56 protein-coding genes, 2 tRNA genes, 1 other RNA gene and 1 other annotated feature are annotated in these 57671 nt (G+C 30.5%); of the genes, 39 read left to right on the top strand and 20 right to left on the bottom strand.

Features of this window, described 5'->3' with window-relative positions:
- Positions 1–22: 22 nt before the first annotated feature.
- Positions 23–1519 (bottom strand): glutamate/gamma-aminobutyrate family transporter YjeM, encoded by a 1497-nt coding sequence (gene yjeM, locus JHL18_RS00285; protein WP_200265638.1) that lies wholly within the window; start codon positions 1517–1519, stop codon positions 23–25.
- Between the two features lie 321 nt (positions 1520–1840).
- Positions 1841–2071: a binding site (T-box leader), on the top strand.
- A 317-nt stretch (positions 2072–2388) separates the two neighbouring features.
- Between yjeM and trpE the strand changes: the two genes are divergently transcribed.
- The 16 genes from trpE (at position 2389) to nagZ (ending at position 18016) form a co-directional block, all read left to right on the top strand.
- On the top strand, positions 2389–3831 hold the full coding sequence (gene trpE / locus JHL18_RS00280) for an anthranilate synthase component I (protein WP_476728535.1): 1443 nt from the start codon (positions 2389–2391) through the stop codon (positions 3829–3831).
- Positions 3828–4421: an anthranilate synthase component II gene (locus JHL18_RS00275; protein ID WP_200265637.1), complete on the top strand. Its 594-nt coding sequence runs from the start codon at positions 3828–3830 to the stop codon at positions 4419–4421. The genes trpE and JHL18_RS00275 overlap by 4 nt, the downstream gene beginning before the upstream one ends.
- Entirely contained in the window at positions 4418–5437 is a 1020-nt protein-coding gene (trpD, locus tag JHL18_RS00270) for an anthranilate phosphoribosyltransferase (RefSeq protein WP_200265636.1), read from the top strand. The genes JHL18_RS00275 and trpD overlap by 4 nt, the downstream gene beginning before the upstream one ends.
- Positions 5434–6216 carry an indole-3-glycerol phosphate synthase TrpC gene (gene trpC, locus JHL18_RS00265; RefSeq protein ID WP_200265635.1) on the top strand — a complete coding sequence of 261 codons (783 nt, stop codon included), beginning with the start codon at positions 5434–5436 and terminating at the stop codon, positions 6214–6216. The genes trpD and trpC overlap by 4 nt, the downstream gene beginning before the upstream one ends.
- 1 nt (position 6217) lies before the next feature.
- The gene (locus JHL18_RS00260; protein ID WP_200265634.1) at positions 6218–6838 is read left to right on the top strand and encodes a phosphoribosylanthranilate isomerase; all 621 of its coding nucleotides are present in this window, start codon (positions 6218–6220) and stop codon (positions 6836–6838) included.
- Between the two features lie 10 nt (positions 6839–6848).
- Positions 6849–8039, top strand: a complete 1191-nt coding sequence (trpB, locus tag JHL18_RS00255; RefSeq protein ID WP_200265766.1) for a tryptophan synthase subunit beta — start codon at positions 6849–6851, stop codon at positions 8037–8039.
- The gene (trpA, locus tag JHL18_RS00250) at positions 8032–8793 is read left to right on the top strand and encodes a tryptophan synthase subunit alpha (RefSeq protein ID WP_200265633.1); all 762 of its coding nucleotides are present in this window, start codon (positions 8032–8034) and stop codon (positions 8791–8793) included. The genes trpB and trpA overlap by 8 nt, the downstream gene beginning before the upstream one ends.
- A gap of 238 nt (positions 8794–9031) precedes the next feature.
- Complete coding sequence (locus JHL18_RS26140; RefSeq protein ID WP_274600913.1) at positions 9032–9157, top strand: hypothetical protein; 126 nt, start codon at positions 9032–9034, stop codon at positions 9155–9157.
- A 240-nt stretch (positions 9158–9397) separates the two neighbouring features.
- A complete protein-coding gene (gene aroF / locus JHL18_RS00245; RefSeq protein WP_200265632.1) occupies positions 9398–10414 on the top strand; it encodes a 3-deoxy-7-phosphoheptulonate synthase in 1017 nt (338 codons plus the stop codon).
- 21 nt (positions 10415–10435) lie between these two features.
- Positions 10436–11506: a 3-dehydroquinate synthase gene (gene aroB, locus JHL18_RS00240; RefSeq protein ID WP_200265631.1), complete on the top strand. Its 1071-nt coding sequence runs from the start codon at positions 10436–10438 to the stop codon at positions 11504–11506.
- On the top strand, positions 11506–12783 hold the full coding sequence (gene aroA, locus JHL18_RS00235) for a 3-phosphoshikimate 1-carboxyvinyltransferase (RefSeq protein ID WP_200265630.1): 1278 nt from the start codon (positions 11506–11508) through the stop codon (positions 12781–12783). The genes aroB and aroA overlap by 1 nt, the downstream gene beginning before the upstream one ends.
- A complete protein-coding gene (gene aroC / locus JHL18_RS00230) occupies positions 12764–13846 on the top strand; it encodes a chorismate synthase (protein WP_200265629.1) in 1083 nt (360 codons plus the stop codon). Before aroA ends, aroC begins: the two co-directional genes overlap by 20 nt.
- Positions 13846–15000, top strand: a complete 1155-nt coding sequence (locus JHL18_RS00225; protein WP_200265628.1) for a chorismate mutase — start codon at positions 13846–13848, stop codon at positions 14998–15000. Before aroC ends, JHL18_RS00225 begins: the two co-directional genes overlap by 1 nt.
- 19 nt (positions 15001–15019) lie before the next feature.
- Positions 15020–15838 carry a shikimate dehydrogenase gene (gene aroE, locus JHL18_RS00220; RefSeq protein ID WP_200265627.1) on the top strand — a complete coding sequence of 273 codons (819 nt, stop codon included), beginning with the start codon at positions 15020–15022 and terminating at the stop codon, positions 15836–15838.
- A 55-nt stretch (positions 15839–15893) separates the two neighbouring features.
- Positions 15894–16727 carry a prephenate dehydrogenase gene (locus JHL18_RS00215; RefSeq protein ID WP_200265626.1) on the top strand — a complete coding sequence of 278 codons (834 nt, stop codon included), beginning with the start codon at positions 15894–15896 and terminating at the stop codon, positions 16725–16727.
- 14 nt (positions 16728–16741) lie between these two features.
- Positions 16742–18016 carry a beta-N-acetylhexosaminidase gene (nagZ, locus tag JHL18_RS00210; protein ID WP_200265625.1) on the top strand — a complete coding sequence of 425 codons (1275 nt, stop codon included), beginning with the start codon at positions 16742–16744 and terminating at the stop codon, positions 18014–18016.
- A gap of 19 nt (positions 18017–18035) precedes the next feature.
- On the opposite strand, the gene gloA2 is transcribed toward nagZ, so the two are convergent.
- Positions 18036–18422 (bottom strand): SMU1112c/YaeR family gloxylase I-like metalloprotein, encoded by a 387-nt coding sequence (gene gloA2, locus JHL18_RS00205; RefSeq protein ID WP_200265624.1) that lies wholly within the window; start codon positions 18420–18422, stop codon positions 18036–18038.
- 288 nt (positions 18423–18710) lie between these two features.
- On the opposite strand from gloA2, the gene JHL18_RS00200 reads away from it, so the two are divergent.
- Both JHL18_RS00200 and JHL18_RS00195 read left to right on the top strand, forming a co-directional pair.
- Entirely contained in the window at positions 18711–19475 is a 765-nt protein-coding gene (locus JHL18_RS00200) for a DUF2087 domain-containing protein (RefSeq protein WP_200265623.1), read from the top strand.
- Between the two features lie 160 nt (positions 19476–19635).
- Positions 19636–21084, top strand: coding sequence for a glycosyltransferase 87 family protein (locus JHL18_RS00195; RefSeq protein ID WP_200265622.1), 1449 nt, complete (start codon positions 19636–19638; stop codon positions 21082–21084).
- 156 nt (positions 21085–21240) lie between these two features.
- Here the strand turns inward: JHL18_RS00195 and JHL18_RS00190 are convergent, their stop codons facing one another.
- Complete coding sequence (locus JHL18_RS00190; RefSeq protein WP_200265621.1) at positions 21241–22470, bottom strand: aminopeptidase; 1230 nt, start codon at positions 22468–22470, stop codon at positions 21241–21243.
- Between the two features lie 550 nt (positions 22471–23020).
- Between JHL18_RS00190 and polA the strand changes: the two genes are divergently transcribed.
- The 7 genes from polA (at position 23021) to JHL18_RS00160 (ending at position 31040) form a co-directional block, all read left to right on the top strand.
- The gene (gene polA / locus JHL18_RS00185; protein WP_200265620.1) at positions 23021–25627 is read left to right on the top strand and encodes a DNA polymerase I; all 2607 of its coding nucleotides are present in this window, start codon (positions 23021–23023) and stop codon (positions 25625–25627) included.
- A gap of 11 nt (positions 25628–25638) precedes the next feature.
- Entirely contained in the window at positions 25639–26238 is a 600-nt protein-coding gene (coaE, locus tag JHL18_RS00180; RefSeq protein WP_200265619.1) for a dephospho-CoA kinase, read from the top strand.
- A gap of 64 nt (positions 26239–26302) precedes the next feature.
- On the top strand, positions 26303–26845 hold the full coding sequence (locus JHL18_RS00175; protein ID WP_200265618.1) for a lytic transglycosylase domain-containing protein: 543 nt from the start codon (positions 26303–26305) through the stop codon (positions 26843–26845).
- A 370-nt stretch (positions 26846–27215) separates the two neighbouring features.
- Positions 27216–28328, top strand: a complete 1113-nt coding sequence (locus JHL18_RS00170; RefSeq protein WP_200265617.1) for a glycosyl hydrolase family 8 — start codon at positions 27216–27218, stop codon at positions 28326–28328.
- Between the two features lie 286 nt (positions 28329–28614).
- Positions 28615–28696 (top strand) — tRNA-Leu (locus JHL18_RS00165).
- A 115-nt stretch (positions 28697–28811) separates the two neighbouring features.
- On the top strand, positions 28812–28940 hold the full coding sequence (locus JHL18_RS26135; protein ID WP_274600912.1) for a hypothetical protein: 129 nt from the start codon (positions 28812–28814) through the stop codon (positions 28938–28940).
- 333 nt (positions 28941–29273) lie between these two features.
- Positions 29274–31040, top strand: coding sequence for a hypothetical protein (locus tag JHL18_RS00160; protein ID WP_200265616.1), 1767 nt, complete (start codon positions 29274–29276; stop codon positions 31038–31040).
- A gap of 218 nt (positions 31041–31258) precedes the next feature.
- Here the strand turns inward: JHL18_RS00160 and JHL18_RS00155 are convergent, their stop codons facing one another.
- Positions 31259–31663 carry a hypothetical protein gene (locus JHL18_RS00155; protein WP_200265614.1) on the bottom strand — a complete coding sequence of 135 codons (405 nt, stop codon included), beginning with the start codon at positions 31661–31663 and terminating at the stop codon, positions 31259–31261.
- Positions 31664–31834: 171 nt separating this feature from the next.
- A complete protein-coding gene (locus JHL18_RS26555; protein ID WP_420839203.1) occupies positions 31835–32218 on the bottom strand; it encodes a CBO0543 family protein in 384 nt (127 codons plus the stop codon).
- A gap of 334 nt (positions 32219–32552) precedes the next feature.
- On the opposite strand from JHL18_RS26555, the gene JHL18_RS00150 reads away from it, so the two are divergent.
- From JHL18_RS00150 to JHL18_RS00085, 14 genes are all read left to right on the top strand, one after another.
- A complete protein-coding gene (locus JHL18_RS00150) occupies positions 32553–32747 on the top strand; it encodes an alpha/beta-type small acid-soluble spore protein (RefSeq protein WP_183276636.1) in 195 nt (64 codons plus the stop codon).
- Positions 32748–32980: 233 nt separating this feature from the next.
- On the top strand, positions 32981–34942 hold the full coding sequence (locus JHL18_RS00145) for a sensor histidine kinase (RefSeq protein ID WP_338025420.1): 1962 nt from the start codon (positions 32981–32983) through the stop codon (positions 34940–34942).
- Between the two features lie 198 nt (positions 34943–35140).
- Complete coding sequence (locus JHL18_RS00140; RefSeq protein WP_200265610.1) at positions 35141–35344, top strand: YvdQ family spore coat protein; 204 nt, start codon at positions 35141–35143, stop codon at positions 35342–35344.
- 13 nt (positions 35345–35357) lie between these two features.
- Complete coding sequence (locus JHL18_RS00135; protein WP_420839202.1) at positions 35358–35666, top strand: spore coat protein; 309 nt, start codon at positions 35358–35360, stop codon at positions 35664–35666.
- A gap of 278 nt (positions 35667–35944) precedes the next feature.
- A non-coding RNA gene (gene ssrS, locus JHL18_RS00130) (6S RNA) lies at positions 35945–36137 on the top strand.
- A 198-nt stretch (positions 36138–36335) separates the two neighbouring features.
- Positions 36336–36420 (top strand) — tRNA-Leu (locus JHL18_RS00125).
- A 137-nt stretch (positions 36421–36557) separates the two neighbouring features.
- The gene (locus JHL18_RS00120) at positions 36558–37145 is read left to right on the top strand and encodes a protein kinase (RefSeq protein ID WP_200265608.1); all 588 of its coding nucleotides are present in this window, start codon (positions 36558–36560) and stop codon (positions 37143–37145) included.
- Positions 37146–37190: 45 nt separating this feature from the next.
- Positions 37191–38087: a tetratricopeptide repeat protein gene (locus JHL18_RS00115; RefSeq protein WP_200265606.1), complete on the top strand. Its 897-nt coding sequence runs from the start codon at positions 37191–37193 to the stop codon at positions 38085–38087.
- A gap of 186 nt (positions 38088–38273) precedes the next feature.
- On the top strand, positions 38274–40205 hold the full coding sequence (locus tag JHL18_RS00110; protein WP_200265604.1) for a sensor histidine kinase: 1932 nt from the start codon (positions 38274–38276) through the stop codon (positions 40203–40205).
- Between the two features lies 1 nt (position 40206).
- The gene (locus JHL18_RS00105) at positions 40207–42231 is read left to right on the top strand and encodes an ATP-binding protein (RefSeq protein ID WP_200265602.1); all 2025 of its coding nucleotides are present in this window, start codon (positions 40207–40209) and stop codon (positions 42229–42231) included.
- Between the two features lie 324 nt (positions 42232–42555).
- Entirely contained in the window at positions 42556–43053 is a 498-nt protein-coding gene (locus JHL18_RS00100) for a TspO/MBR family protein (protein WP_200265600.1), read from the top strand.
- 331 nt (positions 43054–43384) lie between these two features.
- Positions 43385–45112, top strand: a complete 1728-nt coding sequence (locus JHL18_RS00095; protein ID WP_200265598.1) for an ABC transporter substrate-binding protein — start codon at positions 43385–43387, stop codon at positions 45110–45112.
- Between the two features lie 268 nt (positions 45113–45380).
- The gene (locus JHL18_RS00090; RefSeq protein ID WP_200265596.1) at positions 45381–46535 is read left to right on the top strand and encodes an amidohydrolase; all 1155 of its coding nucleotides are present in this window, start codon (positions 45381–45383) and stop codon (positions 46533–46535) included.
- 185 nt (positions 46536–46720) lie between these two features.
- Complete coding sequence (locus JHL18_RS00085; RefSeq protein WP_200265594.1) at positions 46721–48694, top strand: DNA topoisomerase; 1974 nt, start codon at positions 46721–46723, stop codon at positions 48692–48694.
- A gap of 339 nt (positions 48695–49033) precedes the next feature.
- Here the strand turns inward: JHL18_RS00085 and JHL18_RS00080 are convergent, their stop codons facing one another.
- The 15 genes from JHL18_RS00080 to JHL18_RS26550 all read right to left on the bottom strand — a co-directional run bounded on the left by JHL18_RS00080 (position 49034) and on the right by JHL18_RS26550 (position 57360).
- Complete coding sequence (locus tag JHL18_RS00080; RefSeq protein ID WP_200265592.1) at positions 49034–49747, bottom strand: LrgB family protein; 714 nt, start codon at positions 49745–49747, stop codon at positions 49034–49036.
- Between the two features lie 11 nt (positions 49748–49758).
- Positions 49759–50112 carry a CidA/LrgA family protein gene (locus JHL18_RS00075; protein WP_183276647.1) on the bottom strand — a complete coding sequence of 118 codons (354 nt, stop codon included), beginning with the start codon at positions 50110–50112 and terminating at the stop codon, positions 49759–49761.
- Between the two features lie 206 nt (positions 50113–50318).
- The gene (locus JHL18_RS00070) at positions 50319–51134 is read right to left on the bottom strand and encodes a tetratricopeptide repeat protein (protein WP_200265590.1); all 816 of its coding nucleotides are present in this window, start codon (positions 51132–51134) and stop codon (positions 50319–50321) included.
- 64 nt (positions 51135–51198) lie between these two features.
- Positions 51199–51996 carry an ABC transporter permease gene (locus JHL18_RS00065; RefSeq protein ID WP_200265588.1) on the bottom strand — a complete coding sequence of 266 codons (798 nt, stop codon included), beginning with the start codon at positions 51994–51996 and terminating at the stop codon, positions 51199–51201.
- On the bottom strand, positions 51986–52750 hold the full coding sequence (locus JHL18_RS00060) for an ABC transporter ATP-binding protein (protein WP_200265587.1): 765 nt from the start codon (positions 52748–52750) through the stop codon (positions 51986–51988). The genes JHL18_RS00065 and JHL18_RS00060 overlap by 11 nt, the downstream gene beginning before the upstream one ends.
- A 165-nt stretch (positions 52751–52915) precedes the next feature.
- The gene (locus JHL18_RS00055; protein ID WP_200265586.1) at positions 52916–53710 is read right to left on the bottom strand and encodes an ABC transporter substrate-binding protein; all 795 of its coding nucleotides are present in this window, start codon (positions 53708–53710) and stop codon (positions 52916–52918) included.
- A 76-nt stretch (positions 53711–53786) separates the two neighbouring features.
- Entirely contained in the window at positions 53787–54041 is a 255-nt protein-coding gene (locus tag JHL18_RS25705) for a hypothetical protein (RefSeq protein WP_207752933.1), read from the bottom strand.
- A 132-nt stretch (positions 54042–54173) separates the two neighbouring features.
- The gene (locus tag JHL18_RS00050; RefSeq protein WP_200265585.1) at positions 54174–54458 is read right to left on the bottom strand and encodes a hypothetical protein; all 285 of its coding nucleotides are present in this window, start codon (positions 54456–54458) and stop codon (positions 54174–54176) included.
- Positions 54459–54510: 52 nt separating this feature from the next.
- On the bottom strand, positions 54511–54708 hold the full coding sequence (locus tag JHL18_RS00045; RefSeq protein ID WP_200265584.1) for a hypothetical protein: 198 nt from the start codon (positions 54706–54708) through the stop codon (positions 54511–54513).
- A gap of 110 nt (positions 54709–54818) precedes the next feature.
- Positions 54819–55313 (bottom strand): hypothetical protein, encoded by a 495-nt coding sequence (locus JHL18_RS00040; protein WP_200265583.1) that lies wholly within the window; start codon positions 55311–55313, stop codon positions 54819–54821.
- Between the two features lie 98 nt (positions 55314–55411).
- Complete coding sequence (locus JHL18_RS00035; protein WP_200265581.1) at positions 55412–55909, bottom strand: hypothetical protein; 498 nt, start codon at positions 55907–55909, stop codon at positions 55412–55414.
- A gap of 207 nt (positions 55910–56116) precedes the next feature.
- Positions 56117–56299 carry a hypothetical protein gene (locus JHL18_RS00030; RefSeq protein ID WP_200265579.1) on the bottom strand — a complete coding sequence of 61 codons (183 nt, stop codon included), beginning with the start codon at positions 56297–56299 and terminating at the stop codon, positions 56117–56119.
- A 34-nt stretch (positions 56300–56333) separates the two neighbouring features.
- On the bottom strand, positions 56334–56672 hold the full coding sequence (locus JHL18_RS00025; RefSeq protein ID WP_200265577.1) for a hypothetical protein: 339 nt from the start codon (positions 56670–56672) through the stop codon (positions 56334–56336).
- Positions 56673–56724: 52 nt separating this feature from the next.
- The gene (locus JHL18_RS00020; protein WP_200265575.1) at positions 56725–57015 is read right to left on the bottom strand and encodes a TIGR04104 family putative zinc finger protein; all 291 of its coding nucleotides are present in this window, start codon (positions 57013–57015) and stop codon (positions 56725–56727) included.
- Between the two features lie 42 nt (positions 57016–57057).
- Positions 57058–57360, bottom strand: coding sequence for a TIGR04104 family putative zinc finger protein (locus JHL18_RS26550; RefSeq protein WP_200265573.1), 303 nt, complete (start codon positions 57358–57360; stop codon positions 57058–57060).
- Between the last annotated feature and the right edge of the window lie 311 nt (positions 57361–57671).

Here is a 57671-nt window from a genome sequence, read left to right as displayed (position 1 = left end):
TTGTAAAACTATAAATTAGTTATTATCTATCGTTTTTAACCTTTTGTTCATATCTCCAATACATAGCAATAGCTACTATTGTAAAGAAAATAGGTCCGCCAATCATCCAAAGAGTAGATGACCAATCTCCATTTGTAGCAGGTTCTATTATTGTAAAGAAATTAGCAAAACCAACTGTGAAAGTTACAATTATAGTAGCAATTAATGCAGTTGTGTTACTTTTGAAAACTTCGAATGGCTTATTAATCTCAGTTTTCTTCTTAAAGGAAGCAAAAGCTCCTGATATAAACAAGTATGGTAGAGTCATAGCAACATTCGTCATTAGTACAAGTTTGGTGAAGAATTTAGCTGCGCCTTCTCCTCCGAAGGATACTAATAAGACAAAGACAATAACTATAACACATTGAACATACATTGCATTTTTAGGTATACCATTTTCAACCTTACTCATTTTTCCTGGCCATAATTTTGCTGGAGTTCCTTCAATTATCTGTTTTAATGGAGCGTATGATAAGGTGAAGAATGCACCAGTTAAAGCAAGAAACATAGAGAATCCAACGAATCTAGCAACCCAAGCACCTAGTTGTAGAGAAGCTGCTTCACTTAAGTGGAAGCCAACACCTAATTGATAACCTAAGTTTTTCATAACAATATAAGCTACATTTCCCATATGTACACCTTTTACTGAAAGCACATCTTGCCAATTTGTAAAGATTCCACATAAGAATATTCCTAAAGAATAGCCGATAGCGATAATTATAGCTGCAATTGTTATACCTTTAGGGAAGGTAACTTCAGCATTTTCAGTTTCATCAACTAATCCACCAACTACTTCTATACCGCCATATGCAAATATTGCAAATACCAAAAATGATAATATAGATACAGATGATTGATATGAAGGATTTGGTGATGCAAAGAATGCAGAACCAGATTTAACAGATTCAGCTACGTGTCCTCCATTGACAATTAGAACTAAAACTGCTCCTATAAGTAAAACTATATTTAATAGAGCTACCGCAGTTCCTCCGATTGATGTTATCCTAGTTATTTTTTCTAGCCCTTTTGATGCTGTAAATGTAACCACTAAAATCCATGCTACTCCCATTAACCCTAATGTTTGAGTGGAGTTAAGGCCAAGTATTGACCAAGTGGCTGTAGTATCTTTACCGAAAATCATGTTTGAAAGTGGAATCCATATTACTGAACATATGTTAACCATCCAAATGATGTAAGATGCATACCACATGAAGGTTCCTATGAATGCGTATCTAGGACCAACTGATTTCTCCATCCAAGAATATATTCCGCCTTTTTCATTTTTGAATGCAGCGCCATATTCTGCCATCATAAAAGCGAATGGTATAAAGAAAGCTATTGCAGATACTATGTACCAAGGAATTGCACTATATCCCATAAGATAAAAAGATCTTGGCATATTTGCAAAGCCAAATACTGATGTGAAAATCATTAATACTAATGATACCAGTGTTAATTTTTTCTTTTTAGTAGTTTCCATTTTTTCTCCCTCCGTGAAACATTAAAAATAAGTATTAGCTGTAAATAAACTGATTTTGAAGATGTTGATGCATATCTATATATAGCACATAACATTATATATCTTGGTGTAACAAAATCGATAACTAGGACAACTGATTAAATGGTCATTAAGTTACAATAAAATTATCAAAGATTTAACAAGAAAATAATAAAAATAATATTGTATTAAATAATTACATTATTTTTAGCAAAAAACATAAATTTTATTATTAAAATAGAAAAAAGTTGAAAAAAACTATTTACAAAATAAGGATGCATCACTATAATAAATTCATAAAGTATTAAATCGATGAGTAAGAGTAGTAAGCGTATGGAAAGAATTACAGAGAGCTGCGGTGGTGAAATGCAGTATTTGGATATAAGCTGAATGGACTTACGAGAGGGAACCGAAAATTATAGTAGGTGACACGTGTTCTCACGTTACAGGGATAAGATATTATTATGTATCTGATTAAGAGATTACTTTTGATTAAGTAAATTGAGGTGGCACCGCGATTATATCGTCCTCTATATGCATTTATTTGCATGTAGAGGACTTTTTGTTTTTTAATAGCTATTTTACACTTCTTTAAAGAGTTGCATTACGAAAACTTAATTTATAATCATTCTAAAACTGCGGTTTATAGGGATTTTCGAGCATCTATCAAGTCAATATAGTAATTACCATAATAAAGATATCTTTCATAATAAAAAAGGAATTTGAAATTAAATATGATTAAAAGGGTACAAGAGAAAAATGCGATTAATCTTATACCTTTAATAAATATTACCCAAAAATGACTTTTTGAATATTCGGAAAATTATATTGTGCTTAATTTTAGGAGAGAGGTGGTTATTATTTTTAATTATACAAAAAATCAGTTTGATTTTCTTAGAGAACGTGGATATTCCATAGATCTAAATCTAAAATTTCATGGTGATGAGACTACACCAATTTCTATATTTTATTCCTTAAGAAGAGAGAAGATGTTTCTTTTAGAGAGTTCGGTTTTTGATGAAGAAAAAGGCAGATATAGCTTTATAGGTATTGAACCTTATGCCGAGATTAGAAGTAGGGGATTAGAAATTGAGATATTAGAAAAAGGGATTACTTCTAGGATTAAAGGTAGAATACTTGATCAAGTGCAGAAATTCATTGAGAAAGTGAATTATAAGAATGAGAGTACAATACCATTTCAGGGTGGTGCAGTAGGCTATGTAGGCTACGACGTTATAAAACAATATGAGGATATATCAAATTCAAATAGAGATTCTTTAGATTTGCCTGAAGCTTATCTAATGTTTTATAGAAAGTTCGTAGTTTACGACCACTACGATAAAACAGTTTCAATTCATCAAATAGTTTTGAATGACGAGAAGATAAATTACGAAGTGGTAGAAAATAACCTGCGACAGATAAAAGAAATAATATGTTCTTATAACAAAACCAACGTAATTGAAGCTGAAGCTTCGAGGAAAGAAATAAGTTCAAACACTTCAAAAGAAGAATTTGTAAAGATGGTAAGTGATGCAAAAAAGTATATAGAAAATGGAGATGCTTTTCAGATAGTTGTTTCTCAGAGATTCAGCTGTAATTTTAATGAAGATCCATTTAAGATATATAGAAAACTACGAAGTAAGAATCCTTCACCTTATATGTTTTTTGTAGATTACGAGAGTTTTCAAATAGTAGGTTCATCTCCAGAAAGTCTAGTTACAGTAAAGAGAGAGCTAGTTACAACTATGCCTATAGCTGGGACTAGAAAGAGAGGAGCTAATATACAGGAGGATGAGAAAATAAAAGAAGAACTTCTTAAAGATGAAAAAGAAGTGGCAGAGCATTTGATGCTAGTGGATTTAGCGAGAAATGACATAGGCAGAATAAGCAAGATTGGAACTGTTAAGGTGGAAAGGCTGATGGATATTGAGCTGTACTCAAAGATCATGCACATTGTTTCTAAAGTCACAGGAATATTGAAGGAGGATAATAAAGCGTTTGATGCTTTGAAGTTTTGTTTACCTGCAGGAACTTTATCAGGAGCACCTAAAATAAGGGCTATGGAGATAATAGAAGAACTTGAAAAAGAAAAAAGAACAGTTTATTCAGGAGCAATAGGATATTTCTCTTTCAACGGAGATATGGACACCTGTATAGCAATTAGAACAGTGGTACTAAAAGACGGAAAAGGCTATGTTCAGGCTGGTGCAGGGATAGTGTATGACTCTATTCCAGAACTAGAATATGAAGAAAGCTACAATAAGGCACTTGGTGTATTGGAGGTTATAGAATGATTATTTTAATTGATAATTATGATTCCTTTACTTATAACGTCTATCAATATTTAAGTGAACTAGGCGAAGAAGTTGAAGTTTATAGAAACGATAAGATAACATCGGGTGAAATAAAGCAGCTGTCTCCGGAGGCTATTATAATTTCTCCAGGACCAGGTTATCCAAAAGATGCAGGAAACTCTTTAGATATAATAAGTGGAAATTATAAGTATATACCTATACTAGGAATCTGCCTTGGACATCAGAGTATAGGACAGGTTTTTGGAGGATCGATTATTAAAGCAAAAAAAGTAATGCATGGCAAAAGTTCAGAAATTTATCATGAAGATAATACTTTGTTTAAAGATATCCCACTTCCTACTAAGGTTATGAGATATCATTCCTTGGTTATAGATAGAGCTTCGCTTAGTGAAGAACTAAAAGTCATAGCTACTTCTATTGATGATGAAGAAATAATGGCAGTAAAGCATGCTAGATATCCTGTTTATGGTATACAGTTTCATCCAGAATCAATTTTTACACCTATGGGAAAAAAGCTTCTGGCAAATTTTATTGAAATAAAAAATACGTGTAGGGGGAATGTGGTATGAAATCAGAATTTCAAGCTGCTCTTAAAAAGATAACCTTGAAGGAAGAGTTGACTATGGAAGAAGCTTTTGATGCTAACAAATATATATTAAGTGGAGATGCAGAAGAAAGTGAGATTGGAGCTTTTCTTGCAGCATTAAAAACAAAGGGTGAAAAGCCGGAGGAGATAGCAGGTATGGCTAAAGCAATGAGAGAGCTTTCTAGCATTGATTTTGATTTTAAGGATTCCTTTGATAATTGTGGCACAGGAGGGGATTTTTCAAATAGCTTTAATATAAGTACAACATCGGCTTTTATATTAGCTGGTGCAGGTATAAGGGTAGCTAAGCATGGTAATAAGTCGATTTCTAGTAAGTGTGGAAGTGCAGATCTCCTTGCTGAGCTTGGAGTAAATATAGAACTATCTAAAGAAAATGTAAAACGACTTATGGAGGAAGTTGGGATGGCATTTTTATATGCACCAGCAATGCATCCAAGAATGAAATATGTTATGAAGGTAAGGCGAACACTTGGGATACCAACTGTTTATAACATACTTGGACCTTTAACAAATCCTCTAAATCCAAACAATCAGCTTATAGGTGTTTATAAGAAAGATTTAGTTAAAGACCTTTGCGAAGCATTAAAATTACTAGGTAAGAGTAGGGCTTTGGTGGTAAATGGTGATAATAGGTTGGATGAAGGAACTTTGGATGGAGATAATTATTGTGCATTTTTGGCTAACGGACAAGTAAAAGAAATGGTTATTAACAGTGATAGCTTCGGTTTGGATAAAGTAAGTTTAGACAAGTTAACAGGTGGAGATGCAAAAGAAAACAGTAAGATAACCATGTCTATATTAAATGGTGAGAAAAATCATTATAGAGAGGCTGTGGTCTTTAATTCTGCTCTTGGACTAATGGCTAGTGGAGTGTGTAATGATATTGCTTTAGGCATTGAGATGGCAAAGGAAATAATAGATTCGGGGAAAGCAAAAGAAAAGCTTGAAGAACTTATAAAGGAGAGTAACATAATATGAAAAATTTCTTAGAAGAAATAATTCGTTTAAAAGAACTTGAAGTTGAAACTTTAAAGAATCAGTATAAGGACTATGAGTTTCCTGAAAGAAAGAGAGCTTTTCATTCATTTATAGAGGAATTAAAAAATAATGATGCTTTTAAAGTTATAAGCGAGATAAAAAAAGCCTCGCCCTCTAAAGGTGATTTAAATACTGAGCTTAATCCAAAGCTTAGAGCCTTAGAGTATGTAGAAGCTGGAGCAGATTGCATATCAGTTTTGACAGAGAGGCATTTTTTTAAGGGGAAAGAGCAGGACATCGTTGACGTAGGTGAAGCTGTGGACATTCCTTTACTTAGAAAGGACTTTATAATAGATTCGGTGCAATTACAGGAAAGCTTAAGTCTTGGTGCTGACTTAGTTCTTCTAATTGCAGCTATAAATTCGAAGGAAAAACTTAAAGAATTATACGATGAAGCCTTGAAGCTTGGTCTTGAGCCTTTAGTTGAAATTCACGATGAAGATGATTTAGAAAAGATTTTAGAACTAAAGCCTAAGCTTATAGGTATTAATAATAGGAATCTAAAAAGTTTTGAAGTTGATATAAATACAACTATCACCTTAAAAACAAAAATGAATTTTGCTGAAAGCTATGTTATCTCAGAAAGTGGCTTTGATTGCATAGAAAAAATAAATATGGTTAAGTCCCATGGGATAAGAGGCGTTCTAGTAGGTGAAGCTTTTGTTACCTCAAATAAATTTAAGGAATTGTTAGCATGCTTTAAAAGAGGTGGAGATTAGTATGGCAACACTAATAAAAATATGTGGAATAAGGGACTTAAAAACTGCAAGCTTTTGTAGTGAATTAGGTGCAGATGCTTTAGGATTTGTCTTTTGTAAAAGCATTAGAAAGATAGCTATAGAAGAAGCAAAGAACATAATAACTTCACTGCCTAAAAATATATTAAAGGTAGGCGTTTTTATGAACAATACCATAGATGAGGTAAGACAAATCAGAGATTTTTGTAGCTTAGATATAGTTCAGTTACATGGGGAAGAGGATATAGACTACTGTAAACAAATTAGATCTCCATATATAAAAGCTTTTAAAACTAATGAACAGGATTTTGATAGTATGAACCAATATGATTGCTTTGGGTATCTAGTAGATTCACCAAAAGATTTTACTGGAGATATGGTAGGGAAGGTTTTTGATTGGAAGTTAATAAATAGTGTGCCCCAAGATGTAAGAAACAAAATTATATTAGCTGGTGGATTAAATCCATCAAATGTAGTTGAAGGAATCAAAGCTGTAATGCCATTTATGGTGGATGTTAGCAGTGGAGTTGAAACAAATAGAGTGAAAGATTTAGATAAGATTGAAAAGTTTATAAGGAAGGTGAGAGATTTTGAAGAAAATTAGAGATTATGATATGCCAGATACAAGAGGACATTTTGGAATGTATGGCGGGAGATTTATATCTGAAACTCTTATGAATTCAGTAATTGAATTAGAAGAAGCTTATTTAAGATATAAAGATGATGAGGAATTCAAAAAAGAAGTTGAGTACTATTTAAAAGATTATGTAGGAAGAGAAACACCACTATATTTTGCGAAAAATCTTACAGATTACTGTGGTGGAGCAAAAATTTACTTGAAAAGAGAAGATTTAAATCATACCGGTGCTCACAAGATTAATAACACTATAGGACAAGTGATACTGGCGAAAAGGATGGGAAAGAAAAAGGTTGTTGCAGAGACAGGTGCAGGCCAGCATGGGGTAGCTACTGCTACTGCAGCAGCACTGTTTGGACTTGAATGTAAGATTTTTATGGGAGAAGAAGATATTGAGAGACAAAAACTTAATGTTTTTAGGATGAAAATGCTTGGTGCAGAGGTAATACCAGCAAGAAGTGGTACTAAGACCTTAAAGGATGCAGTAAATGAAGCTCTTAAGTACTGGGTAAGCAATGTGTTTGATACTCATTACGTAATGGGGTCGGTACTTGGTCCTCACCCATTTCCACTGATAGTAAGAGATTTTCAAAGCGTTATCGGAAATGAAACCAAAAAGCAAGTCATGGATATAGAAGGAAAACTACCAGATGCAGTTGTTGCATGTGTTGGTGGGGGAAGTAATGCTATGGGGATGTTCTATCCTTTCATAAAAGATGAATCAGTAGAACTTATAGGTGTCGAGGCTGCTGGAGAAGGGGTTGAAACTGAAAGACATGCGGCTACTATAACAAAAGGTGAAGTAGGAGTGCTTCACGGAAGTATGATGTATATTCTTCAAAATAGAAGTGGTCAAATACAAGAAGCTTATTCAATATCTGCGGGGCTGGACTATCCAGGAGTTGGTCCAGAACACTGCTATCTTAAGGATATTGAAAGAGCAAAATATTCGTATATTGATGACAATGAGGCTTTAGAAGGTTTTAAACTTCTAACAAAGTTAGAAGGCATAATTCCTGCTATGGAAAGTGCTCATGCTATAGCTCATGCTGTAAAGATCGCTAAAAATTATGGAAAGGACAAAGTTATTGTTTTGTGCTTGTCGGGTAGAGGAGACAAAGATGTAGAAAGAGTAAGTGAGATTTTGGGGGTGAGCCTAGTTGATTAAAGAAGTGATATATAAGGCTAAAGAAGAAAATAAAAAAGCCTTTGTGCCATATATAATGTGTGGAGATAAGTCTATTGATTATACTAAGAAAACAATATTAAAGTTAGCTGAGATAGGTGCCACTGCCATTGAGATAGGTGTTCCTTTTTCTGATGCAGTAGCTGATGGGGATATGATACAAGAAGCTGGTAATAGGGCTATTGCAAATGGAGTGAACTTAAAAGTAATTTTTAATATGATAAGTGAGATTAGAGAAAAGACTTTAGTTCCATTAATCCTAATGACTTATCTTAATCCAATAATAAACTATGGGATTGAGGAGTTCTTTAGAGATATGGAAAAAGTAAAAGCTAATGGACTTATAGTTCCAGATCTACCTTTAGAAGAATTTGATTTTGTACTTCCACATATAGAGGGTAAGAATATAAGCTTAATACCTTTATGTTCTATAACTAGTGGTGAAGATAGAATAGAAAAGCTTTCTTTTGCAGGAAGTGGATTTTTGTATGCAGTTACAGTAGCAGGGGTAACTGGTGCTCGTAAAAGTTTTAACGAGGATACTATGAGATTTTTAAAGCAAGCAAAAGAAGTATCAAAACTTCCTGTACTAGCTGGTTTTGGTATATCTACTCCTGAGCAAGCAAAAGAAATTTCTAAGTTTTGTGATGGAGTTGTAGTTGGGAGTAAGGTTATGGAATTAGTTAATGCAGAGGATTACGAAAGTATTGAAAAGATTATAGCGGCCTTAGGTTAATTTACAGATATAGAGTTTTAAAGAATAAAATGAAAGACTATGATTGATACTGTTGTCGAAGTTAAAGTATAAGAAATGTGATGCATTAACTTTAACACAGTACAAAATATAGCATAATAAAAATATATTAAAAATTTTCTAAAAATATAGAGTGGAAATGTTTTCTGAGGTTGACAAATAGAAAATAAAGGATTATGCTTTTATAAATTGATAGATTAAAATTCCGATGGAGGTAATTATGAATAGCAAAATTAGAGAAAGATTAGAACAAGTAAATAGCTTTTTTTACTTTTTTAGCTGGGGTTATTTTTATAACGCTGGTTACTTGTTCTGCAATCGAATAAAAGTTTCTCTAATGAGTTAGCTTAATAAATCCAATGTTGGAAATATTATAAATCGGTAAAAAATAAGGCTCATTAGGTTGAGTCTTATTTTTTTTACTTTCCAGCAAATTACAAGCTGTTTAATTTATGTATAACTAGATATTTTATTAGATTTAACAGTTTGTAATTCATGAATAAAATGAATTTAAAATACGTTAAAAAGTTCTAAGTTTTTAACTTAGAAATTTTATATATAATTAATTTTGAAAGGGGCTATTATTATGATTATTATTTTAAAACACAAAACACCAAAAGAAGAGGTACAAAAGTTAATAGGAGAAATTGAAAAACTTGGGGTTAATGTTCACTTATCAGAAGGAGCAGAAAAGAGCATCATAGGACTGATAGGAGATACTACAAAAATTGATCCTAGAAAAATAGAAGCTAATAGAAATGTGGAGAAAGTTATGCATGTACAAGAACCTTACAAAAAAGCTAATAGACTATTCCATCCAGAAGATACAGTAATAAAGATCGGGGATGCAGAAATAGGTGGAAAAAATATATGTCTAATCGCAGGACCATGTTCTGTGGAGAGTGAAGATCAAATAACTGAAATAGCTAAGAATGTTAAAGAAACTGGTGCGAAAATGCTAAGGGGCGGTGCTTTCAAACCAAGAACTTCACCATACAGCTTCCAAGGACTTGGAATGGATGGATTGGATTTATTACAAGCTGCAAGAAAAAACACAGGACTTCCAATAGTAACAGAAATAATGTCAACAAGCCAACTTGATAGATTTGCAAGAGACGTAGATGTAATACAAGTTGGAGCAAGAAATATGCAAAACTTCGACTTATTAAAAGAACTTGGAAAGTTAGATAAACCAATATTATTAAAAAGAGGGTTATCAGCTACGATAGAAGAGCTTCTTATGTCAGCTGAATATATAATGGCTGGAGGAAATGAAAAAGTTATATTATGCGAAAGAGGTATAAGAACTTTTGAAACTTACACAAGAAATACTTTAGATTTAAGTGCTATTCCAGCAATAAAGAAATTAAGTCATCTTCCAGTAATAGTGGATCCAAGTCATGCTGCAGGAATGTGGTGGATGGTTGAACCGCTATCAAAGGCTGCTGTTGCAGTAGGTGCTGATGGTTTAATAATAGAAGTTCACAATGATCCTGCAAATGCATTGTGTGATGGACAACAATCAATAAAGCCAGAGGTTTTCGAAAACTTAGTAAAGGATCTAAGAAATATAGCTACTGCAGTAGGCAGAGAAATTAAATAGAAAGCTTTAAGGGAGAACACTATGAATTTAACAGTTAATTTAACCAATAATTCATATGAAATAATAATTGAAAAAGGTATTATAGCTAAGGCTGGAGAACAGATTAGTAAAGTGTTCAAAGGTAGAAGGATTGTAGTTATAACTGATGAAAATGTGTTTAAACATTATGGTGAATCACTAGAAAAATCTTTAGAAAAAAAGAGCTTTTTAGTAGAAACTATAGTACTTGAACCAGGTGAAAAAACAAAGGGATTTTCAAGTCTTTTAGGAATTTATAACAAGCTTTCTGATTTTAGTATAACAAGAAGTGATCTTATAATTGCATTAGGTGGAGGAGTAATAGGAGATCTGGCAGGCTTTGTAGCCTCCAATTACCTTAGAGGAATTGAATTTATTCAAATTCCTACCTCACTTTTAGCGCAAGTTGATTCTTCAGTAGGTGGTAAAGTGGCAGTTGATTTGGAAAGTGGAAAGAACTTAGTAGGAAGCTTTTATCACCCCTTACAAGTGCTCATAGATCCTACGGTGCTAAATACCTTGTCAGATAAGTTTTTCTATGATGGTCTCGCTGAAGTTATAAAATATGGAGCAATTGAAGATAAGAAATTATTTTTAGAGCTTTCAGCATTTAAAGACAAAGCTGAGCTTTTAGAACACATAGAAGGGATAATTTATAGATGTGTTGATATAAAAAGAGATTTTGTTGAAAGAGATGAGAAGGATAAAGGGGATCGCATGCTTTTAAACTTCGGTCATACCTTAGGGCATGCTATAGAAAAGTATTTTGATTTTGAAGTTTATACTCATGGTGAAGCAGTAGCTATAGGTATGTATTTTATATGTAAGCTTGGTGAAAATAAAGGCTTAACAAGAGCAGGTACCTCAAAGCAGATAAAAGACATCTTAATAAAATATAATATTCCATGGAAGGTGGATAACCTAAAGATCGGAGACTTACTAGCTACAATAAACCGAGATAAGAAAAATTTAAATGGAAACTTAAATATAATTTTATTAGATGAGATTGGTAAAAGTAAGATTCATAAAACAACATTAAGTATATTTGAAGACTTAGACTTGGAGGAAATATAATGAATAAGGTACTGATAAATCCCAAGCTAATAAGTGGGAATATAAACATTCCGCCATCTAAGAGTATGGCACATAGAGCTATAATATGTGCAGCTTTGTGCAAAGAAGAAAGCTTAATAACAAATGTTGATTTTTCGGATGATATATTAGCAACTTTAAGTGCTATGGAAAAGCTAGGGGCTAAGTTTGAAAAAGGCGACAACTGGGTTAAAGTCAAAGGAGGAGAGCTTGAAGCTGAAACAGGTGACATAATTGACTGTAATGAATCAGGTTCTACTTTAAGATTTGTTGTACCTATATTCCTTGTAAAAGAAAATAATATAATTTTTGTAGGTAAAGGTAATCTTGGAAAAAGGCCACTTAAACCTTATTATGAAATATTTGATGAGCAAGGAATAAAGTGGAGCAATAAAGAAGGAGAACTTTGCTTATCTGTAAAAGGAAAGCTGGAAGCTGGTGATTTCTATATTAAAGGAGACATAAGTTCTCAATTTATTAGTGGATTAATATTCACACTTCCTCTTCTAAAGGGAAATTCAAGGATTATTATTACAACGAAATTAGAATCAAAGGGATATATTGATTTAACATTAGAGATGATGAAAAGATTCGGTATAGAAATTACAAATAATGATTATAAAGAATTTATTATAGAAGGAAATCAATCTTATAAAGCTACAAATTATGAAGTTGAAGGTGATTTCTCTCAAGCAGCCTTTTATCTTGTTGCTAGTGCCTTAGGAAATTCAGTAGAACTCTCTAAACTAAATCTCGAAAGTCTTCAAGGAGATAAAGAAGTATTAGACATACTTACCAGAATGGGAGCAAATATAAGTACTTCAGATAAAAAGGTTTCTTTGTCAGTTGAAAACTTAGTTGGAACAACAGTAGATGCAGCACAATGCCCAGATATAATTCCTGTAATAACTGTAGCTGCAGCCTTAGCTAAAGGAACTACCAAGATAATTAATGCAGGTAGATTAAGAATAAAAGAATGTGATAGATTAAGTGCCATAGCTTCTGAATTAAATAAATTAGGAGCTAAAGTAGAGGAAGGTACTGATTATATAATTGTTCAAGGTGTAGAAAATCTTACTGGAGGAGAAGTTAGCTCCTTTAAAGATCATAGAATAGCTATGAGTTTAGCAATAGCTGCAACTAGATGTGAAAAGCCAGTCATAATTGAGGATCCAGAATGCGTAAGAAAGTCATACCCAGGTTTTTGGAAGGATTATAAAGCTTTAGGGGGCGAAATAGATGAGTGGAGTATGGGGTAACAATATAAAGATATCCATATTTGGAGAATCTCATGGAGGGGCTATTGGTATTAATATCAGTGGACTTCCTGTAGGAAAAGATATAAACGAAGAAGAAATTTATAAAGATATGAAAAGAAGAGCTCCAGGTAATAGCAATTTAACTACAGCAAGGAAAGAAGAAGATAAGGTTGAAATACTAAGTGGTATATTCAACGGAAAAACCACTGGAGCACCTCTATGTGGAATAATAAGAAATAATGACACCAGATCTAAAGACTATAGCAAACTAAAAAGTGTAATGAGACCAAGCCATTCTGATTATCCAGCCTCAATAAAATACAAAGGCTTCAATGACTATAGAGGAGGGGGACACTTCTCTGGTAGAATAACTGCACCTTTGGTATTTGCAGGAGCTATAGCAAAATCCATTTTAAAAGAAAAAGGTATAAATATAGGAGCTCATATAAAGTCAATTGCGGATATAGAGGATACAGAGTTTAATCCTTTAAATATTGATAACAGTACTTTAGAGTCCATTAAAGAAAAAGAGCTTCCTATAATAGATGATAATAAAAAAGCACTAATGGAGCATAAGATTCTATCAGCGAAAATGGACGGAGATTCCGTTGGTGGGATAGTACAATGTGCTATAACAGGGGTAAATGCAGGAGTTGGAGATCCATTCTTCGATTCAGTTGAAAGCACCATTGCTCATCTTGCCTTTTCAGTACCTGCTGTGAAAGGAATTGAATTTGGAAAAGGTTTTGATCTTACAAAACTCAAAGGCTCTGAAGCGAATGATTCGTATTATTATGAAGGAGAAAAAATTGCTACAAAGACTAATAATAATGGTGGGATTTTAGGTGGGCTAACTAACGGAATGCCTATATTATTTAATGTTGCAATAAAGCCAACTGCTTCTATAATAAAATACCAAGCTACAGTAGATATTGAAAATAAAAAAGATACTAAGTTGCAGATTGAAGGAAGACATGATCCATGTATAGTTCCTAGAGCTGTAGTGGTTATCGAAGCTATAGCAGCATTAGCGATACTTGACCTTATGGAAGGAGAATTTTAATGAGTGATATTGAACAGTATAGAAAATCCATAGATGATATAGATAAGAAGATAATAGAACTATTTCAAGAACGTATGGAAGTTGTAACTAAGGTAGCAAGATATAAGAAAGAGAATAAGCTTCCTATATATAATGGAAATAGAGAAGAGCAAGTAATCGAGAAGAATGTTTCTCGTATTGGGGATGATTCTTTAAAGCCTTTTGCAAGAGAGTTTATATTATCTATGATGGATATAAGTAAAAAATATCAGTCAGTTGAACTTTCTAAGTATGAGGAAAATAGTGATTATAATAATGAAGAGAAACTTTTTTATAAAGAAAAAGATTTAAGACTGGGGTATCAAGGGGTAAATGGATCTTACTCAGAAGAAGCTCTTCTAAGTTTCTTTGGAAATAACCATAACACATCAAATTACGAAAGATTTGAAGATGTATTTAAAGCTTTGGATAAGGATGAGATTGATTTTGGAGTACTTCCAATTGAAAATTCATCCACTGGAGCAGTTAAGGAAGTATATGATCTTTTAAGAAAATATGGATTTTTTATTGTTGCTGAAAAGTGTATAAAGATAGAACACCATCTTTTAGGAATACAAGGTGCAAAAGAAGAAGATCTAAGAGAGATATATTCACACCCTCAGGGGTTTGAGCAATGTAGTGTGTACCTAAATAATCTTAAGGATGTAAAGTCTATACCTTATTTTAATACGGCAATAAGTGCAGAGCATGTAAGTAAAGAAGGTATAAAAGAAAAGGGAGCAATAGCATCAAAAAGAGCAGCAGATATCTTTAAGCTTTCTATAATTAAAGAAGAAATAAGTAATGAAGCAGATAACTTTACAAGATTTATTATTGTTGGAAAGAACATAATAAACAATGCTTCAAACAATAAAATATCAGTGGTTTTTGCAGTGGAAAATAAAGCAGGAGCACTTTTTAATGCACTAAAATGGTTCTCAGTAAATAATCTTAATATGATTAAGATAGAATCTAGACCTATAGCAAAGGAACCTTGGAAGTACTTCTTTTATATAGATTTCGAAGGAAATATAAAAGATATAGTAGTAAAAGATTTATTAGAAACCTTTGAAAAAAGTAGTTCGTATTTTAAACTTTTAGGAGTATATAGAAGGGAATTAGACATCTGCAATTAATGGTCTATGGTGTGGGGAAATGAATGCATATGGTTTAATTGGAGAAAAACTAGCACATAGTCTTTCTCCAGAGATTCATAAAAAAGTGTTTGAAAAACTTAATTTAAATGCTAGTTACTCCTTATATGAGATAAAGCAGCAAAATATAAGTATGACTGTAGAAGCTTTAAGGGTTTTAGGCATAAACGGTGTTAACGTAACAATACCATACAAAGAGATACTTATAAAGCAATTAGATCATATTTCGGAAGAAGCTAGGAATATAGGGGCCATTAATACCATAAAGATAGAAGAAGGTAGGACAGTAGGATATAACACCGATTATTTTGGCTTTGGAGAATTGCTGCTAAGAAATGGCGTGGATGTGAAGAACAAAGTTGTTGCAGTACTTGGAACAGGTGGAGCTTCTAAGGCAGTGGTTCAATATATAAAAGATCAAAAAGCAGCAAATATATATTTGGTTTCAAGAGATAATGTTTTAGCTGCTGAAAAATATCCTAACAATAATTGTATAAGTTATTCTGAGCTTGAGGAGAGAAATGATATTGATATCATAATCAATACCACTCCAGTTGGTATGTTCCCAAAGGTCGGACATTCACCTATAAAGGATGAGGTAATTGAAAAGTGTCATACGGTTGTAGATATAGTATATAATCCTTTAGAAACAGAATTGTTAAAAAGAGCTCGTGGCTTAGGAAAGAAAACTGTTGACGGACTCTACATGCTTATAGCTCAAGGGATTAAAGCAGAAGAGATATGGCTTGATAAAAAGTTATCCTATGAAATCGGTGATGAGCTTTATAAAGAGTTAAGTGAGAAGTTAGGTCGTATTTAAATATTTTAAAAAGACAAATGTTTATTTAGTAAAATTCGAACATCGGGGGATGAAAATGAATATAACTATAGTGGGGCTAGGTGTTATAGGCGGTTCCTTTGCTAAGGCTTTAAAGGCATTTGAGGAACATGAAGTCTATGGTATAGATAATGATATATCTACATTAAATAAGGCTGAAAGTCTTGGGATAATAAAAAAAGGATATTTAGATGGAAAAGAACCTTTAGAAATATCTGATTTAGTGATTTTATGTATATATCCAATGTCTGTACTTAAATTTATCGAAAGCAATAAGCAGTATTTTAAAAAGGGAGCAATCATTACTGATGCTACTGGTGTCAAAGGAATAATGGTAGATGATATACTAGATTCTGTCGGAGAAAACGTAGATTTTGTATTTGGTCATCCCATGGCAGGAAGAGAGAAAAAAGGAATTGACTTTGCATCAGCAGAGGTGTTTAAAGGGGCTAACTATATATTAACACCTCATCATAATAATAAAGCTGAGAATCTTAAGATTGTTGAAGACTTAGTTTATTCTATAGGATTTTCTAACGTAAAAAAAGTAAATCCTTATGAGCATGATAAAATAGTTGCATATACTTCTCAGCTTCCACATGCTATGGCAGTAGCATTAGTAAACAGTGATGATGATAAATATCCAACTGGTGAACTTATTGGTGATAGTTACAGAGATCTTACTAGGATTGCTAATATAAACGAAGAATTATGGAGTGAACTTTTTTTATCAAATAGAGAAAATTTAATAAGCACCATTGAAGTTTTTCAGGGAAAACTTGAGGATATAAAAAAATCTTTAGTTAATAATGATAAAGAGAAGCTTATAGAAATCTTTAAAGAATCTTCAAGGAGAAGAGAAAAACTTTAGAATGGTGGTGTAGTATGCGTAAGTTCCTAATAACCTTTATAGCTGTACTTTTTATAATATTTGCATTTGTAGGTGGTTTTTATATTGGCGGAGGAAATTTATATTTAGATAAATTTTTCTCAAGGAACAATCAAGCTGATCAGAACAATGGATCGAATGAAAATGGTTCTAATGTCAATACTCCTCCTATTGAGGAGAAAGATCCTATTAAAGAAAAGCTAAAAACTTTAACTTTGGATGAAAAAATAGGCCAACTTACAATCGTAGGTGTGGAAGGTACTGAAGTAAATGAAAACACAAAGGAACTTATACAGAAATACCATGTGGGTGGAGTAATCTTTTTTAAAGAAAATATAAGTAGTAAAAATCAAGCTTTGACTTTAGTTAAAACATTAAAAAATACAAATGGAGCAGGTATTCCTCTATTCTTAGCAGTGGATGAAGAAGGTGGAAGGGTTTCAAGAATGCCTGCTGAATATAAAAAGCTCCCTAGTAGTGGAACTATTGGAAAGAAAAATGATGAGGGAATCTCAAGAAAGATTGGTGAAATCTTAGGAGAAGAAGTTAGTTCGGTAGGATTTAATCTAGATTTTGCACCGGTATTAGATATAAATAGTAACCCTAACAATCCAATTATAGGTGATAGGTCTTTTGGCAGTAATTCGGAGTTAGTATCAAAACTCGGAGTGGCTACAATGAAAGGAATCCAATCTAAGAACATAATATCGGCAGTTAAACACTTTCCAGGTCATGGAGATACTTCAGTGGATTCTCATAAAGGGCTTCCAACAGTAAATACTGATATCAATAGATTGAGAAGCTTTGAACTTATACCTTTTGAAAAAGCAATAGATAATGGAGCTGACATGGTTATGGTAGCACATATATTGTTACCAAGCATTGACAAAACATATCCATCATCACTTTCAAGAGTAGTGATATCAGATATACTTAGAAAAGAACTTGGATTTAATGGAGTTATAATAACTGATGACATGACCATGGGAGCAATAACCTTAAACTATGATATAAATAGAGCTGCGGTAACCTCTCTAAAAGCCGGAAGTGATATAGTTCTTGTATGCCATGATTACAATAAAGAAAAAACTGTTATTGAATCTATAAAGACAGCAGTTAATAATAAAGAAATAACAGAACAGCAAATTGATGAAAAGGTATATAGGATATTAAAGCTAAAGGATAAGTATAAGCTTGGTGAGGAGAAGCAAGAGTATAACATACAAGATATAAACAATAATATTACCTCTATTTCAGGAACGATAAAATAGCCTTTGAGAAATTCAAAGGCTATTTTTCATATATTTCTAAAGGAAGATTGTCTGGATCTTCAAAGAAAGTAAAACGTTTGTTAGTAAATTCATCAATTCTTATAGGCTCAGTAACTATACCTTTCTCGTTTAATTCGAGAACTGCTTCTTCTATATTATCTACCTCAAAAGATAGATGTCTTAAACCTCTTGCTTCTGGGTAGCTTGGTCTTGGTGGACAATTAGGAAATGAAAAAAGCTCAATTTGATATATTCCATTGACATTGAGATCTAGTTTATAGGAATCTCTTTCTTTTCTATATACTTCTCTTTCTATAGTAAATCCAAGCTTATTAACATAAAAATCTTTAGATCTTTCATAGTTTGAGCAGATTATTGCTATATGATGAACAGCATTGATTTTCATAATATTTAGGTCTCCTTTAATAATGTTTTTTTATGCTTAAATATATTGTTGAAATTAAGCAGAGCTCATTTTTTACTTCAATATATTATATAACAAATCTAAGCAAATATAAAAATAAATATTAATGATTTAAAAGGGGGAGTAATTATTAATATGGACTAAAATAGGTAATTGCTATTAAAAGAATAAGTGTAAATATATAAATATATTGTTTATTTATATATAAATTTTATTAAAAAGTGTTGATAAAATATAACAACATGCATATAATGTTATTGAGGTGATAATATGGAAAAGGATTACTTGTTTGATTATGAACTAGAAGAAATAGAGAAAGGATATTTTTACGACCATAGAAAAAAGCACTTTAAATGCTTGATTTGTGGATCTATCTTTGAACAAGGAAGAATCTATAAGATTAATGAAGAGTTTTATGATGCAGAAAAATGCTGTGAGAAGCATATTGAAGAAGCTCATGGTGATATGTTTGATTTTCTTATAGAAAGAAACAAGAAGATAACAGGCCTAAGTGAGACTGTGAAAGATTTTATAAAGCTTACTTATCAGGGGTTAAGTGATAAGGAAATCGGAGCGAATATGGGGGTATCTTTATCTACAGTTAGAAGTTATAGATTTAAATTAAAAGAAAAAGAACTTCAAGCAAAATCCCTTCTTGCGATTTTGGGTCTTATGAAGAATAATTCAAAGGAGGATGAAGAAATGGATGGTTCTAAACTTGTCAATGCACATCTTTCAGCAACTACTTTAGATGAACGATATAATATAAGTGAACAAGAGAGAAATGATATAAGAAAAAATTATTTTGATGAAAATGGTGCTTTAAAGGTTTTTCCTTCTAAAGAGAAGAAAAAACTAGCAATACTTTCTGAGATAATAACTAATTTTTCAAGAGGTAATAAGTATACGGAGAAAGAAGTTAATAGAGTACTAATGAGGATATTTGACGACTATGCAACACTTAGAAGATATCTTATCGAGTATGGTTTTCTTGATAGAACAAAGGATTGCATGTATTATTGGGTTAAAGAGTAATGGGTTTCTTATGCTTGCCTTGGAAGGCTGATATAAATAACTTCACTGAAGAAGGTAACTTCGGTGAGGTTTTTTCTATTTTCAAATAATATTACTATTGAGTTATAATTTGGCAAATTGAAGGGGATAATAAACATAATATACCAAAGGGAGTGAAATAATGAAGAAAACAAAAAATGTTTCAATAAAATTTATTTTAATGATTAAAATATGTTTATTAGCATTTGTACCAACCTTCATATATGTTTTTATTAAGAAAAGTTCTTATCTTACAATAATAGATAAAGTTTATATAAAAAGAACCGACCTTTCATATTTAGAATATGTGTCTTTTCTGTCGGTGATTTTTTTTATTTTTGCTGTTTTGGGATATTATCTTTTTATTGAAAACAAAGCTAAGTTGACTGTTATTAGTGAGAAAAGAGCAATTATAATTGCTGGTTTTGTAGCATTAATCTTAAGGGTTATACTTGCAAATTTAGTTAATGGCCACACCTTTGATATTGGATGGTTTACTACTTGGTCCACCAAAGTTTCAAGGAATTTTACTGAATTTTATGTCAGCAAAGGATTTGCTGATTATCCTCCATTATATATGTATGTACTATTCGTAATAGGAAAGTTAAATAGCTTAAGTTTTTTAAGTAAATATTATATCTTAGTAATTAAGCTACCGGCTATAATATCAGATCTAGGAGCATCATACTTAGTCTATAGAGTTGCTAAAAAGTATAGTTCTATAGAAATAAGTGCATTTATAGCGCTTTTTTATTTGTTTAACCCAGCTACGATTATCAATTCCTGTTTATGGGGGCAAGTTGATTCAGTGTTCACTATTTTAATAGTGTTAGCTATATATTTTATAGTACAAGAAAAATTAAAATTATCTTCAGTAATGTTTGCTTTATCAGTACTTATGAAACCACAAGGAATAGTGTTTTTACCGGTAATGTTTTTTGAACTTGTACGAAGAAAGAAAATTAAAAATTTTGGTGTAGCAATACTAACAGGATTAATAGTTACTTTCATTGTTATATTTCCATTTAATGCAGGAAGAAACTTGCTTTGGATCCTTGAGCTTTACAAGAAAACCATAACTGAATATCCATATATAACTATGAATGCTTTTAATCTATATTTTTTATTTAAAGGAAACTTTTTAGAGCATTCGAAGATTTTATTTATGGTATCGTATCATTCAATTGGAATGATATTTATTGTTTTAACTACTCTATTTTCTTGGTTTATTTATTATAAGGGCAATAAGGAGAAGTATTCATTTTTATCAGCTCTTATTCAGATAGTAGGAGTATTCACGCTTTCAGTAGGTATGCATGAAAGATATTTATACCCAGCGGTAATAATTTCAATTTTTAGCTTTATATATTTGAAAGATAAAAGATTTTTTATACTAAGTATTGGATTTAGTATTACTTCCTACATAAATACCCATACAGTTTTATATGATGTATTGGGTGGAAATATTAGCAAGGTACTGTTTGATAGAATTGGTATGCTTACAGCAGTTTTAAATATTATATTAATTATATTTATGATTAAGATCTCTATTGATAATATTTTAATGAGAAAGAAAATAATAAATAATTAGATATACATGTAATTTATAAATATTAGCATGAAGATGCAATAAAGTAGGTGATGTTAAAACTAACAAGCAATTAGTTTAAACACACCTACTTTATCTTTAGCTTATCTTACGCAATTATTTCATAAAATTTATGCAAAGACTTTATTATAATATCAGTTAAAAAGCCCAGTTGCCATTCTTAAATACTTGAATTTCTTCGCCTTTATTAGTAGTTCCTATTATTTCAAGGTCTTCAGTTCCAACCATAAAGTCGATATGAGTTATGGATTGATTTGCACCTTTTTTTTCTAGCTCTTCTTCACTAAGGTTTTCTCCATCCTTTATACATATAGGATATGAAGCTCCAATTGCAAGATGGCAGGATGCATTTTCATCATATAAAGTATTAAAAAAGATTATACCTGAATTAGATATTGGTGAATCAAAAGGTACAAGAGCAACTTCACCTAGATAGTGAGAGCCTTCATCTGTCTCAACTATATTTTTTAAGGTGTCATAACCTTTTTCAGCAGCGAAATCGATTATCCTTCCATCCTTGAAGGTAACAGAGAATTCATCAATTAAATTTCCGCCATAGTTAAGAGGTTTTGAACTATATACCACTCCATTTACTCCTGTTTTCTTTGGAAGAGTAAATACTTCCTCAGTAGGCATATTTGCTATAAATTCAACACCATCAGCAGTATAATCAGCTCCACCAGCCCATATATGACCTTCTGGAAGCTCAATAGTTAAATCAGTTCCTTTTCCATTTTTATAATGTAAAGATTTGAAATTTTTAGAGTTAAGGAAATTCATTTTTTCACTTAGGGTATTTTTATGAGTATCCCAAGCTGCCACTGGATCTTCACTATCAACTCTAACTACTTTAAAGATTTCATTCCATAATAGCTCAACAGCTTCTTCAGGTGTGTTGTTTGGAAACACTTTAGTAGCCCATCCTTTAGTTGGAATTGAAACTACAGCCCAAGAATTTTTATTGCTCATCAATCTTTCACTAAATTCCTTTAAAGCTAACTGAGAAGTTTTTTGAGACCTTGCAATTCTTTTAGGATCAACATCTTTTAAAAGTTCAGGATCTGCAGCGGATATACTTAAAAAAGCAGCTCCTTCTTTTGCAGATGAAACTCTAGAATCAACCATCCACTTAGGAATTGTATCAAATACTTCTTCAGGAGCCTTTAAATATTTAATCTTAGTGCAGATTTCATCATTCCATTGAACGATAACGTCCTTTGCACCAGCTTCATAAGCAACTTCTGTAGCTAATCTAGTAAAAGGAGCACACTCGATTGGTGAAGTAATAACTAAAAGCTGTCCCTTTTGTATGTTAACACCAGTTTTTACTGCGAGCTCAGCGTATTTTCTTAAAAAATCTTCTTTCATTTTGACACCTCTCTTGTAAAAATTTCTTTATATAGAATTTTACCAAATCATAGCAATAATTAAAATCTTTTTTTTATTCTTTACAAATTTGCACATCACTTATATCTGTGAATAATTATACGAACAGACTTAAGACAAAATATAAGTTAAAGATGAATTAATTTAATTTTTATGAGAAAAATCAATATATATAGTTTTATTTGACCTTATTATGGATGAACCACTTCATTATAAAATTTATATTTTCAGATTGAAGTGGTTCATCTTTAGTAAATTTGGATACATTATAACCACATTTTTATAGGTATTTGCTTCAAAATGCTTACTTATTGGATATACATGGTTGGAAAGAAATACTGTTTATATTATAATGTATAAAGAGATAGAGAACTTACATTTTGTTAATTGTTCTTGTAAGAATATACTTATAGTTTTTAGTCAATAAAATTATTATAGGAATTACGAGTATCATATATACACTTAAAAATATAAGGTAAAAGATTTTCACTTTAGTTTTGTACTTTTAAAAGAAGAATTTGGAGGATTAATTATGAAACGTTTATTGATATTGGACGGTAATAGTTTGCTTAATAGAGCATTTTATGCAATTCCTCTTTTATCTACAAATGAAGGCATATATACAAATGCAGTTTATGGATTTACAAATATGCTTATTAAGATGAAAGAAGACTTTAAACCAGACTACATAGTATCTACTTTTGATAGGAAGGCACCAACCTTTAGACATGTAGAGTACCAAGATTATAAAGCTGGAAGAAAGAAAATGCCTCCAGAGCTTGCAGCACAGTTTCCGATAGTAAAAGAAATGCTTAATTTGTTTAGCATAAGTATTTATGAAATGGATGGTTATGAAGCAGATGATTTAATCGGAAGTTTAGCTAAGTTTGCAGAAGAGAACGGTATAGAAGTTTATATAGTAACTGGAGATAAGGATGCTCTTCAGCTTGCATCAGATAATATAAATGTAGTAATAACTAAAAAGGGAATTACTGAGAGAGAAATATATACAAGAGCTAGAATGGTAGAAGAGATGGGGGTTACTCCAACTCAATTCATTGATGTTAAAGGCCTTATGGGAGATCCGTCAGATAATATACCAGGAGTTCCAGGCATAGGCGAAAAGACTGCATTTAAGCTTATTCAAACCTATGGTAGTGTTGAGAGCGTATTAGAGCATGTAGAAGAAATAAGTGGTAAGAAGATTAAAGAAAATCTAATACAGTACAGCGAACAAGCAATATTCTCAAAGAGACTAGCTACTATAAATACTGAAGTTCCAATAGAATTTGATTTAGATGAGATAAAATCTAATGAAAACTATGATAATGAAGGTCTTAGAAAGCTATTCTTTAAACTCCAAATGAAATCCTTGCTTGATAAGTTACCAGAAGCTGCAATTGGAGACGGAGACTCAGTTGATACTGATATAGAATTTGAGAGTATAACTAATAACGATCAGTTAAAATTAGCTTTAGAAGCTTTGGGAAAAGAAGTTTACTTTACTTTTAATTTAGATGGAATAAGTAAATATTCAATGATCAACATAAAAAAAATATTCATATCAGATGGTAACAAAAATTATGAAATAGTTTTTGAAGGCATTAATAATGAAGAGGGAATTGGTCTTATAAGAAAATTCTTTGAAGATGATAGCATAAAGAAAATAAGTCATGACGTAAAGAACTTCTTAACTGTTCTTAGAAAATTGGATATAGATATGAAGGGGCTTATCTTTGATACTGCCTTAGCTGCTTATTTAATTGATTCATCAAAAGGTACTTATCCTCTTTTAACTTTAGTTAATGAGTATGTAGGAGAAGACCCTAAAGGTGATGAAACTGTAATGAATATGAAGCTATGTTTTCATATGAAAAAGCTATATTCATATCTTAAGACAAAGATTGAAGAAGCAGGCATGGGGAAATTATTATATGAAGTTGAACTTCCATTAACACTAGTACTTTCTTCTATGGAGGAGTATGGCTTTAAGGTTAACTCTAAGATACTAGATGAACTATCTGTGAAGTTTAAAAATGAAATAGAAGAAAGTCAAAAGACTATATATGAGCTTGCAGATGAGGAATTCAATATAAATTCTCCTAAGCAATTAGGAAAGATTCTATTTGAAAAGCTTGATTTGCCAGTGGTTAAAAAGACAAAAACAGGATATTCAACAAATGCAGAGGTACTGGAAAAGTTATCTGACAAACATCCTATAATAGATAAGATAACGTACTTTAGACAGTTAACAAAGATATACTCAACATATATAGAAGGTTTAAAAGCGGTTGTGGATGAAGATGGATGTATACATTCTAACTTCAACCAAACTGTAACCACAACTGGAAGGCTTTCATCTACAGAACCTAATCTTCAAAATATACCTATAAAATATGAGATGGGTAGAGAGATTAGAAAAGTATTTATTCCTAGGGAAAAAGGCGATGTGATACTTTCAGCGGATTATTCTCAGATTGAGCTTAGAGTGTTAGCTCATATTGCAAATGATGAAAATATGATAGATGCCTTCAAGCATGATATAGATATTCACACAAAAACAGCTTCGGAAGTATTTAAAACTCCGTTAGATGAAGTTACAAAACTAATGAGGAGCAGAGCTAAGGCTGTTAATTTTGGAATAGTTTATGGTATTGGTGATTTTAGCCTTTCACAAGATCTTCATATTACAAAAAAAGAAGCTAAAGAATATATGGATATATACTTTGAAAGATATCCAAAAATCAGAGAGTTCATGGATAACATAATTAAAGAAGCAGGAAAAGATGGATATGTTACAACTATACTCAATAGAAGAAGATTTATACCTGAGATAACTGCTTCTAACAAGATAGTAAAATCTTTAGGTGAGAGATTGGCCATGAACGCGCCTATTCAAGGAAGTGCTGCAGATATAATAAAGGTGGCCATGGTAAGTGTATATAATACATTAAAAGAGAAAAAGATGAAAAGTAAACTGATACTTCAGGTGCACGATGAACTTATAATAAATGTGGTGCCAGAAGAACTAGAGCAAATAAAAACTATTATAAAACAAGAAATGGAAAGTGCAGTAAGTCTTAATGTTCCACTTGAAGTTGATATTAATATAGGTGAAAGTTGGTACGATGCTAAATAAAGGAGGAAATTATGATTAAGGTTGGATTAACTGGGGGAATTGGTACTGGTAAGAGTACAGTTTCTAAGATACTTCTAGAATCAGGTTTTTGCATTATAGATGCTGATCAAATTGCAAAGGATGTACTTTCAAAATATCCGGAAATACTTATAAAGGTAAGAGATGACTTTGGCGACGGATTTTTTGATTGGAGAGGTGAATTTAGAAGGAAAGAGTTTGGCAATCATATATTCAGATTTCCTAAGCAAAGAATTAAATATGAAAATATAATAATGCCTTATATTATAAAAGAGATAAATGATTCATTTGATGCATACAATAAGAAAGGTGTTGGAATCGTGATTCTAGACGCTCCAACACTAATCGAAAACAACATGCATGAAGAGATGGACTTTGTTATTCTAGTTTGGTCGGATAGTAATGCACAGCTTTCAAGATTAAAGCTTAGAGATAAATTAAGTCAGAGTGAAGCCTTGAATAGAATCAATGCACAATTGCCTTTAGATAGAAAAAAGGAATATGCAAATTTTATAATAGATAATAGCGCCAGCTTGATAAAGACTAAAGAACAAGTAGATGATATGGTAGAAATATTAAAACTTTATAAGTAAAGTATAAATGAATATAATTAATTTTTGTGGTGATATTAAGCCCTAATATGTTTAGGAGAATGTTATGAAATTAAGAAAATACATTGTATTTTTTGTTGTTATAGCTATAGTATTAATGGGTTTTAGATGGTGTGTTTATAATTTAATGTATCCATATAAATATAAAGATATTATAAAGAAGTACAGTGTAGAATATAATTTGGATCCATTATTAGTGTTATCTGTTATAAAGGCAGAAAGTAATTTTAATACAAATGCACATTCATTTAAAGATGCACATGGACTAATGCAAATAACTGACAGTACAGCTAAGTGGGCTGCGAAGGAGATGAATATCAATTATTCTGATTCTTCACAGTTATTAGATCCCCAGTACAATATTCATATGGGATCATGGTATCTAAGAAATTTAAGAGATGAATTTCAAGATATGGATTTAGTGATTGCGGCCTACAATGGAGGTCGAGGAAATGTAAACAAATGGCTTAAGGATACCAAATATTCAAATGATGGAAAGTCCTTGAAGTATATACCCTTTAAAGAAACAGATAAATACTTAAAGAAAGTTAAAGTAAATTACAACATTTATAAATTTTTATATAATTAAACTTTAGGTGCTAAGGCACCATGTTGAAATTAAGCGGCTATTCATCCGATGCTTTAATGAGCTTGCGCAAAGAATTAATATGATTTTGCCATATTTCATGGCTAAAACTGTAAACTCACTACGTTCGAACAGTACAGTTTATTAACGCCATTCCATCTGGAAAAATCATTTAATTCTAATAGCTCGCTCATATAACATCTCCTGAATAACCACTTAATTTCAAGAATCTTACTAAATATAGCTAAAAATTAAAGTAGACCACTTTATCTATGAGTTAATTTTAAGAAGTGAAATAAAACTTTTTAGATGCGATCAAAGATAAAGTGGTATAAATTTGCGATTATTTAACTTACAAAATGAGGAGAAAGTGATGAAAAGGAGAATATTATCAATTATTTTGGTTGTTATTATAATTGTTGGAATAGCATCTTTCTTGAATATAAGATATCTAATTCCGATAAAGCTTAATAAACAATGGTCAACTCCAAAAATTACTAAGGATCAAGAGCTAACGCTAAACTTTCTAAATAGCAAAATGACTGATTCTAAGAATGGTATGTATACAAATTACATAGATCAACCAAGTTCTAAAGATATTACAAAAGGACACGCAGTGCTTTCTGAATCGGAAGGGCTTATAATGCTATATGCGGTAGAACAAGGGGATAAGGAACTATTTGATAAACACTGCAACATAGTGATGAAGCAAATGCTTCTTAAAAGTAATTCTGTTGCATGGAGAATAGATCACGGAACTCTAGCAGAAACATCTGCCACTATAGATGATTTTAGAATAATAAAAGCCTTGATATATGGATATGATAGATGGAAAGAATTCGATTATAGAAAATATGCAATAAAAATATCTGATTCAATCTTAAAGAACAATATAACTTCGAACCTTCCTGTAGATTTTAAAGATAGTTATGGAAAAAGCAAATCTGTTACTATATGTTATCTTGATGTAAATACCATGGGTATACTTAAAAGTATAGATAGAAGATGGAAAGATAAATATAATGAGTCAAAGCAACTTATAAGTAAAGCATATATATCTAATAATTTACCATTATATAAAAATACATATGATGTCAGCAAACAAGGTTTTGTAGAACAAAAAGATGCAGACACACTTTTATCACTTATAACATCCTTATATCTTAAGCAGGATGGGGAAGATATAACAACCACTGTTAATTGGGTAAAAGAAAGATTAATTGCAGATGGCGCTCTATACGCCATGTATGATATAAATACAGGAAAGCCGTCTACAGACATCAGGTCAACAGCTATATATTCTGTTGCAGCTATGATTGCAAAAGAGGTAGGAGACACAGAATTATATAATCTTCTTATAAAGAAACTGTTAGAATTCCAAGTTGTAGACAAGAATAATGAGATTTATGGAGCTTTTGGTAATGCTGAGACAAAGGAATTATATTCTTTTGATAATTTGAATGCAATTTTAGCTATGCAGAAATAGAATAGTACATATATATAGATGAACCACTTCGTAATAAAATTTATTATTTTTAAATTCTCTCACCAAAACCCGTGAGAGTTTTAAAAATAGATTTCGGATCGAAGTAGTTCATCTTTATAACAATTTGAATGAAGAACTAATAGAGTAGTATACCTATGTTACAGTAGATTCCTCAAATTTTACTAGATATTTTTATATTGACGATTAAAAAAATATCTAGTAAAATTGTATTTGTCAGCTAAAAAATAAATTAAAATAGCTGAAGATCCTCTGTTATACAAAATATGCGAGAGTGGCGGAATGGCAGACGCGCACGTTTGAGGGGCGTGTGGGAGACCGTACGGGTTCAAGTCCCGTCTTTCGCACCAAAGAAACCTAGTAAACATCAGAGTTTTGAAGCTCTGGTGTTTTTTTATTGTCTAAAATCTATTAAAAAACTCCACACGTCTTTTGTCTAAATAAATCTATGGAAATAGTGATGAATTGAGAAAAAAGATTGAAGTAAAATCCAATAATACTAAGGCATTTACTGAAGGATATGATGAATTTATTAAACGGTGTAAGGTTAAGAGCGTAGGTAATCAACAATTAAACATTATGATGACTTTGTGAATCATGTAAGGTTTAAATTTAGGAAATATAAGATATCGGTTGATTATATTACAGAGGATGCAATTAGTGAATTTGTAGTACTTTACAAAGAAACGATGAATGAAAATTAGTTAAATATTTGAGATATAGACAAGGAGTATAAGAGATAGAATAAGTTTTATTTACGGCAAGAAATAAATATCTAGGATCAGAATGCAATATGTAGAAAAATTGACTGTTTTACAATATTTTGCTATTATATGGATGTTAGAGAGCTATTTATTCGAATTGTTGATAAGAAAAGAAATTGAATGGATATAAGAAAACTTAGAGAAATAATACTAGGGGGAAGCTATGGATATTCATGAGTATGTTAATCAATATGATTTTAGCAAGGTGTTTTCAAAACAAAAAGAGAGTTTTCTTGAGCAAACTTTAGTTGAAAAATATTTACAAAAGTATAAGGAAGAAAGATTTGTAAGTTTCTCGCAGGAATTTTGGTCAAATTGCAATAGTCCAATTACCAAGCTAAAACAAAAATATAAAATAAGTTCATCTATAGCTTACAGTGATATATTAAAAGCATATCCTACTGATGATTATATAAAGTTTTTGAAGGCGTTTTATAGTGAAGAAGCTACTTTAGAGGATATTATCAAATATTTTAAGATACCAAGTAATAAAATCAATGATATTATAATACCTATTGAAATAGAAAATTATGATGGGTATTGCCCTAAATGCTTTGCTAACTGTTTTGAAATGGTAACGGATGTATATAATCCTGAGAACGGTATTAGTTTAATTAGATGTAATAAATGCGGAAAAAAAGTTTCATTTAACAATCTAATTACAGCTGAAGAAGTTGAGAAGAATATTAGAGGGATTTTAGAGGCTAAAAAAGAGTTTGAAGAGAAGTGTATAGATATACAAAGTAAGATAAATGAAATTCAATGCCCTAGATGTCAAGAGCAACTTTTATTAAAAATTAGTCGAGATAAGCTAATTTATTCAATCAACTGTAGCAAATGCCAGTACTCTAACTCTAGTGTTGAAGAAACTATAATCGAGTATAAACAGTGGAAACAGAGGGCTGCCATGATGATTGCTATTAAAGCAAAAGAACAGGAAATGATTGAGAAAGCTATAGAATCAAAGAAAATAGAAGATGTTTTTTTCAAAAAAGAAGATATAATATCAGTTCAAGAAACATATGAAGCTTTTGAATTCGCACTTAAACTTGATAAATTGGATAATTTGCAATCATGGGGGATAATCTTTAGTGAAATAAAAAAGTGCAATAGATTGGAAAGAAAAATATTAATCGATGTACTTAAACTAGCTAAGGAAAATAATAAGAGAAGTGTACTTAGCTCTGGAGAAAATGAAATAACTGTATATAGGTATTCCTCAAGCGAACCGCTAATTTCTGAATTAATTAATAAGACAAAAGTAGTTGTTGTGAGACAAGTGTTAAGAAATCTAATAAAAAGAAATCTACTAATTGTTGATGAGGTTTCTGGACAAATTTTTATGTTGCCGGTGTTAGTAGAGAATTTAGAATCTATAGAAAGTCTAATGAGAATACAGAATATCAATGGACAGATTAGATACATGATCTTTGGAAAGCAAGACTTTTCATGTATGACCTGTGGTGGAAAAGGAAGAGAGCTGAAGATTGCATATTTAACCAGTGATAAGAATACCGATAATTTGAGTAGCTTAATAGCTGTTTGCGACGATTGCTTTGAAATGGTAACAAGAAATGAAATACTAATTGATGGGACGATAACTTTTGATATAGATAGTGTTGATGAAGATGTTCCTATAGGATGGAAGTTTCTAACTGAGTATTTACCTGAACTCAAAAGTAATAAGCAGGTACTTGACTCAATAACTAATATGGAAAATGAATTTAATAGTAATGATATTATCAATGCTTTGGCAATAGCCATTTTCAAGCTGAACAATGGTGAATTGATAGGTGGATCAATAGATAGTTTAATTAGATATGCAAATGGAATTTTGAGGAATGCAGTTAAGTCTGGTAATGAAGTAAAAGCGTTTAAAAATGTAGCTGAAGAATTTGAAATTGCAAAGTGGTTAAATAATACTATATAAGTCAAATATGATTTATTGATATGGGGCTGGCTATAAAGAAGTTTATTTCTTTTTTATCACTGACGTTTGTGATAATATTTATGGTAGTGTTAACTGACAACAGTAACTTTGCAGTTGATGCTGCTATTATAAATGGCAAAAAAATAAAATATAATGAAATTCAAACAATTAAATAAATGGATAAGATAAATGCGGTTAGGTAGAATTAATCCTAATAACTATTTTTTCAAGGGCTTTAAGGTTATTTGATCAACTTTATCATTATAGGTAATACCAATAAGCTCATTTTTGTAATTAATAGGATCTACAGTCAAAGATAATGATGCACAGAAGTTTTTAAAGGTGCTTCCATAGTAAATTACACCACTGCCTGAATAATGAGGGCCAGTCTTGATTTTGCATTGAATTTTAGAGTCCTTATCCATTAGAATTTTAGGAGTAACTTTTATATCTAGCTGTTTATCACGTACTTCAAGAGAAACGCTCCAATTTTCATTTTCTCCAACATAGGACTTGTTTTTATAAGATGCATTAAGTTTAGAATTAATCCTAGTGAAACCTAATACGGTAAGAATTGATAAAAGTAGTATAATAAAGATTACTGAAAGACGTTTTTTATTCACAATACTCTCCATTTCTATGAAATTATTTTGATATGTGATGGTATTATATATCTATAGTTATATATTACCATGTTTTTATTTTAATGGAAATGTTGAGAGGCATAATATTTAGTAATATTTGTTTTATTACGTTAGTAAACACCCCTCGTTTAAAAGCGGGGTGTTTTAAATTTATCTAACCTTATTATCTAAAGATAATTTACGAATTAGTGATAAATACATAGCAATGATACATATAAGAAAAGGGTAACATAAAGCAGAATATAAAAGTGACCATGTTCGATGATAAAAGTATTTTGTATACAAGGATAGTGATTCATAACCTAAACAAAAAATTGACACTATTATAACGTAATAAAGTTTTTTTAGTAGTCTTTTCTTATATGGATAATAGTTAACTGTAATAATTGCAAAAGCAGGATAAATTCCTAAAAAGGTTATGAAAGATATTAAATCAACTCCCTCTTTAAAGTAACCATAAAGATTAAACTTAACATCTAATATTAGATCAACGGTCATCTGTAGAAGTAAAGTGAATACTGATATGTCTAACATTTCTAATTTATTTAATTTTTTAGGAATCAAGACGGCTATACTGTTAAAAATAATAAAAGATAGAGTAAGAAAAATAAAGGTAATCATATAAGCGCACTTCCTTTTATAAAAGTATTGAAGTAATGATGCTTTTAAGTATTAATTGATGAAGAGGATTATACAGTACGTATATAGTATATTTAATATTTTTGTCATTAACAAATATATATATTCCAAAATTCTTAGCGTATGGAACCAGTTGGGTGAACTTCCAATGATATTGTAGTTTAATTAAGAAGTATTCGCAAATAATACTAATACTTAAACAAATCAATTATTAAAGGAGGAACACAAAATGTCAAATAGAAGTAATAGAGTATTAGTACCTGAAGCAAAGGAAGCATTAAATAAATTTAAAATGGAATCTTCTAGAGAAGTTGGAGTTAGCTTAAAAGAAGGTTACAATGGAGATTTAACAAGCAGAGAAGCTGGATCTGTAGGCGGACAAATGGTTAAGAAAATGATTGAATCTTACGAAAAAAACCTATAGAAAAAAGCAGTACATCAAAGGGCTAGATATTAATATCTAGCCTTTTAAATTTTGGGTTAAATGAATTTAGCACTCTTTTCAAAAATCACAGGGGTTTTGGAAAAAAGCTTTCAGAGGAATTAATGCATCTATATAAAAGTTCAAATAGTATTATATGGAATTGTGTGGTAGAATATCACCTGTATATACACTATGTTTTACAATATTTATTTAAAACTTTGGAGGGCATTATTGTGAAAAACAACTCTTTTGAAGATATCCATGTGCTTCCACATATAATAGTGCAAAATGATGTAATTATTGAAGTTAATAAACAATTTTCAGAAATGGTAAAGTATAAAATTGATGAATTTATAGGTAAAAAGATAGATGAAGTATTCAATGTTTTAAGGGTATTTCCTAAAGTTGATATTAAATCCATAGAAGATAAAAAGGAATGTTTTATATTTACAAAAAACTTAGAAGTAAGAATTGTAACGTTTGAAATAATTATATATGGAGATAAGCAGATATTTATAGTAAATGAAAAGCCATATTCAAGATTTGAAGACAAACACACATATTTAATGGAACTAAGTAAATCCAATATAGTTGGAGTAGCTGTTTATAGTGTTCCTGATATGATATTAATTAAAGGTAATCAAAAGTATTTAGATTTCTTGGAGCCACCGTTTAATAATGAAAATTTTAGTATTGGCAGTAAAATAGAAACAATTATTACTAGGTGGAAAGGAAGTCCTATTGAAAACTACTGGAAAGAGGCAATTAGTAAGAATAAAACTGTTCAGGTTAACGAATATAAACATGTAGGTTATAAAAGAGGGATAACCTATTGGGATTCAATAATAACCCCAATTACGGAAGAAGGAATAGTAAAGTATGTAGTAAGTAATACCTATGAAGTTACGGAAAAGGTTTTAAATAGGAATAAGATTCAAGAGCAAATTGAAACTATTAATCTTAGAAATAAACAGATGGAAGCAATATTTGAAAATATACCTTGCGAAATATACGTTAATTATAAAAATGGAGATTTACTTAAAAGGGAAGATATAGCTAAAAGTATAGGGGTAGAGAGAGCTTACGATATAAGTAACTTAGAAAATGCATTCAATAATCAAAAGTATTATACTCTTGATAGAACACCAATGGCTGTAAAGAAACTTCCTTCCTATAGAGCTTTAAAAGGCGAAAAGGTGAAAAATGAAAGATTAATACTTGTTCAAGATGGAATAGAAAATATATTGCAGATAAGTTCATCTCCAATTTATGATGGTGATAACAATATTTTGATGGCTGTAACTTCTGTTCACGATATTACTGAGCTTATATCTAAGGATAAGATTATAGAAGCTCATCATGAAGCAGCTTTAAAAGCTGAAAAAGAAAAGAATGAAGCTCTTGAAAAGTCAATTGAGATGAAGGATGAATTTCTTTCTCTTATCTCACATGAATTAAGAACTCCACTTAATGTAATTAGTAGCGCAATACAATCAATAAATTATTTTTGTGGTGATGAGCTGTCTGATAGAGCAAAAAAATATATAGGAATGATTAATCAAAATTCAAATAGACAATTAAGACTTGTAAATAACCTTCTAGATATTACTCGGGCAAATTCAGGAAATATTAATATCAATAAGAAGGATATAGATATAGTTTTTCTAACTAGGGCAATAACAGAATCAGTGCTCATATATGCTTATCAAAAAAATATTTCTTTGATATTCCAATCTAGCATTAAAGAAAAGGTAATTGGAATAGATGATGAAAAGTATGAAAGAATAATTTTAAATATTCTTTCCAATGCAATCAAGTTTACTCCAAAGGATAAATCTATAAAGGTGCAAGTGAGTGAAAAGGATGATAAGGTATTTATTAAGATAGAAGATGAAGGCATAGGAATACCTAAGGATAAGCTGGATATAATTTTTGAACGATTTGGACAAGTTAATAGTTCGTTATCAAGACAAGCGGAAGGTGCAGGGATTGGACTATCACTTGTAACGAAATTTGTCGAGGCTATGAATGGAACTATTTCGGTTGAAAGTAAAGTTGGTGAAGGGAGTACTTTTACTATTATATTTCCTGCTGATCTTGTTATTGAAAGTAACAATGAACAACAAAGTTCAGATTTTATGGGTAATCATTTAGTTCAGATTTCAAGTGTAGAGTTTTCAGATATTTATTTTTAAATTAGAAACACAAAGTAGATTGTTATATAATTTCTATTTTGTGTTTTTTTACTGTATATGAAAGAGGGATTTGATGCTTAATAAATATAAAGTTTTATATTTATGATAGGTATATTAACCTTTTCCATAATTTACATGATTAATACCTTGTTAAATACAGAAAATAAGTAGGAAATAAATTAAGTAGGAGGTATTAACATGAGAAAACTTTCAGAAGCAGAAGTTATGTCATTAACATCATTACTAACATTGGAAAGAGACGGATTAGCTGTATCAAAAGCTATGCAAAATTTTATAAATGATGATGAAATAAAGAAACAAGCTGAATCTGGTATATTGGCAGCAGAAGGCAGAATAAAAGGAATACAACAATTTATAAATGAAAACCAAATAATAAGATAAGGAGAGGTGACCTATGATGATGTCAACAATTTTAGAAGGAATGGGTATAAAAGATACAGCTATGAATGATGAAGTTATAGTTAGCAATATGTTAGCAGGTGCTAAGGGTGCTGCTAATGCATATCTTAATGCTACATTGACAAGTCCTACACCAGAGTTAAGAGCGATGTACGCATCAAGTCTAAGCCAAGTTCTTAATGGGCATGCAGCAATTTCAGAATTAGCTGTTAAACGTGGATGGGAACAACCATATGCACCTACAACTGAACAGCTTTCTGATGCTTTTAAAAAATCAGAAGATGTTATCGATAAAGACAAATAAATACTCTTAATACTAGGCTATTCTATGTAGTTTTATGAACTATATCTACCCCAAGAAGCATAAAGTTTTTCAATGAAATAAAGTAATTGACAACTTTGTATTTAGAGTTTAAAATATAATCTCGGTAGTAAAGTGACAAATAACACTGTTATTAGGTCAATAAAATAGTTCACATAAACTTGATAAATTTACTATTGAAATTTATTTTCATATAGTTTATAATTCAGATATAGAGAACAGGATATTAAAAATATCCATCAAACTTGTATAATAATTCATATGTTCTGGGATATGCGTCAAGCTCTTATTTTGAACCTACATTACAACAAAGGGAGTTCAAGATTTAATTGTGGATATGTACCTTTCTGTGAGTCCCTTAGATGGCATTTTAGGCGATTGATATAATTGTGAGGACACCCACCTATCGAGAGATAGGTGTCAAAATCAGGGCAACGGTATTTTGGAGTAACTTTATGAATTTTAAAGAGAAGTAGTGATACTTCTCTTTTTTACGTTCAAGTGCATAAATATACTAGTATTAATGAAGGAATAGCACTAAGCTCTTAAATATATAGTAAACATGAGGTTCTAGATGTAGTTAATGGGAAGTTGACATTAAAAAACAAATAAAATATACTTTGAATATGACATATATTAACAAGTGAATCTGCAGGTGTGCTGGAACTGGCAGACAGGCGCGTCTCAGAAGCGCGTGTAGTTTTACGTACGGGTTCAAGTCCCGTCATCTGCACCAGGGGAAATATAGATTAATTATAAAAAGTCAGTATTACAATTTTTATTGTGTGCTGACTTTTTTATATTTGTAAAAAGGAATATTTAATGATATAGAAACGTATAAATTAGTAAAATTCATCATAGGATGTGAGATATTTGGCCAGAAACATTGACTATAGTGTTGATTTTACTGAGGAGATAGAGAGTGAATTTAAGAAGGCAGAGTTTTTAGGGGAAGGGCATAATGGCATAGTATATAGCCTACCTGGAGATAAGATAATAAAAATATTTAGAGAAAAAAAGGTTTGTGATGAGGAGACTGATATATTATTAAAAGTAAAGGGTTCGGAGTTTTTTCCTGTTATACATAATTGTGGAGAATTGTATATAGTAAGAGACTATGTTGGTGGAGAAAGATTAGATAAGTATGTAAAAGATAATGGACTTAACAAAGAAATATGTAAGTCATTACTTGATATGACTAACGAATTTATTAGGCTTGGTTTTACTAGGATAGATATAAGATGCAAGGATATTTATGTCCAAGAAAACATGTCAGTTGTTATAATAGATCCTAAAAATAATTATACTAAAAAAGTAAGCTATCCACGACATTTAATGAAAGGACTTTTTAATCTAGATGCATTAGAAGTTTTCTTTGAAAATGTAAGTCAATTAGATAGGGAAAAATATATATTATGGAAATACAAGATGGGTAAGTATATAAAACTAGGCATAAAATAAGTTATAATATAATTAGCATAAATTATAGTTAAAGTAGGGAGTTATATGGATTACATAAACTTAGCAGAGAAAGCATATAGTCAAGGGCATCTTTTAAAGGCTCTAAATCACTATATGGAAGCCAACAGACAAGAAAATTATTCTAATATAGAAGTGTTAATTAATATCGGGTTAATATATGATGAGCTAGGGATGCAGGATGAGGCTATAGAGACCTATGAAGATATAATTGAAAAAGATAAGTTAGAGGAAAGAGCATACTATGGATTAGGGGTTATCTATGATGATAGGGAAGAATATGATAAAGCTATTTTATATTATAAAAAAGCTCTAGAAATTAATCCTTTGTATGGAAAGGCCTGTTTTTTCTTAGCAAATACATATGATAGTTTAGGAGATAAGGAAAGTACAATACAATATTATCTAAGATTTATTGAAATAAATCCATACGATTTCTGGGGGTACACTAATTTAGGGGCAACTTATGAGGAATTAGGAAAGTATGATTTGGCATTCAAGATGTTTAGCAAAGCTTTAGAACTGGATAGGCAAAATTATCTTGCTTTATTTAATATGGGAGTAATATATACAAAACTAAACATAATGGATAAGGCAGAGAAGTATTATATAAAGTCTATAAAAATAAATAAAGAATATTCTTACGCCTATTTGAATCTAGCTATTCTTTATAAAGATCGGAATGATATTGAATTAGGTATAGAGGTTTTATCAAAAGGAATTGAAAACAATAAAGAATGTGAGTTTCTTTATTATAATAGAAGCTGCTTTTTATCACGTATAGATAGAATAGATGAAGCAGCTGAAGATTTGATAAAGGCTGTGGAGCTTTATCCAGGTTTTATTAAATATATAAATGAAGATGATGAACTTGAAGTTACAAGAAATAGTAAATTATATATGGATTTTTGTGTCACAAGATAAAATCTATCTTGTGGCTTTTTTCTTGGATTTTATATCAATATTAGTTAATAGAAAAGATTAAGATACCTTTATTTATAAAGTTTTTAGAGTCTTTCAACAAATTTTTTCTCTCTTTTGTGTTAAAATAGAAACTATATTCCTATTTTGTAATAATTAATATAAAATAATTTTGTAGGAGGTTATATTATGAAGGAAGATAAATGGCCGTTAGATTTTTTATATTTAAACCACGAAAAGATTGTAAAGACCATACTTGTGTTTGGTATACTATTTATTCTTTTCTTTATTTCTTTTAATATAAACTCTAGGATAGTAATATACTTAATAAATATTATTGTTATAATGATATGTTTTGAACTTATGATAATTTTATATACAACTAATAAATTTGCAGATTCAAAGTTTTTACTATTTTCATATGTTATTTTCTTTATAATCGGATTGCTAAATGTCATGAATATAACTTTGCAAATATCTAGTGGCAGTATAGTTCAACAACATTATAATATTGTGTTGCAGAGTATGGATATATGCAGTTTGGCAGAAAGTATCTATATACATCTTGCTGTTAATACCATAAATAAGAAATACAGTCATAAGAAACTTATATTAATTCACTTATTTTCAATGATTATAATAATATTAGCCTTATATACGTTGACTAAAATTGGAGTTTTTAATAATAGTATTGAGTACATAACTCAAGGCATAAGCATAATAATCTTGATAGTTCCTATGATGAACATTAGAAGATTTAGTTATAAAAACAATAATGAATTCAACTTTTTTAGTATTTATGTGTATATTATGAGTTTTTCTTTTATTATTCACTTGTTGTATTTGATTTTAAATGTGCAGATTCTTCTCTTCTTATTTAATATAGGAAGATTAGGAGCGTACTTAGTTATGGGGGCTGGCTTATTAGATAAATTTTTAGACAAGCCTTATAAAACTATATTCAATGATATTTATTGGCACAATACGCAGCTAGAAGAGTTTAATAAAAGGATATATTTGAAGAATATGACTATGTCAAAGATAAGAGAAAGCATAGAAAGAAGAGAAAATGATTATAAAAAACTTTTTGCCGGAATGCCATTACCAATGGTGATTATTAATAACTCTACTAATAGAATAATGTTTGCAAATAATCAATTTATAAAGATGTTCAATATTGAGAATTTGAAGGATATTATAAATAAAAGTATAAAGTCTATTGTATATAAAAACGAAAGCACAGTTGTTTATAAAGATGATTGTATAAATTATGATGGGCTTAGTGAGATTAATGGGGAAATGGCATATTTTGAAATAAGACAATTTTATATAAATAATAATGAAGACGAATCAATTTTAATATTAAGTAATGTGACAGAAAAGGTAAAGTTCGAAACCATGAAGGAAAGCATCAACCAAAAGAGACTAGAAGAAAAGATGAGAAGAACATTCCTCTCAACTATCTCCCATGATTTGAAGACGCCAATAAATGTAATATATAGTGCAACGCAGCTTTATAAATATTTATTAGAAAATGATGATTTTGAAGTGATAAGAAAATATAATCTTATAAATAAAGATAATTGTATGACTCTGATTAGATTGGCTAACAACATAATTGATACATCAAAGATAGATTTTGATTATTTAAAGCCTCAAATGTCAAGATATAATATTGTAGATATAATAGAAGAAACAATACAGCATCTGGTAGAATATGCAAGAGATAAAAACCTTGAACTTATTTTTGATACAGAAGAAGAAGAGATTTTTGTACTTTGTGATAGAAACTTTATAGAAAGAATAATATTGAATCTAATATCTAATTCGATAAAATACTCTGATGAAGGTGAAATAAAAGTATATTTAAGATGTGATGACCTTTTAGTAGCCATTGAAGTTTCAGATCAGGGGAGAGGAATTAGCAGTGAATATATGAAGAGTGCTTTTGGAAAGTTTAATTCAAAAGATCGAAGTAAAATAGCAACAAATCAAAGTTCTGGACTGGGGTTATATGTAGTAAAGAATTTAGTGGAATTACAGGGTGGACAAGTTTTTATTGAAAGTGGCGAATATAAAGGAACAAAAGTTATAATAAAGTTTACAAGGGAGTTAGTTTAAGATGAATGATAGTTCTATTATAAAATCTAAAAATATTGTGCTTAAACTGTTTATTCCTTTACTCTTAATTATAATATTGGTGTACGAAAAGAATAGAGATTATATGTTCTTTCATCAATTTGTTGAAGTCCTATGTACGACTTTTGGAGCATGCCTTACTATGATGTCTGTAAATAGGTTTAATTTAAGAAGACGTAACCTATTTACTTATATAGGATTATGTTTTTCAGTTTTATGTATAGTAAATTTAGTACACATATTATCGTTTAATGATGGGAAAAAATATGAGGAAGTTCTAAGCTTTACTTTGCCAATGTGGCTTATAACTAGTTGGTTAGAGCATCTGGTGATAATTTTATCTCTATATTTCAATAAAAAATCTATAAGTTATCTTAAAGCGATTATATTATTTTTTGTCTGTGGTATAGCTGTTTTTACTTCTATTTTAATGATTTATTATTATACAAAATCCGATTCAATTGCATATCGTAGATTTATTTTTATAAACTTAAATTGGATGATAATCTTTATTATATTTATTTTTGTTTTTATAGGGATACTTAGAAGTAAGAATATAAGTTATGATAGTAAAAAATATATTCTTGTATACATGTCATTAGCAATTATGTATGAGAGTGTAGCTAAGATGACTTTCACAAGATATGATGATATTAACTACAATTTGATTTTAACTGTGCATATATTGAAGTATTTAGCTTATTACAGTCTGTTTGAAGGTATAAGTAAGTTTCTCATACAGGGAACTTATAGTGAAATGTATGATGAGCTTAAGCAGATGGAGAAAGATCAAAAGCATTATAGTAGCATATTAAAAAAGAGAATGGACTTAGAGATTGAACTTCAAAAAATGATGGAAATGAGTAAAAGTAAATATAATATATTAATTAACTCTATACCAGATTCTATATTGATTTTTGAACGGGAAAAAATTAATTTTATAAATTCTTCTGCAAAGAGTCTATTAGAATTTATTTGTGGAGATTACAAAAAAATCGAGAAACTTAAGTTTACTGAATTTATTGATTATATAGGTTCCTTAAGTAGCACTTATACGGCACTCGAGAAAAGTATTATGAACTTTTCTATTAATATCGATGGAAATATAAGATTATATGATTTATCTACTGAGTCTATTAATAGTAAAATATGCGTTGTTTTAATCAGAGATGTTACGGATATAGGAAAGATTAAAACCTTGAAAAGTGAGCTAGAGGGGTATATAAAAGACGATGAAATAAAAAGACAATTCTACACAAATATATCTCATGAATTAAGAACTCCTATAAATGTTATTTTTTCTGCATTACAGTTAAATGATTTATATCTATTAGAAAAAAATAAAAATGGATTAAGCAAAAATGGAGATAACATAAAAAGAAACTGCCTTAGGCTTATAAGAACTATAAATAATTTTATTGATACAAATAAGTTATCAGAAGGATATTTAACTCCAGACATGAGGATATATAACATAGTAGATTTAGTGGAAGATGTAGCTCAATCTACAGTAGAGTATATTGATAAGTTTAATATGAAGCTAACCTTCGATGTAGACGAAGAGGAGATATATGTGAAATGCGACAAAGAACTAATCGAAAGAGTTATATTGAATCTACTTTCTAATAGTGTAAAGTATGGCAAAGCAGGTGGATTTATATTTGTTTCGATAACCTGTGATAGTGATTTTGTGAATATATGTATTCTTAATGATTCTGATTCAATATCTGAAGAGGAGCGAGATTATATATTTGATAAGTTCTCTAAAAACCAATATTCACTTAATAGTAGAAAAGAAGGCAGTGGTTTAGGTCTTTTTATATCCAAAGCCTTAATAGAACTACAAGAAGGTGAGATTACATTAAATTCATTTAATTATGGAAACAGATTTGATATAAAATTTAAGAGAACCAAAGATCATATAGGAGATTATGAAGAATTTAGAAATGTTAATATAAATGAATTAAAAGAAAAGGTAGATATTGAATTTTCAGATATATATATTTGATAGCTTTAAATATCACAAACTTTTCACATGATTTTAAAATTCATATAGATGAACCACTTCATAATTGAATTTACATTTTCAAATTCTCCTCTCAGAACCCAGAGGAGTTTTGAAAATAGATTTCGGATTGAAGTGTTTCATCTTTATATGGATGTACCATTTAATAACACCTATATTTGAGGCCTCCTCTAGTAAATTAGAGGAGGTCTTCAATTTTTGGGATTTAAGTAATAGTCTTTTATTCATAAAAACTAGAATATAAGTTTATGGAATAGTTTGGTGATAACTTTCATATTATAAAAAAAGCGAAAAAAGGGGGATGCAATGAGTTTTTTTAAAGTAAATAATAAATTTAATATCGGAGATCTCTTAATAAGTATTTTAATTACATTAGGTGGAGGCTTAATAATAGGTTTTATTACTAATAATGCGGACAAACAGTATGTAAATCTTAATAAACCACTGTTTGCACCACCAGGCTGGGTGTTTCCAATAGTATGGTCTATACTCTATATTCTTATAGGGATTGCTGCCTATAGAATATACGAACTAAATAAGCAAGGAAAGAATACAAAAAATGCATTGGTTTATTATTCGATTCAGTTAATACTAAATTTTTTATGGCCAATAATATTTTTTAAACTACAATTATATGGAGTAGCTTTTATTGAATTAGTAGTATTATTGATCTTTATATTTATTACAAGTATAAAGTTTTTTAAGGTAGATAGAGTTGCAGGTTTTCTTATGTTACCTTACATACTGTGGAGTCTATATGCAAGTATATTAAATTTGTTTGTATGGATCATGAATGAGATGTGAAAAGATAATAAACATATGAGAAAAATAATAATTCGATAACAAATTACCGCTTTCATATATTAAATCTACTATAAAAAAAGCAAAAAAATAAAAAAATAGTAAAAGTTTCTATAAAGATAGTTGTTTTATTTGAGAAGATATGGTATATATTATATATGAATTAAAAATTGTTAATACTTTCTAAATAATTTAAATATTTGATTAATAATGTTTGAACATATTATTAGTACAACCATTAATGTAGTAAAAATCTGTTTTCAGATTATATATATAAAGTAAAAGGGGGTGAATCTATTCTAGTACGCAGAATGTATACTAGAATAGGAATTTAATGAAGAGAAAGTCGATAGCTTTATTAAGTACAATCTTAGCTGGAGCAGTGGTTCTAACTGGGTGTGGTACAAAGAAAGATGATACTAAGAAATCTAATGATGCTGCTAAAACTGTTAAGGCAAATGAGGTAAAGAAGGCTACAGAGGTAAGTAAGCTTCCACAGGTTGCTAAAGACAGAAAGGACACGCTTATAGTTGGTGGTGATGCGCCAAAAGGTAAGTTTAACCCACTATATTCAGATTCTGTTTATGATGGTTATATAACAGATTTGATATTTGAAGGATTAATAACAAATGATGCTGAAGGTAATCCAATACCTGCACTAGCTTCAAAGTGGGATATTTCTAATGATGGAAAAACATATACATTTACTTTAGTAGATGGTGCTAAGTTTTCAGATGGAACTGAAGTTACAGCTGATGATGTTGCTTTCACTTATACTGCATTCTGTGATCCAAAGTATGATGGTCCAAGAGTTGATGCGGTTGAAAAGCTTCAAGGGTATAAAGAGTATAAAGAGGGAACAGCAACTTCGGTATCGGGTATAAAGGTTATAGATAAAAAGACAGTATCCTTCACTTTAACACAAGTTAAAGGACCTGGAATATATGATTTTGCATATGGCATACTACCAAAGGCTGTTTACAACTTTGAAAAAGGTAATATGCAAAAAATTAAAGATAGCTTCTTAAAGCCTGTTGGAGCAGGAGAGTTTAAGTTTGTAGAGTTCAAGCAAGGTGAATCTGTTACTCTTGAAAAGAATGACAAGTTCTATAAAGGTGCACCTAAGATAGCTAAGATTATCTACAAGGTTACTAACGACAAGACAAATGTTCAAGAATTATCTGCAGGTCAAGTTGATGTAAACAGAATTACAGCTAACGCTAATACTGTAAAGATGGTTCAATCAGCGGGCTTCTTAGATCAACAAATATTCACAGCTAACAACTACAACTATATAGGGTTAAATACAAGATTACCTATGTTCTCAGATAAAAAGGTTCGTCAAGCTCTTATGTATGGTTTAAGAAGAGATGAATTCGTTCAATCTTACTATCAAGGATATGGTACTGTTGCAAATACTCATAATGCACCAACTTCATGGGTAGATCCAACAGGCTTAAATGAATACAAGTATGATGTAGACAAGGCTAATAAATTATTAGACGAAGCTGGTTGGAAGATGAATGATAGTACAAAGATAAGAGAAAAAGATGGAAAGCCATTTGAAATACATTGGCTAGCTACATCTGATAATAAGATGATGGAATCACTTATTCCTATAGTTAAAGAGGATTGGAAGAAGCTTGGAATAAATGTTATAACTGATATGTTAGACTTTAATACAGTATCAGAAAAGGTTTATGACAAACAGGACTTCCAGATGTATGCAATGGGATGGTCTCTTTCAGTAGATCCAGATCCATCAGGAATTTTTGCTAAGTCACAAGATACTTTAGGTGGATATAACTCAGTTGGATGGCATCCAGATAAATCAGAGGAGTTAATAGCTAAAGGATTAGGTACTACAAAGCAAGACGAAAGAAAGGCTGCTTATCAAGAGTGGACTAAGCTTATAAATGATGAAGTTCCTTATCTTTTCATAGTTAATCCTAAACAAGTTTGGGGTGTAAGCTCAAGAGTTAAAGGAATGGAAATATCAGCATTTAGAGATTGGACTTATGACGCTTACAAAGCAGAGTTAGTAGATCCAACTGCTAAATAATAAGTGAAGAGGAGCAAATGCTCCTCTTTTTACTGTTCAAAATAAATTAATTATTTTAACGTTTAATTATTTTTAATGTATGATAAAATAATAATATGTGGTTTCCATAAATTTCTATAAAGATTACGCGTATTATAAATTAAGGTTATGTTTAAGAATGTTGTTGAAATTAATTGATAAGCTCATTAAAGCATTGGATGAATAACCATTTAATTTCAACATGGTAATTTAATAGCACTTAAATAAAATTATATAAGGAGTTGGTAAGATGTTAATAAAGAATGGTAAGATTTTCACTATGGCTGGACAAGCTTTAGAATGTGGAAGCATCCTTATAAAGGATGGGAAAATAGTAGAGGTTGGGGAAAATATAGATGCTTTAGAAGAAGAAGTGATTGATGCTAAAGGTGGTTATGTAATCCCAGGTATGATTGATGCACATACACATATTGGAGGAGAAGAGGAAAATATGGGTTTCGAAGGTCGTGATATCAACGAAATGACTGATCCGATAACTCCTCATCTAAGAGCTCTAGACGGTGTAAATCCAGTAGATGGAGCTTTTAGAAAAGCAGTTAAAGCTGGAGTAACTTCTGTTCTTACTGGACCAGGAAGCGCTAACGTAATAGGTGGACAGTTTTTGGCTATGAAAACTCATGGCAATTGTATTGATGAGATGATAATTAAAGAACCTGTAGCGATGAAGATTGCTTTTGGTGAGAATCCTAAAAGAGTATATAATTCAAAAGGAAAAGCACCGATGACAAGGATGGCTACAGCTGCTTTACTTAGACAGACTCTTACTGAAACCAAAAACTATATTGGAAAGAAGAAAAAGGCTGAAGAAAAAGGAGACTTTTTTGAAATAAATTTAAAATATGAGTCGTTAGTGCCTGTAATAGAAGGCAAGATTCCTCTTAAGGCCCATGCTCACAGAGCTGATGATATACTGACTGCTCTAAGAATTGCTAAAGAATTTAATGTTCCCATAACTTTGGATCATTGTACAGAAGGGCATTTGATTGTAGATCAAATTAAAAACTCAGGGGTTTCCGCATTGGTTGGTCCAACTATGACTTTTAGTACAAAGATAGAATTGACAAACAAAAGTTTTAAGACACCTGCAGAGCTTACAAAAGCAGGTGTAAAGGTAGCTATTATAACTGACCATCCAGTTATACAAATAGAACATTTACCTCTTTGTGCAGCCTTTGCTATGAAAGCAGGGTTAACCTTCGAGGAAGCTTTAAGTACAATTACTATAAATGCAGCAGAAATAGCAGGCATAGCGGATAGAGTAGGTAGCTTAGAACCTGGTAAAGATGCTGATATAGTTATATTAGACGGAAGTCCTTTCGAAGTTGCTACAACAACTCTATATACAATAGTTGATGGTAAGGTTGTTTTTAGTAAATATGAATAATGGTTTAATTTATCGTTAAAATAGTATATAATTAATATAGCTTCTCTTAAGTGGGAGGCTATATTTTTTGTTTTTTAAGAAGCTATAATTTTAAAATTAACAATTATATATCTATATAAAAAACTTAGTAGAACATTGAACTTCCTAAAAAAACATAGGTTGTTTTCTTAGAAAGGATTTTGATTATGGGAAAAGCTTTATTCGTTACAGAAAAACCATCTGTGGCAATGGAATTTATAAAATTACTAAAGGTTAATGGAAGAAAAGGTGATGGATACGTAGAAGGCCAGGATTCTATTTTTACCTGGTGTGTTGGACATATGGTTACAATGTGTTATCCAGAAGCATATGATATTAGATTTAAAAGATGGAATCTAGGAGAGCTACCTTTTTTACCAAAGGAATATAAGTATGATGTCATACCAAATGTAAAAAAGCAATTTGATACAGTATCTTCACTTTTAAACAGAGATGATGTTGATGTAGTTTATGTATGTACTGACTCAGGAAGAGAAGGGGAATATATATATAGATTGGTTGATCAAATGGCTGGTGCACCTAGTAAAACAAAAAAAAGAGTATGGATAGATTCACAAACTGAAGAAGAGATAAGAAGAGGAATTAAAGAGGCAAAGCCCCTTGAAGAATATGATTCACTAGCTGCTTCGGCATATCTTAGAGCAAAGGAAGATTTTCTTTTAGGAATAAATTTTTCAAGATTGCTTACTTTGGTTTATGGTAGAAAGGTTTCAGAAGTTTTGTCAGAGGAAAAGGTAGTCATAGCAGTAGGAAGAGTAATGAGCTGTGTATTAGGTATAGTAGTAAATCGAGAGAGAGAAATAAGAAACTTTACTAAAACCAGTTTTTACAAAGTCAGCGTAGATCTTGCGAAAGAAGAAAAAAGTTTTGATGCTGAGTGGAAAACTGTTGAAGGTTCCAAGTATTATGAATCACCACTTTTGTATAATGATAGTGGATTCAAGACTAGAAAAACTGCAGAAGAACTTGTGGAGATGCTAAAACCAGCAGACTTAGCTTTGATTGATGAAGTTAAAAAAACTAAAGAAACTAAATATGCACCACTACTATTTAACTTAGCAGAACTACAAAACGAGTGTACGAAAAAATTTAAGATAAGTCCAGATGAAACTTTAGGAGTAGTTCAAAAATTATATGAAAAGAAGATGCTTACATACCCGAGAACTGATGCAAGAGTTATATCAACAGCAGTAGCTAAAGAAATATCAAAGACAATAAGTAAGCTTACTAAATTTGCTTATAATCCTGGTATTGCAGAAAATGCTGTTAAGATAATGAAGAACAATTGGACTAAGGACATTGCAAAAAGTAAGTATGTAGATGATTCAAAGATAACAGATCACTATGCCATTATTCCAACAGGTGAAGGCGAAGGAGCTATAAGAACTTTAGGCAAGCTTGAGCGTGAGATATACGAACTAGTAGTTACCAGATTTTTAAGCATATTTTTTCCTCCAGCAAAATATTCTAAGGTTTCAATAACAGCAGATATATTGGGGGAAAAGTTTTTTAAGAGTATTAAGGTTTGTATAGAAAAAGGATACTTAGAAATACTGAAAAGTGATAACAAGGAAGAAGAAGAAAATTCTTTTGTGTGGATTAATGAATTAAGAAAAGGCAGTAAACTTAAAATTGGTGAGTTTTCTATAAAAGAAGGAGAAACAAGTCCTCCAAAACGATATACGTCAGGTTCTATGATAATTGCTATGGAGAATGCGGGTAAACTAATAGAGGATGATGAATTAAGAGAGCAGATAAAAGGTTCTGGTATAGGAACTTCAGCCACTAGAGCAGAGATAATAAAGAAACTCATAAATATAAATTATCTCATGGTAAATTCTAAGACTCAAATACTTACGCCAACAATAAAGGGTGAAATGATATATGAAGTTATAAGCTCATCTATACCTTCTTTACTTAATCCAATCCTCACTGCAAGCTGGGAAAAGGGATTGAAGATGGTATATGAGAAAGAGATTGAACCATCGAATTTTATGGGTAAACTAGAAGATTATACAAAGAACAATATATTTAGAGTAAAGAAACAAAGCAATTTAAATCTAATATATAAAAAACTAATGGACGTTAAAAATACATATGGTTTAGCAGAAACTAAATAAAGTAAATAAATCCTATGATAAATTCAAAGTGGCTCTATTTCATATAGAGGATTTGAAGATATCATAGGATTTATATTTTTTATGCTGTTAAAGCTGTGTTGAAATTAATTCGTTAATCATCCTACGCTTTAATGAGCTTACGCAAAGAATTAATATGATTTTCTCATATTTCATGGCTAAAACTGTAAACTCACTACGTTCGAACAGTACAGTTTATTAACGCCATTCCATCTGAGAAAATCATTTAATTCTAATAACTCGCTCATATAGCGTCTCCTGTATAACCAATTAATTTCAACAATATTCTTAAGTAAAGGAAAAAAGGTTGAATATAATTAATTACTTATGAAAATGCAATATGCCACTAAGTATATTATATATGAACGGTGCAAGAAAAACTGTCATGAGTCCTGCAAGGCCAATTGAAAGAGAACTCATAGCACCTTCGGTTTCTCCAATTTCTAATGCTTTAGAGGTTCCAACTGCGTGAGAGGCAGTACCTAAGGAGACACCAACTGCAACCTTATGCTTTATTCCAAAGATTTTGCATATCAATGGGCCTATCATAGCACCAATTATGCCTGTAATAACAATGGCAACTACTGTAATAGGTACAATGCCATGAAGTTCATTGCTTATCTCCATACCGATAGGAGTTGTGACAGCCTTAGGGGCTAAGGATTTTATTATTACTGGATCTAATTTGAAAGCATAAGATAATAAAATTATGCTGACTATTCCAATAGCACTTCCTACGAATATACCTATAAATATAGGAAGGCCATAAGCTTTTAGAAGCTTGATTTGTTTGTAAAGTGGTACAGCCAAAATTACTGTAGCTGGTCCTAAAAACATATTTATAAATTGTCCACCTTGATTATAGGTTTTAAAATCAATCTTAAAAATCAGCAAAAATCCTATTACTAATGCGATAGCTATTAAAAGTGGATTGAATAAAGGGAACTTTGTTCGTTTGTATAAAAGTAGACCTATTTCAAAAGCTATAAGAGATAAAACTATACCAAATAGAGCATTACTAGTAAATATATTCATAACTAAACTCCTTAATTAGTTTTCATAATTTTTGTCACAAGCTGAATTACGAAACCTGTAACAGCTATCATAATTATTGTACTTAGTATACAAACAATCAATATTCTTCCCCAAGAGCTTTTTAGAACATCCATTGAAGTTAGTAACCCTACTCCAGCTGGAATGAAGAAAAAAGACAAGTGATCTAGAAAGAAGTTAGAGATGGTTTCTATGTATGAAAGTTTAATGACTTTTGTTAATAGTAAAACTAATAATAAAAGCATTCCGATTATATTACCAGGGATAGGAAGGTTAAAGGTTTTTGAGATAAACTCCCCTATAAAAAATATTACTAGAATAATAAGTAGTTCTCTAAATAATTTCATATACTACACCTCCTTAAACACACTATTATAATTTAGCATCTTTTTAGAGGAAGGTAAACTGTAGAATGGGGCTCAATAGAACATGGTAAACAATTTCATTTGCCATTAAAGATAAATACAGATACAATTTGTATACTTACTCTTGAATACTTTGAAAATCAGCTTGATAATGAAAAAAAGACAAGAAATCTTGTCTTTTAATAAACTTAAGAAATTTCTTCAAGCTTTTGCTTGATTATCTCTTTATTTAAATTGCTTAAAAAGGATTCTTCTAGTGAAAAAGCCTTATTCAAAAGCTCAATTGCTGCTTCTTTATTTCCTTCTTCAGCGAGGATTAAACCTGAATAGTAATAAGGCTCTGAAAAATTAACATAATCATCTATTAAAGGAGTAAATATTTCTTTAGCTTTTTCAAGGTTTCCAAGTCTATAATATATTTCTCCTAGATTTGCTTTTATAATAGAACTGCTGTTATATTTGATTAACGCTGACTCATTAAATTCTAATGCTTCATCCAGATCGCCTTTATTGATTAAAAAATACCCAAGTGTTTCGAAAACTGTAGAAGTTTTATGAGTTGTTGATAGATCTTCTAGAGTTTTTATAGCAGAGTCAACATCATTCTTTTTCCAATAAATTAACGCTTCTGCCATCTTAATATTTTGTAAATCCTTTTCTTTGAATTGTCTCTCAGAGGTTATTTTATTAAAAGTTCTAGCTGCTTCACCTACATCACCATGTTTTAGTTCTAAAAAAACATAGTTTGCAATTATTTTTGCTTTTGATACCTTTGATAATGCTGCTTTCTTATACCAATTTATAGCTTTTGGATACTGATAACTACGGTAAGCTCTATTTGCCATAAAAGCAGATAACATATCACGGTTTGTTATACCTTTATATATAATATATATCCAAAATAAAATACTTCCTATTGCAGGATTTACAAAAAACATAATTCCTAGTATTATGACTATTAAGATTAAATCCTTAGGAAAACTTCTGTTAACATTTCCACCCATAATAATTCCCCCATAAAAATAGTAATATGATAATTATACTATTTTTTTGGGGGAATACAAACAATCAATACTTAACTCTAACAATATTTTCTATTATTGATACTATTTTGTACATTATATAAGCAATAACTGAAAGGATTATTATACTCATCATGACCATATCTAATTGAGATATTTGACCACCATATACTATTAGGAAACCCAAACCATCCTTAGCAACTAAGAATTCTCCCATGATAACACCTACCCAAGAAAGACCTACGTTTATTTTTAAAGCAGATATCATTGTAGGAATAGATGCAGGCATTATTAGATGGGTTAGCATTTGAACTTTATTTGCACCAAAGGTCTTCATTAATTTTATCTTTTCTTCATCTACTTCCTGGAAGCCAGAAAAAACACTCATTATAGTTACAACTATAGAAATAAGGAGAGCTATTACTATAATAGCAGTAATCCCATTTCCTACCCAAAATATTATTATAGGGGCAAGGGCTACTTTAGGCAATGCATTAAGAACTACAAGATAAGGTTCCATAACCTTTGAAGCAAAGTCACTCCACCATAACGCAATGGCTATAATGGTCCCAAGAACTGTACCTAAAACAAAACCTAAAATAGTTTCGTAGCAGGTAACAAGTATATGCTTTATAAGAGTACCTTCACCGTAAAATTGCATTATTGATTTTACAACTCTAGAGGGGGTTGAAGTTAGGAAGGGATCAATCCATTTTAAATCCCCTGCAATCTCCCATAGAGCTAAGAAGATTACTAAAACTAACACTCGTACAACACCAAGTTTTACTTTATCTAGTCTTATTTTTTTAAGATATAATTCGTGCTCTTGTTCTTTATTCATCATTTAAATCTAACTCCTTCCATGTAATATTGAAGTACTCTCTAAATTGCTGCTCATCACGCCTTTGAAGAGGAGTAAGATTCTCGTTAAAGTCAAGAATTAATTCTCTTTTTACCACAGAAGGTCTTTTTGACAATATAACTATTTTTGAAGATGTAGATATTGCTTCTGAAATATCGTGAGTGACCATTATTGCGGTTTTATTTTCTTTTTTTATTATTTGGAAGATTTCATCGCATACCTTTAGTCTTGTTTGATAATCTAAGGCAGAAAAGGGTTCATCCAGTAATAAAATTTCTGGTTCTAAGGCAAGAGTTCTAATTAACGCAGCTCTTTGTCTCATACCGCCAGAAAGTTGACTTGGATAGCTTTTTTTGAATTTAGATAGACCATACTGGGATAATAATAAATCAACTTTTTCAATATTTTCTTTGTTAAGAAGCTTCTTTATCTTTAAACCAAGGGTAACATTATCCCAAAGTGTAAGCCATTCGAATAAGTGATCTTTTTGAAACATATACCCAACCATATCTTGATTGGATTCAGAGCTAGTACCATTAAATAATATTTCTCCAGAAGAGGGCTTTAGCAAACCAGAAATTATATTTAGAAGAGTAGATTTACCGCAGCCAGAAGGACCAATAACACTTACAAAGTCACCTTTTTCTATATTGATATTTATATTATTTAGTGCTTCTATAACTGATTCAGGAGTATGAAAATTCATATAGATATTTTTTATCTCAAGAAGTGCCATATTTTCACCACCTATTAAAAATTTGTCACGGATATACTGATGTATTCTTCACAAGCTTATATGCTTTTCAATACATCTCGTAGATCTTGGAAGATATAGAAAAGATATAAAAATGAAGTAATATACATCTTGAAGCATAAAATCCGTGACAATAAAAATTAAATACTATTTTGATAAATCTTTTAATGCTTTTTCTCCAAAGGAGTTATCAATTATCTTATCGAATGCTGGTCTTGAAGGGATTAAACTAGCTTGATAAGATTGAATTATATCCATTAATCTATTGTAGTCTTCCTCTTTCATTGTAGGAACTTTAGCAAAAGCATCAATAGATCTATAATTTTTTACAACGTTAGTTAGTATATCTTGGTCTGTTCCAGGGAAGAAGGATATGATTGATTTAGCAACATCAGCGTCACTATTCTTTTGCACCCATTGTTGGCCTTTAACTATAGCACGTGTAAATTTCTCGATTATATCAGGATTCTTTTCTATATATGATTTAGTTGCGTAGAAGCAAGTGTAAGGTAATGTTCCAGCTGATGCTCCAACAGAAGCAACTATACTACCAGCTTTTTCTTTTTCAAGCATAGAACCTGTAGGCTCGAAGAGGGCAACATAATCGCCTGTTCCACCTTTGAAGGCACCGCCAGTTGCAGTGTAAGCTATATTAGTTATAACATTGACGTCTTTACCAGGTTGCAGACCATGGTTTCTTAAAACATACTCTAAAGCCATTTCAGGAACACCACCAGGACGACCACCTACGATAGTCTTGCCTTTGACAGATTCCCAAGTAAAGTTTTTATCCTCAGTTCTTCCAACTAAGAAAGAACCATCTTTTTGAGTTAATTGAGCAAATACTATTGGGTAGTCCTCTCTTTTTTGATTATAGATGTATATAACTTGTTCAGGTCCACTAAAACCTATATCAACGCTTTTGGATAATACTTGCTGCATAGTCTTGTCTGCAACCCGTGCAGAAACACAAACGGCAGAGACCCTGTGATTTCAAGGGCTTCTGCCATTTATATTTCTAGTTTTTATTTTTATATTTCAGTGAAATTAGAATAATTCCTGAAATAAATGTTAGAACAAGAAAAGTTGTTTGAAGAGTTGAATTTCTCTTTACCCAAGGAGAATCTACTAATGCAACTATTACTAATGGAATTAAATATAGTAGATATGATGACTTTCTATCTCTTATAGAAATATATATGAAAAGTATTGCTAATAGTATTGATAATATTAAACCAGGTATAAAGTAATCTCTATGTTGTATGATTATCACCTCATTGATAAATATATAATTAAAATAACTAGTGGCTTTCTTAGCTGAAAATTAAATTAGTTCATCTAGTTAATAATTATATGTCAATAAATTAGTATTAAACATAAGTTTTAAAAAAAATATATGTTTTCTTTATGAGGACTTCATCCTAGATTTTTTAGAGGATACAAAAGATATTATTACAATAAATTGAGAATATGCAACACCTTCTGCAATTGAATAGTAAATGCCAGCAATGTGAGATTCACTGGCTCCTCCAAGGACACCCACAAATATGAAAAAGGTTAAGAAAATAGCCGTGATTCTTCGTGTATTACTTTTATCAAGCCAGTGATCAAACTTTAATTTAGAGCAAATAAAAAATAATATTGATGCGAAAATACCAATTAAAACCATGGTGTTAAGTATATGGTTCATATAGATGCTCCTTTCAAGTAATAGAAATTTAATGTCTAAAGATAATCAATAATTAATTATCTTTGTGATTGTCTTTTATAGCGTCAGCAAGAATTAAGGTACATACTACAATAACAGCACATAGTATTGATATAGCACTAACAATAAGTCCAGCACTGTCTCTAACATCAGCTTCAAAATTTGTAGATATATAATTAACAGACAAAAAAATTAGAAGACCTATAAAGACATAGGTAGCATATTTTTTCATTTAAAAACCCTCCTAATAGTACTAGTACTTTTTTCATTTATTACTCCTTGTGCATGAGATATTTGAATGAATTAGATTTGGTGTGTAAAATTGTTAGAAAAATAGAGCGGCTAATTCGTAAGTTCCAATCCATAAAGTTTATTGCTTTGTTTATCACAGATTAAAAGGAAAAAACCATTTGAAGCTTTTGGCTTGAGATAATATAGATTTCCTTTAGTTGTTGGAACAGGGTATTTCAAGAATAAATCATTATTCTTAGTGCCATTACTGGTTACCCACTTGTTTATTATCTTTACTCGGTCATTTATTAAATCTATATCAGATTGAGTATTTATTTCTTTCCATATAGACATATTTACTAACTTTTTGAAGTTCTTGTCACTGTATTCACATATAGTATATATTTCTCCATCTCCAGTAGGACCACTTTCATAAAAGGGCTTCATCTCTTTTGCAGGAGTAGGAACTTTTATCCCGAAGTTGATATACCATAAGCCATGTTCAGTAGTCGTGGTTTCAACGGCCTTTTTCCCTAGAAAGACTCCAGAAATTATTACTATAATAAGAATAAGTTTGGGTATCGTTAACAGCTTTTTTGTTCTCATAAAACCTCACTTATAATAAAAGTATTGTTATTTATTTTTAATATTAAAATAAATTTTTTTGAATTATCATTTGTGATTCTTTGAAGCACTAAGTAGATCTACAACATGTTCTCAAAGCAATACATGGTTAGGCCACCTGAAGAGTTAGTGTTTATTATCATAAGTAGATAGGATGGTTTCTTTTCTATTAGTTTATATTTAAGTGTGGAATTATTATATGCAACTAGGTCTGTAAGTTCATTTAGAGCATTTTTATCTTTTATAGATTTAGCGAAATCGTTATATCTATCAAGTGCTAGACTATCAAAAGATGAGAAGGTTAAATTGCTATTTAAGTTATTTAACATTTCTTTTGAATATACCAACTTAGTGAGCTTTAAGCCATCACTAGGAAATCCACCTATTTCATTTGATAGCACAGTTGCTTCCTTTGTATTAGGTAAATGGGCACTCCAGTTGATATTAATTAATGTTACTGGATCTAATGATTTATTAAACCTGCTTATCATTGATTTTATGATTAGAAATGATGAAATAATCACTATAAAAATTATAGCGGTTAAAGTTATAAGTATCTTTTTTCTTTTAATATTCATATAAGCCTCCGCTGTATTTGATTGAGATATTTATAGTAAATAAAGTATAATAGTATTAATTCAAGCCAATGGTCAAATTTTAGTTTTGAGCAAATGAAGTATAATATGAATGTGAAAATGGTAATTGAAATTATAGATGCAAGTATATGGTTCATATAGATCCTCCTTTTATGTGGTAGGAATTGAATGTTCAAATATAATCAACAGTTAATTACCTTTGTGATTTCCTTTTATTGCATGAGCAAGAATTAGTGTACAGATAACAATTACAGCACATAACATTGAGATAGCACTAGCAACAACTCCAAAATCATTTCCAAAGTTCAAAGAAACAAAATCTACAACCATGAAAACTAGAAGACCTATAAAAACATAAAGAGCATACTTCATTTACAAATCCTCCTAATTTATATTAAGAAATGAATTATTTATTTTGTCTTTCATAAATAGCCCAGAAGTCCATGAGTCCACGAACTACAATTTTATTATGTTGTTTATCATCCTTTAGCTCTCTTACCCAGGTAGGGGAAAAATAATTCTCAATAACGCCATCATGCTTTTTTACAGTTCCAATAGTCTTTCCCATATTCTTATCGCCATCAGTAAGAGTTTTACTATACACATAAACGCTATCTTCAAATAATATATTACCGTTAGAGGTATACTGATATTTATCAAGATATACCATTGTATATACAAAATTTGAAACTATGTATAACACAATTAATAAAGGAATTGCCAAGAAGAATTTTTTTCTTTTCATTTTATTGCACCTATCTTTTATATAGTAGTTGATGAAATATAGTATAAGTATATTAGTTTTTTACATAAATTCTTAACAAAAAAGGAGAAAGGAGTAGTATAAAAATGAGCCATAAAATAGCTAGAATTGAGTAAGTTTGTGGATTGAATGCTTTTATTATTTCACTTCTAAGAAATAACGGAAAACATGCACCTACTATAATTAATAGACGATATCGTCCTATTATGTAATACTCAGTTTTGCACTCATCACATCTTATATTTCTAAAGCCGCTCATTATTGATATAAATACTTTAAGCCAGCTAATTTTATTACTGCATTTTTCACACTTTTGAATGAACATAAAATTAAAATCTCCTCTGTTTATAAAATAATTTAAAGCAAGTTATTTCTTTATATGATATCTAAAAATAAAAGGAGTTATAAGTATTAATACTAAAATATACGTTATTATTATAAGTAAGTAGTACAGTATATTAGTTTGTATATGCTTTATTATAGGCAATTGAAGCATAGGTAGAGCACCAATAAGTATTGCGAAAAATATACGAGAAGTCATGTTAATGTAATGCTTAGTCTTACAGTGGGCGCATTTTATTGATTTGCTATAGCCTTCAGTCCAAACTGACTTAATTACACATTTCCACGTAAACTCCTTAGAGCAGTTTTTGCATTTCTGAATAAACATTTACTAAATTCTCCTTATTTATCTTATATTTTAGGCTTACTTCAGTGCTTCAATATCCCCACTTTGAATTGCAGCTATGTTAGTTTGAATCTTTTCATAGCTCCAGTCCCACCATTTTAGATTAAGAAGGTCTTCTATAATTGTAGCCTAAATCATAATTTTATTATCTTTTAAATGGTTCTTTGATATAGGTATCCCAGATTAAAGTTTAAGTTATACAAGGTAGTTTCTGGCATATGCTAACGAACAAATCTCATCCTTTTTCGAATTAAGTTCGATAAAGATATTTTTAATATCTGAAATAAGTTCAT

The organism is Clostridium yunnanense (assembly GCF_016595795.1).
GTDB classification, from domain to species: domain Bacteria; phylum Bacillota; class Clostridia; order Clostridiales; family Clostridiaceae; genus Clostridium_AR; species Clostridium_AR yunnanense.
This window is presented reverse-complemented; position numbering and strand designations above follow the sequence as displayed.

Excerpts from the sequence above, each read along its gene's own strand:
- yjeM (WP_200265638.1), bottom strand. The coding sequence starts at position 1,519 with ATGGAAACTACTAAAAAGAAAAAATTAACACTGGTATCATTAGTATTA.
- JHL18_RS00275 (WP_200265637.1), top strand. The coding sequence starts at position 3,828 with ATGATTATTTTAATTGATAATTATGATTCCTTTACTTATAACGTCTAT.
- trpD (WP_200265636.1), top strand. The coding sequence starts at position 4,418 with ATGAAATCAGAATTTCAAGCTGCTCTTAAAAAGATAACCTTGAAGGAA.
- trpC (WP_200265635.1), top strand. The coding sequence starts at position 5,434 with ATGAAAAATTTCTTAGAAGAAATAATTCGTTTAAAAGAACTTGAAGTT.
- JHL18_RS00260 (WP_200265634.1), top strand. The coding sequence starts at position 6,218 with ATGGCAACACTAATAAAAATATGTGGAATAAGGGACTTAAAAACTGCA.
- trpB (WP_200265766.1), top strand. The coding sequence starts at position 6,849 with ATGCCAGATACAAGAGGACATTTTGGAATGTATGGCGGGAGATTTATA.
- JHL18_RS26140 (WP_274600913.1), top strand. The coding sequence starts at position 9,032 with ATGAATAGCAAAATTAGAGAAAGATTAGAACAAGTAAATAGCTTTTTT.
- aroF (WP_200265632.1), top strand. The coding sequence starts at position 9,398 with ATGATTATTATTTTAAAACACAAAACACCAAAAGAAGAGGTACAAAAG.
- aroB (WP_200265631.1), top strand. The coding sequence starts at position 10,436 with ATGAATTTAACAGTTAATTTAACCAATAATTCATATGAAATAATAATT.
- aroA (WP_200265630.1), top strand. The coding sequence starts at position 11,506 with ATGAATAAGGTACTGATAAATCCCAAGCTAATAAGTGGGAATATAAAC.
- aroC (WP_200265629.1), top strand. The coding sequence starts at position 12,764 with ATGAGTGGAGTATGGGGTAACAATATAAAGATATCCATATTTGGAGAA.
- JHL18_RS00225 (WP_200265628.1), top strand. The coding sequence starts at position 13,846 with ATGAGTGATATTGAACAGTATAGAAAATCCATAGATGATATAGATAAG.
- aroE (WP_200265627.1), top strand. The coding sequence starts at position 15,020 with ATGAATGCATATGGTTTAATTGGAGAAAAACTAGCACATAGTCTTTCT.
- JHL18_RS00215 (WP_200265626.1), top strand. The coding sequence starts at position 15,894 with ATGAATATAACTATAGTGGGGCTAGGTGTTATAGGCGGTTCCTTTGCT.
- nagZ (WP_200265625.1), top strand. The coding sequence starts at position 16,742 with ATGCGTAAGTTCCTAATAACCTTTATAGCTGTACTTTTTATAATATTT.
- gloA2 (WP_200265624.1), bottom strand. The coding sequence starts at position 18,422 with ATGAAAATCAATGCTGTTCATCATATAGCAATAATCTGCTCAAACTAT.
- JHL18_RS00200 (WP_200265623.1), top strand. The coding sequence starts at position 18,711 with ATGGAAAAGGATTACTTGTTTGATTATGAACTAGAAGAAATAGAGAAA.
- JHL18_RS00195 (WP_200265622.1), top strand. The coding sequence starts at position 19,636 with ATGAAGAAAACAAAAAATGTTTCAATAAAATTTATTTTAATGATTAAA.
- JHL18_RS00190 (WP_200265621.1), bottom strand. The coding sequence starts at position 22,470 with ATGAAAGAAGATTTTTTAAGAAAATACGCTGAGCTCGCAGTAAAAACT.
- polA (WP_200265620.1), top strand. The coding sequence starts at position 23,021 with ATGAAACGTTTATTGATATTGGACGGTAATAGTTTGCTTAATAGAGCA.
- coaE (WP_200265619.1), top strand. The coding sequence starts at position 25,639 with ATGATTAAGGTTGGATTAACTGGGGGAATTGGTACTGGTAAGAGTACA.
- JHL18_RS00175 (WP_200265618.1), top strand. The coding sequence starts at position 26,303 with ATGAAATTAAGAAAATACATTGTATTTTTTGTTGTTATAGCTATAGTA.
- JHL18_RS00170 (WP_200265617.1), top strand. The coding sequence starts at position 27,216 with ATGAAAAGGAGAATATTATCAATTATTTTGGTTGTTATTATAATTGTT.
- JHL18_RS00160 (WP_200265616.1), top strand. The coding sequence starts at position 29,274 with ATGGATATTCATGAGTATGTTAATCAATATGATTTTAGCAAGGTGTTT.
- JHL18_RS26555 (WP_420839203.1), bottom strand. The coding sequence starts at position 32,218 with ATGTTAGACATATCAGTATTCACTTTACTTCTACAGATGACCGTTGAT.
- JHL18_RS00150 (WP_183276636.1), top strand. The coding sequence starts at position 32,553 with ATGTCAAATAGAAGTAATAGAGTATTAGTACCTGAAGCAAAGGAAGCA.
- JHL18_RS00140 (WP_200265610.1), top strand. The coding sequence starts at position 35,141 with ATGAGAAAACTTTCAGAAGCAGAAGTTATGTCATTAACATCATTACTA.
- JHL18_RS00135 (WP_420839202.1), top strand. The coding sequence starts at position 35,358 with ATGATGATGTCAACAATTTTAGAAGGAATGGGTATAAAAGATACAGCT.
- JHL18_RS00115 (WP_200265606.1), top strand. The coding sequence starts at position 37,191 with ATGGATTACATAAACTTAGCAGAGAAAGCATATAGTCAAGGGCATCTT.
- JHL18_RS00110 (WP_200265604.1), top strand. The coding sequence starts at position 38,274 with ATGAAGGAAGATAAATGGCCGTTAGATTTTTTATATTTAAACCACGAA.
- JHL18_RS00105 (WP_200265602.1), top strand. The coding sequence starts at position 40,207 with ATGAATGATAGTTCTATTATAAAATCTAAAAATATTGTGCTTAAACTG.
- JHL18_RS00100 (WP_200265600.1), top strand. The coding sequence starts at position 42,556 with ATGAGTTTTTTTAAAGTAAATAATAAATTTAATATCGGAGATCTCTTA.
- JHL18_RS00095 (WP_200265598.1), top strand. The coding sequence starts at position 43,385 with ATGAAGAGAAAGTCGATAGCTTTATTAAGTACAATCTTAGCTGGAGCA.
- JHL18_RS00090 (WP_200265596.1), top strand. The coding sequence starts at position 45,381 with ATGTTAATAAAGAATGGTAAGATTTTCACTATGGCTGGACAAGCTTTA.
- JHL18_RS00085 (WP_200265594.1), top strand. The coding sequence starts at position 46,721 with ATGGGAAAAGCTTTATTCGTTACAGAAAAACCATCTGTGGCAATGGAA.
- JHL18_RS00080 (WP_200265592.1), bottom strand. The coding sequence starts at position 49,747 with ATGAATATATTTACTAGTAATGCTCTATTTGGTATAGTTTTATCTCTT.
- JHL18_RS00075 (WP_183276647.1), bottom strand. The coding sequence starts at position 50,112 with ATGAAATTATTTAGAGAACTACTTATTATTCTAGTAATATTTTTTATA.
- JHL18_RS00070 (WP_200265590.1), bottom strand. The coding sequence starts at position 51,134 with ATGGGTGGAAATGTTAACAGAAGTTTTCCTAAGGATTTAATCTTAATA.
- JHL18_RS00065 (WP_200265588.1), bottom strand. The coding sequence starts at position 51,996 with ATGATGAATAAAGAACAAGAGCACGAATTATATCTTAAAAAAATAAGA.
- JHL18_RS00060 (WP_200265587.1), bottom strand. The coding sequence starts at position 52,750 with ATGGCACTTCTTGAGATAAAAAATATCTATATGAATTTTCATACTCCT.
- JHL18_RS00055 (WP_200265586.1), bottom strand. The coding sequence starts at position 53,710 with ATGCAGCAAGTATTATCCAAAAGCGTTGATATAGGTTTTAGTGGACCT.
- JHL18_RS00050 (WP_200265585.1), bottom strand. The coding sequence starts at position 54,458 with ATGAACCATATACTTAACACCATGGTTTTAATTGGTATTTTCGCATCA.
- JHL18_RS00045 (WP_200265584.1), bottom strand. The coding sequence starts at position 54,708 with ATGAAAAAATATGCTACCTATGTCTTTATAGGTCTTCTAATTTTTTTG.
- JHL18_RS00040 (WP_200265583.1), bottom strand. The coding sequence starts at position 55,313 with ATGAGAACAAAAAAGCTGTTAACGATACCCAAACTTATTCTTATTATA.
- JHL18_RS00035 (WP_200265581.1), bottom strand. The coding sequence starts at position 55,909 with ATGAATATTAAAAGAAAAAAGATACTTATAACTTTAACCGCTATAATT.
- JHL18_RS00030 (WP_200265579.1), bottom strand. The coding sequence starts at position 56,299 with ATGAAGTATGCTCTTTATGTTTTTATAGGTCTTCTAGTTTTCATGGTT.
- JHL18_RS00025 (WP_200265577.1), bottom strand. The coding sequence starts at position 56,672 with ATGAAAAGAAAAAAATTCTTCTTGGCAATTCCTTTATTAATTGTGTTA.
- JHL18_RS00020 (WP_200265575.1), bottom strand. The coding sequence starts at position 57,015 with ATGTTCATTCAAAAGTGTGAAAAATGCAGTAATAAAATTAGCTGGCTT.
- JHL18_RS26550 (WP_200265573.1), bottom strand. The coding sequence starts at position 57,360 with ATGTTTATTCAGAAATGCAAAAACTGCTCTAAGGAGTTTACGTGGAAA.